Annotated in this window: 41 protein-coding genes, 5 tRNA genes, 1 pseudogene and 1 CRISPR repeat array (1 of these 48 running past the window's edge); of the genes and pseudogenes, 19 read left to right on the top strand and 28 right to left on the bottom strand. The window is 65.9% G+C overall.

What is annotated here, in order from left to right:
* Together O3669_RS05630 and O3669_RS05625 are read right to left on the bottom strand one after the other, a co-directional pair.
* On the bottom strand, positions 1 to 16 hold the 5' portion of the coding sequence (locus O3669_RS05630) for an NUDIX domain-containing protein (RefSeq protein ID WP_371523966.1). 1,277 nt of this gene lie to the left of the window's left edge; the window shows 16 of its 1,293 coding nt (coding positions 1–16); its start codon is at positions 14 to 16; the stop codon falls past the left edge of the window.
* Positions 17 to 118: 102 nt separating this feature from the next.
* Entirely contained in the window at positions 119 to 748 is a 630-nt protein-coding gene (locus tag O3669_RS05625; RefSeq protein ID WP_371523965.1) for a hypothetical protein, read from the bottom strand.
* A 31-nt stretch (positions 749 to 779) separates the two neighbouring features.
* Here O3669_RS05625 and O3669_RS05620 point away from each other — a divergent pair.
* From O3669_RS05620 to O3669_RS05595, 6 genes are all read left to right on the top strand, one after another.
* Positions 780 to 851, top strand: a tRNA-Lys gene (locus O3669_RS05620).
* Between the two features lie 70 nt (positions 852 to 921).
* Positions 922 to 4,980, top strand: coding sequence for a PfkB family carbohydrate kinase (locus tag O3669_RS05615; protein ID WP_371523963.1), 4,059 nt, complete (start codon positions 922 to 924; stop codon positions 4,978 to 4,980).
* Between the two features lie 3 nt (positions 4,981 to 4,983).
* Positions 4,984 to 6,936: a carbohydrate kinase gene (locus O3669_RS05610; protein WP_371523962.1), complete on the top strand. Its 1,953-nt coding sequence runs from the start codon at positions 4,984 to 4,986 to the stop codon at positions 6,934 to 6,936.
* 14 nt (positions 6,937 to 6,950) lie between these two features.
* Positions 6,951 to 8,894, top strand: a complete 1,944-nt coding sequence (locus O3669_RS05605; RefSeq protein WP_371523961.1) for a carbohydrate kinase — start codon at positions 6,951 to 6,953, stop codon at positions 8,892 to 8,894.
* Positions 8,895 to 8,905: 11 nt separating this feature from the next.
* The gene (locus O3669_RS05600) at positions 8,906 to 10,969 is read left to right on the top strand and encodes an ADP-ribosylglycohydrolase family protein (protein ID WP_314769531.1); all 2,064 of its coding nucleotides are present in this window, start codon (positions 8,906 to 8,908) and stop codon (positions 10,967 to 10,969) included.
* 139 nt (positions 10,970 to 11,108) lie between these two features.
* A complete protein-coding gene (locus O3669_RS05595) occupies positions 11,109 to 12,353 on the top strand; it encodes a multidrug effflux MFS transporter (RefSeq protein WP_371523960.1) in 1,245 nt (414 codons plus the stop codon).
* Between the two features lie 333 nt (positions 12,354 to 12,686).
* Here O3669_RS05595 and O3669_RS05590 read toward each other — a convergent pair whose 3' ends face one another.
* From O3669_RS05590 to O3669_RS05580, 3 genes are all read right to left on the bottom strand, one after another.
* On the bottom strand, positions 12,687 to 13,559 hold the full coding sequence (locus tag O3669_RS05590; RefSeq protein ID WP_315284532.1) for an EamA family transporter: 873 nt from the start codon (positions 13,557 to 13,559) through the stop codon (positions 12,687 to 12,689).
* Positions 13,556 to 13,960, bottom strand: coding sequence for a peptide-methionine (R)-S-oxide reductase MsrB (gene msrB / locus O3669_RS05585; RefSeq protein WP_314769534.1), 405 nt, complete (start codon positions 13,958 to 13,960; stop codon positions 13,556 to 13,558). Before msrB ends, O3669_RS05590 begins: the two co-directional genes overlap by 4 nt.
* Positions 13,961 to 14,104: 144 nt before the next feature.
* The gene (locus O3669_RS05580; protein ID WP_371523959.1) at positions 14,105 to 17,854 is read right to left on the bottom strand and encodes a mechanosensitive ion channel domain-containing protein; all 3,750 of its coding nucleotides are present in this window, start codon (positions 17,852 to 17,854) and stop codon (positions 14,105 to 14,107) included.
* Positions 17,855 to 18,016: 162 nt separating this feature from the next.
* Between O3669_RS05580 and O3669_RS05575 the strand changes: the two genes are divergently transcribed.
* The 3 genes from O3669_RS05575 to O3669_RS05565 all read left to right on the top strand — a co-directional run bounded on the left by O3669_RS05575 (position 18,017) and on the right by O3669_RS05565 (position 18,320).
* Positions 18,017 to 18,092 (top strand) — tRNA-Glu (locus O3669_RS05575).
* Positions 18,093 to 18,142: 50 nt separating this feature from the next.
* Positions 18,143 to 18,216 (top strand) — tRNA-Asp (locus O3669_RS05570).
* Between the two features lie 28 nt (positions 18,217 to 18,244).
* Positions 18,245 to 18,320, top strand: a tRNA-Phe gene (locus O3669_RS05565).
* Positions 18,321 to 18,631: 311 nt separating this feature from the next.
* A CRISPR array of direct repeats spans positions 18,632 to 23,360; the repeat unit is 28 nt; unit sequence GGCTCATCCCCGCGCGGGCGGGGAAAAC.
* 18 nt (positions 23,361 to 23,378) lie between these two features.
* Here the strand turns inward: O3669_RS05565 and cas2e are convergent.
* The 8 genes from cas2e to cas3 form a co-directional block, all read right to left on the bottom strand.
* Positions 23,379 to 23,783 (bottom strand): type I-E CRISPR-associated endoribonuclease Cas2e, encoded by a 405-nt coding sequence (gene cas2e, locus O3669_RS05560; protein ID WP_371523958.1) that lies wholly within the window; start codon positions 23,781 to 23,783, stop codon positions 23,379 to 23,381.
* Positions 23,780 to 24,742: a type I-E CRISPR-associated endonuclease Cas1e gene (gene cas1e, locus O3669_RS05555; protein WP_371523957.1), complete on the bottom strand. Its 963-nt coding sequence runs from the start codon at positions 24,740 to 24,742 to the stop codon at positions 23,780 to 23,782. The genes cas2e and cas1e overlap by 4 nt, the downstream gene beginning before the upstream one ends.
* Positions 24,739 to 25,434 (bottom strand): type I-E CRISPR-associated protein Cas6/Cse3/CasE, encoded by a 696-nt coding sequence (gene cas6e / locus O3669_RS05550; protein ID WP_371523979.1) that lies wholly within the window; start codon positions 25,432 to 25,434, stop codon positions 24,739 to 24,741. Before cas6e ends, cas1e begins: the two co-directional genes overlap by 4 nt.
* A 53-nt stretch (positions 25,435 to 25,487) precedes the next feature.
* Positions 25,488 to 26,216: a type I-E CRISPR-associated protein Cas5/CasD gene (gene cas5e / locus O3669_RS05545; RefSeq protein ID WP_021610633.1), complete on the bottom strand. Its 729-nt coding sequence runs from the start codon at positions 26,214 to 26,216 to the stop codon at positions 25,488 to 25,490.
* Positions 26,213 to 27,337, bottom strand: coding sequence for a type I-E CRISPR-associated protein Cas7/Cse4/CasC (gene cas7e, locus O3669_RS05540; RefSeq protein WP_371523956.1), 1,125 nt, complete (start codon positions 27,335 to 27,337; stop codon positions 26,213 to 26,215). Before cas7e ends, cas5e begins: the two co-directional genes overlap by 4 nt.
* Before the next feature lie 48 nt (positions 27,338 to 27,385).
* Positions 27,386 to 27,937, bottom strand: a complete 552-nt coding sequence (gene casB / locus O3669_RS05535) for a type I-E CRISPR-associated protein Cse2/CasB (protein ID WP_371523955.1) — start codon at positions 27,935 to 27,937, stop codon at positions 27,386 to 27,388.
* 95 nt (positions 27,938 to 28,032) lie between these two features.
* Positions 28,033 to 29,703 carry a type I-E CRISPR-associated protein Cse1/CasA gene (gene casA, locus O3669_RS05530; protein ID WP_371523953.1) on the bottom strand — a complete coding sequence of 557 codons (1,671 nt, stop codon included), beginning with the start codon at positions 29,701 to 29,703 and terminating at the stop codon, positions 28,033 to 28,035.
* Positions 29,700 to 32,696 (bottom strand): CRISPR-associated helicase Cas3', encoded by a 2,997-nt coding sequence (gene cas3 / locus O3669_RS05525; protein WP_371523952.1) that lies wholly within the window; start codon positions 32,694 to 32,696, stop codon positions 29,700 to 29,702. Before cas3 ends, casA begins: the two co-directional genes overlap by 4 nt.
* 405 nt (positions 32,697 to 33,101) lie before the next feature.
* On the opposite strand from cas3, the gene O3669_RS05520 reads away from it, so the two are divergent.
* The 4 genes from O3669_RS05520 to O3669_RS05505 all read left to right on the top strand — a co-directional run bounded on the left by O3669_RS05520 (position 33,102) and on the right by O3669_RS05505 (position 36,125).
* Positions 33,102 to 34,550, top strand: coding sequence for a hypothetical protein (locus O3669_RS05520; RefSeq protein WP_371523951.1), 1,449 nt, complete (start codon positions 33,102 to 33,104; stop codon positions 34,548 to 34,550).
* A gap of 100 nt (positions 34,551 to 34,650) precedes the next feature.
* Positions 34,651 to 35,121 (top strand): phage holin family protein, encoded by a 471-nt coding sequence (locus tag O3669_RS05515; RefSeq protein ID WP_371523950.1) that lies wholly within the window; start codon positions 34,651 to 34,653, stop codon positions 35,119 to 35,121.
* Positions 35,118 to 35,555, top strand: coding sequence for a DUF3618 domain-containing protein (locus O3669_RS05510; protein WP_371523949.1), 438 nt, complete (start codon positions 35,118 to 35,120; stop codon positions 35,553 to 35,555). Before O3669_RS05515 ends, O3669_RS05510 begins: the two co-directional genes overlap by 4 nt.
* A gap of 291 nt (positions 35,556 to 35,846) precedes the next feature.
* A complete protein-coding gene (locus tag O3669_RS05505) occupies positions 35,847 to 36,125 on the top strand; it encodes a DUF3073 domain-containing protein (protein WP_291452084.1) in 279 nt (92 codons plus the stop codon).
* 237 nt (positions 36,126 to 36,362) lie between these two features.
* On the opposite strand, the gene purM is transcribed toward O3669_RS05505, so the two are convergent.
* Complete coding sequence (purM, locus tag O3669_RS05500) at positions 36,363 to 37,523, bottom strand: phosphoribosylformylglycinamidine cyclo-ligase (RefSeq protein ID WP_371523948.1); 1,161 nt, start codon at positions 37,521 to 37,523, stop codon at positions 36,363 to 36,365.
* A gap of 99 nt (positions 37,524 to 37,622) precedes the next feature.
* Entirely contained in the window at positions 37,623 to 39,191 is a 1,569-nt protein-coding gene (purF, locus tag O3669_RS05495; protein WP_315283274.1) for an amidophosphoribosyltransferase, read from the bottom strand.
* A gap of 176 nt (positions 39,192 to 39,367) precedes the next feature.
* Between purF and O3669_RS05490 the strand changes: the two genes are divergently transcribed.
* On the top strand, positions 39,368 to 41,905 hold the full coding sequence (locus O3669_RS05490) for a (Fe-S)-binding protein (protein ID WP_371523947.1): 2,538 nt from the start codon (positions 39,368 to 39,370) through the stop codon (positions 41,903 to 41,905).
* A gap of 69 nt (positions 41,906 to 41,974) precedes the next feature.
* Here O3669_RS05490 and O3669_RS05485 read toward each other — a convergent pair whose 3' ends face one another.
* From O3669_RS05485 to O3669_RS05465, 5 genes are all read right to left on the bottom strand, one after another.
* Positions 41,975 to 42,187, bottom strand: coding sequence for a molybdopterin-binding protein (locus O3669_RS05485; protein WP_004565611.1), 213 nt, complete (start codon positions 42,185 to 42,187; stop codon positions 41,975 to 41,977).
* Between the two features lie 75 nt (positions 42,188 to 42,262).
* A complete protein-coding gene (locus O3669_RS05480) occupies positions 42,263 to 43,588 on the bottom strand; it encodes a hypothetical protein (protein WP_295966380.1) in 1,326 nt (441 codons plus the stop codon).
* A gap of 292 nt (positions 43,589 to 43,880) precedes the next feature.
* Positions 43,881 to 44,462, bottom strand: a complete 582-nt coding sequence (gene dcd, locus O3669_RS05475; protein ID WP_295920300.1) for a dCTP deaminase — start codon at positions 44,460 to 44,462, stop codon at positions 43,881 to 43,883.
* A 42-nt stretch (positions 44,463 to 44,504) separates the two neighbouring features.
* The gene (locus tag O3669_RS05470) at positions 44,505 to 45,056 is read right to left on the bottom strand and encodes a TM2 domain-containing protein (protein ID WP_295920299.1); all 552 of its coding nucleotides are present in this window, start codon (positions 45,054 to 45,056) and stop codon (positions 44,505 to 44,507) included.
* A gap of 636 nt (positions 45,057 to 45,692) precedes the next feature.
* Positions 45,693 to 46,034 carry a TM2 domain-containing protein gene (locus O3669_RS05465; RefSeq protein WP_371523946.1) on the bottom strand — a complete coding sequence of 114 codons (342 nt, stop codon included), beginning with the start codon at positions 46,032 to 46,034 and terminating at the stop codon, positions 45,693 to 45,695.
* 257 nt (positions 46,035 to 46,291) lie between these two features.
* Between O3669_RS05465 and O3669_RS05460 the strand changes: the two genes are divergently transcribed.
* Positions 46,292 to 47,128, top strand: coding sequence for an A/G-specific adenine glycosylase (locus tag O3669_RS05460; protein ID WP_295920307.1), 837 nt, complete (start codon positions 46,292 to 46,294; stop codon positions 47,126 to 47,128).
* 124 nt (positions 47,129 to 47,252) lie between these two features.
* On the opposite strand, the gene O3669_RS05455 is transcribed toward O3669_RS05460, so the two are convergent.
* From O3669_RS05455 to O3669_RS05445, 3 genes and pseudogenes are all read right to left on the bottom strand, one after another.
* Positions 47,253 to 48,584, bottom strand: coding sequence for an ABC transporter permease (locus tag O3669_RS05455; protein WP_371523945.1), 1,332 nt, complete (start codon positions 48,582 to 48,584; stop codon positions 47,253 to 47,255).
* Between the two features lie 323 nt (positions 48,585 to 48,907).
* Positions 48,908 to 49,627, bottom strand: a pseudogene (locus O3669_RS05450) (ABC transporter ATP-binding protein); the annotation flags it as partial.
* On the bottom strand, positions 49,624 to 50,715 hold the full coding sequence (locus tag O3669_RS05445; protein WP_295920296.1) for an efflux RND transporter periplasmic adaptor subunit: 1,092 nt from the start codon (positions 50,713 to 50,715) through the stop codon (positions 49,624 to 49,626). The pseudogene O3669_RS05450 and the gene O3669_RS05445, both read right to left, overlap by 4 nt.
* A gap of 317 nt (positions 50,716 to 51,032) precedes the next feature.
* Between O3669_RS05445 and O3669_RS05440 the strand changes: the two genes are divergently transcribed.
* The gene (locus O3669_RS05440) at positions 51,033 to 51,698 is read left to right on the top strand and encodes a GNAT family N-acetyltransferase (protein WP_371523944.1); all 666 of its coding nucleotides are present in this window, start codon (positions 51,033 to 51,035) and stop codon (positions 51,696 to 51,698) included.
* A gap of 498 nt (positions 51,699 to 52,196) precedes the next feature.
* On the opposite strand, the gene trxA is transcribed toward O3669_RS05440, so the two are convergent.
* The 3 genes from trxA to O3669_RS05425 all read right to left on the bottom strand — a co-directional run bounded on the left by trxA (position 52,197) and on the right by O3669_RS05425 (position 53,774).
* Positions 52,197 to 52,565 (bottom strand): thioredoxin, encoded by a 369-nt coding sequence (gene trxA, locus O3669_RS05435; RefSeq protein WP_371523943.1) that lies wholly within the window; start codon positions 52,563 to 52,565, stop codon positions 52,197 to 52,199.
* 94 nt (positions 52,566 to 52,659) lie between these two features.
* A complete protein-coding gene (locus O3669_RS05430; RefSeq protein WP_371523942.1) occupies positions 52,660 to 53,298 on the bottom strand; it encodes a TetR/AcrR family transcriptional regulator in 639 nt (212 codons plus the stop codon).
* A 56-nt stretch (positions 53,299 to 53,354) separates the two neighbouring features.
* Positions 53,355 to 53,774, bottom strand: a complete 420-nt coding sequence (locus tag O3669_RS05425; RefSeq protein ID WP_371523941.1) for an NUDIX domain-containing protein — start codon at positions 53,772 to 53,774, stop codon at positions 53,355 to 53,357.
* A 170-nt stretch (positions 53,775 to 53,944) separates the two neighbouring features.
* Here O3669_RS05425 and O3669_RS05420 point away from each other — a divergent pair.
* The 3 genes from O3669_RS05420 (at position 53,945) to O3669_RS05410 (ending at position 56,034) form a co-directional block, all read left to right on the top strand.
* Positions 53,945 to 54,018, top strand: a tRNA-Gly gene (locus tag O3669_RS05420).
* A 218-nt stretch (positions 54,019 to 54,236) separates the two neighbouring features.
* Positions 54,237 to 55,322, top strand: coding sequence for a hypothetical protein (locus O3669_RS05415; protein WP_371523940.1), 1,086 nt, complete (start codon positions 54,237 to 54,239; stop codon positions 55,320 to 55,322).
* 319 nt (positions 55,323 to 55,641) lie between these two features.
* The gene (locus tag O3669_RS05410) at positions 55,642 to 56,034 is read left to right on the top strand and encodes a hypothetical protein (RefSeq protein WP_371523939.1); all 393 of its coding nucleotides are present in this window, start codon (positions 55,642 to 55,644) and stop codon (positions 56,032 to 56,034) included.
* Positions 56,035 to 56,075: 41 nt separating this feature from the next.
* Here O3669_RS05410 and O3669_RS05405 read toward each other — a convergent pair whose 3' ends face one another.
* Both O3669_RS05405 and O3669_RS05400 read right to left on the bottom strand, forming a co-directional pair.
* Complete coding sequence (locus O3669_RS05405) at positions 56,076 to 56,492, bottom strand: carboxymuconolactone decarboxylase family protein (RefSeq protein ID WP_101601805.1); 417 nt, start codon at positions 56,490 to 56,492, stop codon at positions 56,076 to 56,078.
* Positions 56,492 to 56,953, bottom strand: a complete 462-nt coding sequence (locus O3669_RS05400; protein WP_049359604.1) for a MerR family transcriptional regulator — start codon at positions 56,951 to 56,953, stop codon at positions 56,492 to 56,494. Before O3669_RS05400 ends, O3669_RS05405 begins: the two co-directional genes overlap by 1 nt.
* Between the last annotated feature and the right edge of the window lie 718 nt (positions 56,954 to 57,671).

Raw genomic sequence — 57,671 nt, 5'->3', positions numbered from 1 at the left:
CTGGCATCGGACGCATAGGTTCCAGGGTAGCCGCCCCGCGCCGCCCTCGCCCTGATGGGCGCGCCACCTTCACGAGGTCGTGGCCGATTCGGGCGCTGCCCGCTGGCCTCGCGGGTCCTCAGTCGAGCGTACCGACCGCCGCCTCACGCGCGGCGACGTCGAGCTCGTCGGCGGTGACCAGCAGCGCGGAGTGACGCATGGTGACGCGGTGGGCCAGCGGATCGGTGGGGTCTTCGATCCACAGGGCCCCGGCCTCGCCGGCGGCGAGGACGCGCATAGCGCGGGAGGCCTCGCGCAGCACGTACTCGAGGTCGTCGTCGGTGAGGTCGCCGCGCAGCAGTGAGTCGAGCTCCTCCATGATGAGGCTCAGGGGGCGCAGCTCGACGGGGGCTTCGAGGCCCTGGATGATGGGCGCGCGCGAGCCCTCGGCGTAGCGCTCGGCCACGAGGATCGGGTCGCGGTGGTACCACTCGTGGAGCAGGTAGACGCGCCACAGCGCGCCGGGGAGGGTGAACTCGGGGCTGCGCGACCACACGTGCGCGATCGTATCGACCCCGCGAGCGCGTACGGTTTCGCGCAGCCGGGCCACGGCCTCGTCGCTGAAGGTCTCGTCGCCGATACCCATGAGTGCCCACGCGGCGGTGTGCGCGACGGCGGACAGGGAGGCGGGGTCTTCGTCGCCGACGATCGCCTCGGCGCGGGCGGCGTCGAGCATGGCCGGGCGGCGCGGAGTGTTCGATTGGGCCATGGGGACCGCTTCCTTCTACAATGTTGCGTATGGGCCTATAGCTCAATGGTAGAGCAGCGGACTTTTAATCCGTAGGTTGGGGGTTCGAGTCCCCCTGGGCCTACTGGTCGCCTCGGAACGTTCCGGGGCGTTCACGCTATCTGCGGGCGCGCGCCCGCTTTCGGAGGTGCAGCATGGATCCTCGTCTTTCTCACGCACATGGCGCCCTGGCTGGCCTGGCTCTCGGAGACGCGCTGGGCATGCCGACGCAGGCGATGTCCCCGGAGCAGATCCGCGCGGTGTACGGGCGCATTACCGGCCTCGTGGATGGGGACGCCTCGCAGCCCTACGCGCCGGGGATGCCGGCCGGGTCGGTCACAGATGACACGGAGCAGGCGCTGCTGGTTGCTTCCCTCCTGGTACGAGGCCGGGGTTCCTCCTCGGGTCGCGTGGCCCTGGACGCGGGCGAGTTCGCCCACGCGCTGCAGGCCTGGGAAGATTCGATGATCGAGCGCGGGTCGCTCGACCTGCTGGGCCCCTCCACGAAGGCGGCCCTCGAGCGCGTGCGCGCGGGCGAGGACCCGCTGAGCGTGGGCGGGGCGGGTACCACAAACGGCGCGGCGATGCGCGTCACCCCGATCGGTATCGCGATCTCGACGGAGGATCCTCAGGCTTTCGCGGATGCCGTCTGGTCGTCCTGTCAGGTCACGCACGCGACGCGTCAGGGTTTCCAGTCGGCTGCCCTCGTGGCGGCGGCCGTGTCGATGGGGATCGATACGCCTCGTTCGGCTGCCTCGGACATGACGGCCCTGCTGTGGAAGGCCGTGACCTACGTCGATTCCCTACCCGAGCGCGGCGCGTGGACCCCCGACCCAGACGTCGTAGCGGCGACGCGCAGGGCCATGCAGCTGGTCGCTAACCCCGCGTCCTCGTCCCTAGAATGCCTCGTCGAGCAGGTGGGCACGTCCGTGGCTTCGGCGCAGGCGATCCCCATGGCTTTCGCGCTGCTCGCGCGCGACCCCTCCCCGCAGGCGCTGCTGGACGCCGCCAACCTGGGCGGCGATACCGACACGATCGGCGCGATTGCGGGCGCAATCCTGGGCGCTGCCCTCGGCTTTGAGGTCTTTGTCGGCCGCGGCCTCGCCCAGGTAGAAAGCGTATCCGGGCTCCACCTGACCGAGGCCGCCACAGCTCTGCTCTCACTGCGTGGACCCATCGGTACTGGCGAGGACACGCAGGAATCCTCCAAGCCCACCACGTCGAACACCCCTGAAGCGCCGACCGGCACGCGCCCCGTGGACACAGCCACGGCCTCGTCCCCGACGGCCACCGCCTCAGCTGGCCGGGTCATCGTCATGTCCGAACTGATGCTTCGATACGACCGGGCCTCCGAGGAGGACCCCATTCCCGCCGGGAACGAGTGGACCACCCGAAAGGGCGTCTATCTCTCACGCCCATTCACGGTCATGCGGGCGGCCCGCGTCATGGGGGTCGAGGTCATCTCTCTGAGCCCGATCGGGCAGGGCCCGCGCGCCTCGGTCATCACTGATGCACTGGCACGCGAAGGGATCGTCGACGCTGGCCCTCGCATCGCGAGATACGATAGCGGGTTCATATCGCCCATCACCAGAAAGTTCGGACCAGGCGAAACAGAAACAATCACCGGCATGCCACGGGACGCATGGGACGAGGTCATCCGCACCTTGGGCCCCTCCGACGTGCTCTACATCGACGCGGGGATCGAAACCAATCCGCCTGTTCTAGCGGCGGCCGAGCATGCGCTAGCTCACCTCCCCCAGCACGTGCGAGTGATCCAAGACATGTCGGGAGCATTCATCGGTCCGCGTAATGTTCGCAACGATAGCGTACTGACGGTACTGGACCAGCGGTCGGTACAGCCTTTGGGTGAGCGATTCATGTCCGATCGCACCGCCTTCGACGCCTCCCGCGTCCCCCATCAGGCCGCGAGTTTCATCCTGTCCCTCTTCGAGCGCTCCGCGCTCATCAGCACGACGATGTACGAGTCTTTCCTCGCTCGACCGCGACACGCGACGGACAAGGTGAGCAAGCCACGGACCCGTTTCCCAGCCCCCACCGTCGTGTCCACCGACCACGACGGGTCTTACAGCGTCTGGACGGGGGCCCTCGCGGCAACCCTCGCTCAGAGGAACACGATAGAGCGAAGCATCGTCCTTGCGAACTGCGCGGGGGCCTTGGCCTCGACGATGCCCGGTCCGTCCTCGTGCCCCACGCGCGAACAGATCGAGGCCGCGGCTCGCACCCTGACAGAGCGAGACGATGTTGAGCTCGAGCGCCGCACCCACGCCTACGAGGCGCTGGCCTGGGTCGCCGTGGCTGACGCGGTTGCGCTGCCCGTCCGAGGCATGTCCTCCACACAGATTGAGAGACACTACAAGACGCGACGGAGGCTGATGGACGCCGATGCCTCGCACCCCACCATGCCGGGCGCGCCCGCCGGGACGCTCACGGAGATCACGCGCGAGGTCCTGTCGTCATCGTTGGCGCTGCTCTCGGACGATGGTTTCCCACCCGAGGGCGATGCCGGAACACGTACGGGTGACGAGCTCGCAGGCTCTCGCTACGTCCTGCGCGCTATTCCGGTGGGCATCGCGACCGTGACGACAGATCCCGAGGCCTTCGCGGAAGCCGTGTGGCAGGCCTGTGGAAACGAGAACGTCACCGAGCAGGAGTTCCAGGCGGCCGCTCTGGTCGCCGCAGCGGTCTCGTTGGGCATTGACAGGAAACACTACTGGCTCCCAGGCATCGCTTCCTACCTGGAAGAAGCCATCAACTACGTGGCGGCTCTTCCCCCGCGTGGCTCCTCGAATAGCGATCCTGACGTGCTGCAGGCGGCGCGCAAGGCGCTCGACGTCGTCCGTAGCTTCCGTGACAACATGCACGAGCACCTGCGCGGCTCGATCGGCACGTCCGCGCATCCGACACAGGCAGTTCCTGCTGCCTTCGCCCTCATCGCACGCTATGCCGACGGGTTTTCTCCCTTCAAGTCGGTGTCCCTTGGGGGAGACGCAGGTATCATCTCGGCGATTGCCGGATCCATCTTCGGCGCGACCTATGGGGACACACGCTTCTCTGCGCACAACCTTGCCGTGATCGAGAAGGTTTCCCACCCGGCTTTGGCTCCCCTGGCCGAACGCCTCGTCAAACGGCGGGAATGTGTCTCAAAGAAAACGAGGGACGACGACTCCACAGAACCGCATATCCCCAGCGATCATGGAACCACCAACGGCAAGGACCCTGCGGGCCGCGTCGTCCTCATGGGGCAGATCCTCGTGGACCGTGTATTCACGATGACGACGGAGTTCTACGGAACCTACACCAAGTGGGTGACCGACAAGGGACCCCATGTGGGTGGCGGTTTGAACGCGCTCGTGGCGGCACGCCGCATGGGGGCCGAGGCCATCTCCCTCAGTCCAATCGGCGAGGGCCCCAACGCCTCGCTGATCGAGCAGGCCCTCGCGCGCGAAGGAATCGTCGACGCCGGTCCCCGAGTGGAGGGGGTGGACAACGGCTTCTGCGTTGCTCTGATCGATCGCAGAGCCGAACGTACCTTCATCTCCACAAAGGGAGCCGAGACGATGGCACCCGCGAACGCGTGGGCGGACTTTGCGCGAACCATGACCCCTCATGATGCGCTCTACGTCGACGGTTACCTCATGGATCACCCAGCGAACCGGGAGGCCGCAGAAGCAGCGCTGCGCGCCCTGCCCGAGGGTGTGCGTGTCATCCTGGACGTCTCCCCCGTGATCGGCATCCCGGACGGACTGCCCACCGACGGGGTCATCGTGTCGATGAACCATAGGGAGGCCCAGGAGATCGCTCACCAGAGAGGTGAGGCGAGCGTTCGTGACCATTGCCGTGAGCCTCGCGAAGCGGCGCGTGCGATGGCCAGCCTGCTGCATCGTCCCGTTCTCGTGCGCGCAGGCGCACAGGGCGCCTATGTTTGCATGTCCGCACAGCCGGCAGTGAACACCACCGATGGCGTAACAGCGATACCGACACCGAGGGTTGAGGCAATCGACACGAACGGCGCGGGGGACGCGCACTCCGGTGTCCTGGCGGCCTCCCTCGCGCAGGGTATCCCCATGGAGAGGGCGCTTCTCCTCGCCAACTGCGCGGGCGCTCTGGCGTCGACGGTCGTTGGCCCGGCCTCGTCCCCGACACGTGACCAGATAGAAGCTGCCGCCGACGCGCTGGCCGCACAGGAGGGATGACCGATGGATCTTCGTTTCAACCGGGCCTGCGGGGCAATGGTAGGCCTGACGTTCGGCCACGCGATCGCAGCAGACACAATCGGTGATCCTATCGAGGAATCAACAAGTATCAGCGAACGCATTCTCACGCTGCTCACAGCCGACGATTCCAACGGAAATCCCGTCGAAGCGTCCTTCAGCGGGAGCCGCAGTCGAACGTACGATCTGATCATCTCCGCCATCAAAGCAGGCATTGCGACACCGACCGGCAACCACCAGACATTCTCGAACGCTGTGTGGGACTACTGTGCGCTCTCCGACATAACACGTCAGGAGTTTCAGGGGGCCGCCCTGGTAGCGGCGGCAATCTCTCTGGGCATTGACAGCGCGAACTTCCGCGTCGAGGAAACGCTCATCCGGTCCGTCAACCTTGCGGCCTCCTTGGAGTCGTATGGCTCATGGAGCCCGGAACCAGACGTGCTGGCAACAACGCGCAGAGCTTTGAACGCGGCGTGCGGAATCAACGAGCATGCCAACTCCCCTATCGACCTTTTGGTTGAGCAGATCGGGGCCTCCGCTTCAGCCACTCAGCTCATCCCTCTGGCCTTTGCTCTGGCCTCGCACTATCAGGACAGTCGCCTTCTCTCTGCTCCTCTTCGCCTTGGCTCACAAAAGCACGCCATTATGGCCCTCATGGGCGCCTTGGTCGGTTCCGTTCGGGGTGCTGATTTCTTTGAACCCTACGGGTCCGCGCGGGTCGACGCCGCCTTTTCAGGGAAATTGACGCACTTCGCAGAACAATACTTCTCAAAGCGCGTACCCTACCCGGACGATGTCCCCGACGCGGATAAGAAGATCTCGTCTTGCGTACCCCCAGCCCGGGCTTCGTTCATCGACTTGGCCTCCTCCCTCCGCTCCCGACAGAGCTCCTTCGAGCCCGTCGCCCCTCCCGCTCCTCTCGGCGCCCTGCGCGGGAGGACCAAGCCCGGCCGAGTGCTCTTCCTCGGTGAACTCCTCATCGATCACGACATGCTCACCGAGGAATACCCAAACCGCGGTAGTGATGTCTGGGCACGGGACCTGGGACAGTCACCGGGAGGCACCTTCAGCGCGCTGGTTGCGGCGCGGCGTATGGGGGTACAGGTCGTCTCGCTGTGCCCGCTCGGACGGGGTCCGAGCGCCGGCTTGATCTCACAGGCCATGGAGCTTGAGGGCATCGTTGACGCCGGTCCCCGCCTCGAAGGAGACGACAATCGATACCGGCTGCGTGCCTCCTCTGAGGACGGCCCGGACCTGAACATTTCGACGAACATCGCTCTGCCTGATCATGCAGCCCGCACGTGGGCAGAAGTTATCGCTGCAATGGGTCCCTCGGACGTACTATTCATCGACGGGGCGCTCCTCGCCGACGAGCGTTACGCACATGCGCTGAGCGAAGCTGTGCGGTGGCTCCCTGAGCACGCCCGCGTTGTCTTCGATGCTTCTTCGCACGAGGGATTCGTGCCAGGTCTCCCCCTCGACAACCTCATCATCTCGGTGCGTGCCTCACGATGGGCCTATGACAGTGAGTTCTTCCAGCATTTCAGAGCAGGGAGACCCTACTCCTCCCCCCTCTATGACCACAGGGCTCCGCTCGAGCATCAGGCCTCAGCCTTGTCGCTGTTGACCGAACGACACGTCGCCGTGCGTGCAGATAGTGGCGAGGTGTGTTTCGCGCGTCCCACGCGTGACGATCAGCGAGTTATCCGACCTGCGCTCACGCGCGTCCCGGCCTCTTCGTTGACATTGAAACAAGCCCTGCAGACCTCAGGGGTCCACTCCGGCACCCTAGCGGCGGCCTTCGCGCTCGGCATGCAGCCTGAGCGGGGGATTTTGTTCGCCAATTGCGCGGCCGCCCTGGCGACCCCCACCTCATTGTCCGCGCGAGACGCCATCGAGGCGGCCGCCGACGAATTGCTGGCACGCGACCTGGCCTGAGAAGGAGAGAACACATGGATCCACGACTTCCCTACGCGCTCGGGGCACTGGCCAGCATGGTTCGCGCGGACGCAGCGAATGAGGCAGCGTCCGGCTCGCCGGATGGCACGGTCTCGGACATGATGCGGTCGGCACTGACCGTCGCCAACCAGCTGCGACGAGGCCCGGGCAGCGTATACGCCATACGTTCGGGTCAATGGAGCGCCCCGGCCGGAAGCGCTCGCGACCGACTTCTGTGCGCGATCCCCATCGGCATCGCGATGTCGACGATCGACCCCGAGGCTTTGGCCGAGACCGTGTGGGTCGCCTGCGGATGTACGAATCGCAACGAATTCCAGTCTGCGGCGCTCCTTGCCGCAGCGGTGTCTCTGCTTATCAATAATCGGGAAAACTCCCCCATCACCCTGTGCGATGCCGTTGATGTCGTTTCTGCGATGAAGCCACGCGGAGAGCGCCAGGAGGGGCCCGATGTCCTTACTGCGACCAGGCGTGCCCTCAATGTCGCGGCGAACTCGCACTCTCCTCTCGTCCGAGTGCGAACGGGCACCCTCATGGTCAAGCTCGCCGACATCTCCCCCTCTCACCGGATTATTCCCCTCGCCTTCTTCCGGGCCCTCTATCTCTGGGCGAAGGAATTGCCCCCAGCGTTCCGAGAGGAGAGTGGTGACCCCGCGCTGTACGACGCAGTCTCTGCGGCGTTGGCCGGTGTGTGCGATACGCATAGCGCGCTGCGGAACCTCGACGTCATCCCCGTTGCGGGAGTTTCGCATATCGACGTGCTGGGGATCGCCGACCAGCTCCTGACGCTGTCCGCGCACACTCCCCTTGAGTGGATCCGTCGAGCGGCGGGGCTTGCTCCCGATCGTCCGCCGAGGAGCGGGCCGTCCTCTTTCGAGGAACCCGATTCCGATCTCCTCAACCGACATGCCCCCTTTGAGGCCGAAAGCGCGCCCACCCCTCTGGGCGCGGCCCGAGGCGACGCACCCGCTGGACGCGTCGTCTTCATGACCGAGCTTCTGCTCCGATTCGATGGCCATTCCGAGGACGACGTGCCCACCGAGAATGAGTGGGCCACCCGCGAGGATGTCCACCTCGCGCTGCCCTTCACGGCAATGTGCGCCGCCCGCGCCATGGGGGTCGAGGTCGTCTCCCTCAGCCCGATCGGGCAGGGCCCACGGGCCTCGATCATCGCCGAGGCCTTGGCGCGCGAGGGGATCGTCGACGCTGGACCCCGCGTGGAAGGATGTGACAACGGCTTCCTGTCGCCACCTGTGAAACAGTACGGTGCGAGCATGAGCTCAAGCATGACGGACATGTCCGAAGATGCGTGGGACGAGGCCATTCGCACTCTGGGCCCCTCAGACGTGCTGTACGTCGATGGCGGTATTGAATTTGAATCTAAGGCAGTTCTGGCGGCGTGCGAGCATGCACTCGCCTACTTGCCCGATCATGTGCGCGTCGTCCTCGACGCGTCGCACGGACTCGTCCGTCAGCGTTCTCTTCCCACCGACAACGTCCTGATCATGGTGGGGTATGACTCGGCGGAGCCCCTGTGTCGGAGCATCACGCACGAGAAGCCCGGCGACGATTGCACAAAAAATCCTCGATGGGGTGCGAAGAAAGTCCAGAGGGATTTTCATCAATACACGCTGGTCCGAGCACAGACACACGAGTCCTACCTTGCACGCGCGGCACAGGACAAGTATTCATCCGACGGAGAGGTGACTCGATTCCCCGCCCCCACGGTTACCTCCGTTGATGTGCGCGGGGCGCTGCACACCTCCATGGGTGTTATGGCGGCCGCCCTCGCTCAGGGGCAGACACTCGAACGGTGCATCCTTCTGGCGAATTGCGCGGATGCTCTGGCCTCGACCATGCCCGGCCCGGCCTCGTGCCCGACGCGCAGCCAGATCGAGGCCGCGGCAGACGCACTCGCCGCGGATGCGGCTGCAGAATAGGAGAAAGCAACATGGACACACGCGCTGAGCGCGCCCACGCGGTGCTGGTGGGCGCTGCGTACGGCGACGCGCTGGCCATGCCGACCTGCGGCATGACCCCCGAGCAGATCACGAGCGTCTACGGCGATTTCAGAGAACTAATTGATGCAGACGCTTCACACACCACGATGCCGGGCGCGCCCGCGGGTACTGTCACGGAGGTGACCCGCGAGATCCTAGCCGAGGCTTCGGCCCTGCTGGGTGGATCGTTCTCCTTCCCGGTCGCCGCTGACGGCGCTCACTCTCCAACGGATCACACGCACGCGAGACGTTGCGTGCTGCGCGCGATTCCCGTCGGTATCGCAACTTCGACACAGGATCCCGAGACCTTTGCGGACGCCGTATGGGAGGCATGCGCGGAGGGGCCCACAACGCGGCAGGAGTTCCAGGCGGCCGCGCTGATCGCCGCCTTCATCTCGATCGGCCTCGACTGGCCAGATTCTCGACCCATGGACATCGAGGGCGTCCTGTGGGAGACCGTTAACTACGTGGCGTCCATGGAACAGCGGGGATCCTGGAGTGCAGAGCCTGACGTGCTGGCGACGACGCGACGCGCGGCGAACCTTGTGTCGTGCCAGCGATCCATGTATTTCTCCGAGTTCACCAAGGCGTTCGGGCACCCCTCGACCCCCACACAGATCGTTCCTTTCGCGCTCGCCTTTACTCTTCATGTCCTATTAGGTTTTTCACCCTACGTCGCTCGCCTGGGAGGCGACACCACCTCGTGCAGTGCACTTGTTGCTGCCCTGATGGGATCCGTCCTCGGGGCCTCTGCGTTTCGAGATGACCCCCTGGATGCCGTGGAAGAGGTCAATAACATTGATCTGTCCGCTGTCGCCCGTGAGCTCGTCGCGCTGCATCCACCTGCCCCCGGCGATCCGCGCGAACAGGCCGAATACGTCGAGCTGGAGATCGCCCCCTCCGGCCCCTCATCTTTCGAGGAACCCGGTTCTTCCCTGCGCACGCGCCAGTCGTTGTTCGAACAGGTGTCCCCACCGACCCCACTCGGTCCCGTGCGCGGCGATGCTCCAGCTGGGCATCTCATCTTCATGGGGCAGCTCGTGCTCAACCAGTCGCTACGCACAGCTTCCTTCCCCGAGGCGGGAGGGGACGTGTGGGCCGACGATGAGGGGATGCGCTTGACCGGGAACATTGAGGTCCTGCGCGCCGCTCGGCGCATGGGAGTCGAGGCCGTGTCCCTGAGTCCAATCGGCGAAGGTCCCCATGCCTCGCTCATCGAAGAGTGTCTGCGACACGAGGGAATCGTTGACGCGGGACCGCGCGTACCCGGCATGGACAACGGCTACCAAGTGACGATCACCGACAACGCGGGGGCGCACTACACCATCACAACCAACGGTGCCGAATACGCCGCCCCACGGCGCGGCTGGGCTGAGGTCGCCCAGACTCTGGGCCCCTCGGACGTGCTCTACATTGACGGGACACTAGTGGGAACAGGCTACGGTAAAACCCACCCGAACTCCGTGCCAGCGACGGAAGCACTGCTGGCCCTCCCCGAGTATGTGCGCATTGTTGTTGACCCGTCCAGGGCTGCTCGGACGCCATTCGGGCTGCGCTCCGACAATGTTGTCCTCGTGATGACACAGGAGGAGGCCAGCAGCCTCGGCACGAGTGTCGTCGGTGACCGATCCGCCTTCGATGCTTGCCGCACCCCGGACGGGGCGGCGGAGGAAATCTGCAGACTGTTCGATAGCCATTCGATTATCCGTACGGGCACCGCCGGTGCCTACATCGGCAGACCTACGCATGGCAGAGGACGCTTCGTGTGGTCCACATCCACCCACATTCCGGCGCCTTCCACGAACAAGACCGACCTACCCGAGGCGAGGCACGTCTACTCCGGGGTCCTGGCCGCCTCCCTTGCTCTAGGAACGCCGTTCGAGCGTTCTGTCCTGCTGGCTAACTGTGCCGAAGTGCTCGCCGCGTCGGGCAACGCCGTGGCGCCTTCATGCCCGCCACTAGAGGACATCGAGGCCGCGGCGGACGCGTTGGAGGCACGCGCAGACGGGGAGTGAGCTCGGTCGAGGCGTTTGCGCGTCAGGAGCACTGCCCACCAGTGCACATGTACGCACGTCAGCCCCTGCGACGTGCGAGATGCGTCAAATAATCGACCGATTCGTCTATTTAGCGTCCCCAAGGGTACACAATCGCATCATGAGGACTAACGACACCCGGGACCACGGCGGAATAGTCGGCGGGGCGCTCACGGTTGCCCTGCTGATCACGCTGGCCGTGCAGAACGCCGTGCCGCCGATGGCGACCGACATGTACTCGGCAGCATTCCCGCAGATCACGGCGGACCTGGCGACGAACTCGACGATGCTCGGCTTCACGCTCACAACCTTCTTCGTGGGCTACGCGTCCGGCCAGGTCCTGGGCGGCGCCATCTCGGACCAGATCGGGCGCCGTCGCCCCATCGTCGCGGGCGGCATTATCGCCCTCGTCGGCTCCATGATCTGCGTGTTCACGCCCAACATCTGGGCGCTCCTCGTGGGCCGAGTCTTCCAGGGCCTCGGCGGCGGCATCGCCTCCTCGGTGGGCCGCGCGATCCTCGTCGACGTCGCGCACGGCAAGACGCTGGCGCGGGCAATGAGTCTCCTCCAGGCGATCGTCGGCTTCGCGCCGATGGTCGCCCCGGTCCTCGGCGCCTTCATCATCACGCACGCGACGTGGAGGGGCGTTTTCTGGGCGCTCGCCGCCTTCACACTGCTCATGGCGGCCCTCGCGTGGTTCGTCGTGCCCGAGTCCCTGCGCGAGGAGCGCCGCCACCCCGGCGGTATTCCGCGGTTCTTCCACGGCCTCGTCCAGGTCGTGCGCATCCGCCCCTTCGTGGGTTTCATGCTGGTCAACGCCTTCTCGAGCTTCTGCATGTTCGGCTACATCTCGAACGCCACCTACGTGCTGCAGGGACCGCTGGGCCTGTCCCCCATGGCTTTCGCGTGGGTGTTTGCGTTTAACGCGCTGCTGTCGACCGGCTTCGCGCTGGTCAACGTGCGCCTGATCTCCCACTTCACGCCGCGCACACTCATCATCGCGGGCCTCACGATCGCGGCGACCGGCGTGGTGACGCTGGCGATCTCGACGTTCCTCCTCGACCTGCCGCTGATCCTCACGTGCGTGGGCTTCGCGCTCATCATGACGGCGAACGCGTTTATTTTCGGCAACTCGGGCGCGCAGGCAATGAGCGAGGCGCGCGAGCACGCGGGGACGGCCTCGTCCGTGATGGGCGTGTTCCAGTCGATCGCGAACGGCATCGCCGCTCCCCTGGCGACCTCGGGCGGCGACAGCGCCGTGCCGATGGTGCTCGTCATGATCGTCGGCTCCGCCGGGGCGTGGTTCGCGTTCTGGGTGATCGCCCGCGGCGGCACGCACACACCGCGCCACCTCAGCCTCGACTGACGAGGCGTCAGCACCCCATCCACCGTGTTGCGGCGTCACCCGCGCCCGGCGCACCGGCATGTTCTAGATAGGTAACGCGCATCCGGATAGGTAACGCACATCCGGATAGGTAACGCGCATCTGGATAGGTTAATAACCTATCCAGATCGTCACAACCTATCCAGATCATCACAACCTATCCAGATCGTCACAACCTATCCAGATCATCACAACCTATCCAGATCGGGCGCCTCATCGCGATGAATTCAGCGGAAGGCACCATCTTTCATGGCCCGGCCACGACTATCCGTTGGGATGGGGCTGCCCGACCCGCAAAACGCCCACCACTGGCCCTCACTCGCGCGAGGCCAGCCAGACCGCGGCCGACACCAGGACCAGGCCGATCAGCTCGAAGACGCCGGGGATCTGGCGGAGCATGACGGCCCCGACCAGCGCGGACGTCGCGGGGAGAATCGCGGCGAACAGCGCAAACGTGGGCGCTGCGAGGCGGCGCATCGCGAGCGCCTCGAAGCTGTAGGGAATCGCCGTGGACAGCAGGCCGACGCCGATGACGATGGCGATCAGCTCCCACGAGGCCGTGGCCGCCATCGCTCCCGGCCCGAGGATGGGCGCGAAGAAGAGAGACCCCCACGCGCATCCAAGCGCCAGGTTCGTCACCCCGTCGCGAGTCGTCGAGGCCCGCTGCCCCACCACGATATAGGCCGCCCACGCCAGGGCAGCCAGGAGAATCCACGCCAGGCCCGCGCGCACACTCGGCTGCGACAGATCCAGGGCGAGCCCGCCAATGCTGGCCACCCCGGCAAAGGCAAGGACCGCGGCGACCCGCGGACGCCAGCCACGGCCTCGAACAACGGCGACGGCGACCGGGCCGACGAACTCGATGGACACGGCGGTGCCCAGCGGCAGGCGGGCGATGGCCTCGTAAAACGAAGAGTTCATGGCCAGCACGATGACGCCGAACAGCGCGGAAATCGCCAGATCCGAGCGGGTCAGGCCACCACGCCACGGGCGCTTCCACGCGAGGAGGACGAGCGCGCCCGTCAGGACGCGCCACCACGCGACCGACGCCGGCTCGACGGAGGCGAAAGCGACGACCGCGAGCGCCGCACCCACGTACTGGATGAGGCCCGAGCCAACGATGTACAGCTGGGGCGGGATGCGGTCGGCGACCAAGGTGCGCTCGGGCGCGGAGGGGCGCTCGCTCACGAAGCGGGCGCGAAGGTGAGCGCCGCCGAGTTCATGCAGTAACGCATGCCTGTGGGCTGTCCGGGGGCGTCGGGGAAGACGTGGCCGAGGTGGGAATCGCAGGTCGCGCAGCGCACCTCGGTGCGGATCATGCCGTGGCTCATGTCCACGCGCTCGGTCGTGGCGCCCTCGTGCGCCTGGAAGAAGGAGGGCCACCCGCACGACGAGTCGAACTTGGTGTCCGAGTCAAAAAGCTTCGAGCCGCACGCCGCGCACGAGTAGGTGCCGACGCGCGACTCGTCCAGGAGCTCGCCCGTGAAGGGGCGCTCGGTGCCCGCCTCGCGCAGCACGTGGTAGCGCATGGGGCTCAGGAGTTTCTTCCATTCCGCATCGGTGCGGGCGGCGGGATCAGTGGCGTTCATGCCTCCATTGTCGCGCGCCGCCCGCGGGCGCGCACTCTCGGGTGCGGCCGCGGGCGGCGCGGTGTTGGTTCGCCGGTTTGATCGACGAGGCCGTGGCCCCTGGCGGGGTCCGCTCATCTCTCGATGTCGGCGGGGCGAGAAGCGTTACTTTTTCTTAGACTTACGCTTCTTGCCCGAGCCCTTTTTCTTGGATCCCTTCTTCGAGCCGCCCTTCTTGGACGAGCCCTTCGACGCGGGAGCGTTCTCGGACTTTTCCTCTCCAGATTCGGCGCTCTTGACGGGTTCGACGGCCTTGCTGGATCCAGGCCCCTCCGCAGAGGTTTCCTTCTGGTCAGCATTTTCCGTGGAAGCATCCTCCCCCACAGAGGACTTTTGCGCGGCTTGCGTCGCGGTGGGCACCTGCTCGGCCGTCGCCATCACGAGGGTCTCGTCGGGCACGGGAGGCTCCTCAAGCGTCGGGAGAACCTGCGTGCTCTCACTGTCGGCGGCAACCGCCTGTGCAGGCTCAGCCTTGGTGGGCTCAGCATTGGCGGGCTCAGCCTTGGCGGAGTCGCCCGACCCGGCGGATGCAAGGGAGGAAACCACGGCCTCGTCAGTGGAGGCGGATTCCTCGTCCTCCTTGTGGTCCCCGACAACCGGCATCTGGCCCGTGACCGCACGCAGCATAGCCGCTTCAGCGCCGGTGGGGGCCACCGCCGGGAAGAAGTCCATGATGGACACGCGCGGCGGCGCCATCTTGGGCGTCGGGCGGATTTCCTCCTCGAGGCGCGCCTCTTCGGCGACCGCGTACCAGCCGGGGTGGATGGACGGCTCGTCGGGGGTTTGCTCCTCCTGCGCGGGCTCAGGCGAGCTCTCCACAGGGGCTTCCTCCTGCTGCGCAGGCGCTGGCGGCGGCTCCGGGGCTGCCTCCGGGGCGACGGCTTCCTCCTGCTGGGCGGGGGCTTCCTCCTGCTGGGCGGGCACTGCCGGAGGCTCCGGGTCTGCCAGGACTTCCGACTGATCCAGCTGTTCCTGCTCCTCGGGCGTCGACGCCGTTTCCGGCTGCGCCGCGGGTGTTTCCGGCTGCGCCGGCGCTGCGGGAGCCTCGGGCTTCTCCGGCTGCGCCACGGGCATTGCCGGTGCCGCCTGGACCTCCGGCTTATTCGCGGGAGCTCCATCGTTCGAGGCAGCCATCTCCGCGGGGGTCGGCGCGGGCGGCGGCACGAGCGCAGGCCTGCCTGCGAACACCATGTTCGCCGTGCCCGTGTTGCCCGTTTCCGCTGTTGGGAGCTCCTGGTCATCCTGTTTCACGAATGTTTCACGCTCCGGAGCACCGTCGGTCGCCTGCTCATCGGGCGTCGCGTCCTCCGGCTTGTCAGCCTCATCGGAGTCAGCAACGGCAGGCTCGATCGGCTCGGTTTCAGCGGCAGGCTCGACCTGCTCCACAGCTTCCGCCACGGCAGGATCCGAGGCCTCGACAACCTCAACCTCGGGCTCCACGCAGGCAGCGTCCTCAGCCTTGACAGGCTCATCGGAGTCAGCAACGGCAGGCTCGATCGGCTCGGTTTCCGCGGCAGGCTCGACCTGCTCCACAGCTTCCGCCGCGGCAGGATCCGAGGCCTCGACAACCTCAACCTCGGGCTCCACGCAGGCAGCATCCTCAGCCTTGACAGGCTCATCGGAATCAGCCGCGGCAGGCTCGATCGGCTCGGTTTCCGGGGCAGGCTCGACCTGCTCCACAGCTTCCGCCGCGGCAGCATCCGCCGCGGCAGCATCCGAGGCCTTGACGTCCTCGACGGAAACGGGGGCCGCAGCCTCCTCGACCTCGCCGGTCTCGACGGGCGTGCTCTCGGCGGGCGTGCTCTCGGCGGGCTTGTCCTGCTCCTCGGAGGCGGACTCAGCCTTGACATGCTCGGACTCGGCGTCCTCAGCGGGAGCCGAGGCTGCTTGCGCAGCGGCGTTCGCGGCGGTCATGGCAGCGGCAGCAACGGAACCAGCAGCGCCAGCGCCTGCGACCGCAGGGGCGGGAGGCACGGCGACGGGAGCCTCCGGAGCAGACCCCTCGGCCGGAGCCTCGGCCTGAGCATCGGTGCGCTCGTTCTGAGCCTGCTCGACAGCCTCGGTGTCGCGGTCGAACTCGACGGGCTCGACGCCGACGGCGGCCAGAGCCGCGGTCGCCTCGTCATCCAAGGCCTCGTCAGCGCGGCGCTTGCGAGCCTCGTGGCGCTCCTTGACGCGGCGGGAGTGGGCCTCGCGCTCGGCGAAGACCTCCTCGCCGGGGCCAGACAGGGCGGCCGCGCGTTCGTCGGCATCGGCGGAGCCGGAGAAGAAGCGCTCACCGCGGCCGATGGACGTGGCCGTCAGGGTCTGCGTGAGCTGCGGATTCTTGTTGCCGGCGGCCTCGATGATCTTGCGTAGCGCGGACTTGGAAATCACCTGCGTCTCGTCGGGCGCGGGCGCCTTGCCGTCGGCCAGTTCGCGCTGACGGTCGGCCATCGCGCGGCGACGGGCACGCTTGGCCTTGCGGCGGGCAGCCACCATGCGCGCGGCGTGCGCCGCATCCTTGGGCTGCTCGCGCACGGTTCCCGCGGCGCCTTCCGCGGCGGCCGCGCCACCCAGGGTGCCACCCGCAGACTCGCGTGCCTCGGCCCCACGAAGAACAGACGAACTGCCCGTCGCAGCCACGGCCTCGTTCGTGCCCGAGATCCCGGCGAGCTCAGCGGCCAGGCGCGCGATGCGCTCGCGACTCATATCCTGCTCGACGGCGACGGTCTGGAGAGGCTCGATGCGCTGGGCGGGGCGCGCCCACGGCTCCTCAGTGACGATCCACGTGATGAGGTGCTCGCGCAGGTAGGCGCGCAGGTCGGAGAGGTCGCCCGAGTTCTTCGCAGACGCGAGCACGCGCACGGTCACCGTGTACTCGTCGGAGGCGGTGATCTGCACGCCCCACGTGCGCCCGTCCCACAGGTCGGTGGCGGCCAGGAGCTTTTCAACCTTGGCGCGAATCAGCGTCATGGGCGCGGACCAGTCAAGCTTGAGTTCGACCGTGCCCAGCTGGGCGGCGGCGCGGCGCGTCCAGTTCTCGAAGGGGGTCTGCGTGAAGTAGCGGCAGGGGATGATGAGGCGGCGCTCGTCCCAGATGCGCACGACCACGTAGGACAGCGTGATCTCCTCGACCGAGCCGGTTTCCTTCTTATCGCCGGCGACCACGACGTCACCCACGCGGATCGCGTCAGTGAAGGCCAGCTGCAAGCCGGCGAAGACGTTACCGAGTGTCTGCTGCGCGGCGAGACCGAAGATCACCGAGATGACACCGGCGGACGCCAGGACGGTCGTCATGGCATGGCGCGCGGCCTCGAAGGTCCCGATGATGGCGAGCGTACCCACGACGGCGATGACCACCTGGGCGAAGCGCCGCAGGACCTGGGCGCGAGTCTCGAAGCGGCGCGAGAGGCCGTTGTCGGATGTTTGGCGGGCCTTTGCTGCGTCCTCGAAGACCCACGCGGCGGAGTAGCCCATCCACGTCATGCACGCCAGGCCCACGATGAGGAGCAGGTGCATGAGGAACGTCGTGACGGAGGCGCCACCCCAATCCGTCAACCGCGGATTCACGAGCGCAATGCCGAGGCCAACCCACGCTCCCCACGTCGCGAACGCAAAGTGGGCGGGGCGGCGCACGCGGTTCAGGATCGACGAGGCCATGGCGGACTTAGCAAGTGCCCTGCGTGCGAGGACGGACAGGACGATCGACGCGACAACACCCAGGCAGGCTCCGATGATGGGCCCGAGGAACAGGAGGGTGACGTCGATGGTGGTGTCGACGGCTGCCTCTGCGCCGGATTGCGGATCTGCGGCGGCGAGCGTGAGCGCATCGGACGCTTGGGCGAGGGCACCGAGTACTGGTGACAGAATCATGGATTAAGGGTAGGACGACTAGCTGATGAAATCCTGTGAATTCCGCACAATTGCAACATTTTCATGTAACGTGTCGCTCGTCACTCGATTTCGTTTTGACGTATCGACGAACCTCTGCCTAAGATATATCCCGTCTTCGGACGCCAGTTCGACGGCCAACAGGCCCCCATCGTCTAGCGGCCTAGGACACCGCCCTTTCACGGCGGCGACACGGGTTCGAATCCCGTTGGGGGTACCAGCCGGTCGCAGTTGTGAACGGCATAATTTAATAGGTCTTACCTATTGTAAGGCCCCGTAGCGCAGTTGGTTAGCGCGCCGCCCTGTCACGGCGGAGGTCGCGGGTTCAAGTCCCGTCGGGGTCGCCGACCAGACCTAATCGGTTCAGGTCTTGGCTCTGTAGCTCAGTTGGTAGAGCGTTCGACTGAAAATCGAAAGGTCACCGGATCGACGCCGGTCGGAGCCACCAGCAAGCCCCGAAGCTCATGCTTCGGGGATTTTTGGTTTTACAGCGCGGAGCGATGCCTGAGATACGTATCACGTTCTTTTTCTTCTCTTACTTCACCCACTGACTGCCCGCTCATCTCTCAAATGTATCTGAGGGGCAATCACGGCAGATACACCTAGTGTGACGTTGAACAACCTAAACTTCTCGGTTCACGTCTCCCCGCGTGGGCGGGAAAAACGCATAATGCAGCGAAGGTGGCCCACCTGCCCGGGGATCACTCCCAGGTGGGCTGGCTGCCACCTTCATGCGTACCGTATCACTATTTCGAGAACAACTCATCCCCGCGTGGGCGGGGAAAACGTAGCCGCCGCATCCACCTGGGGCGGCAACGCCGGCTCATCCCCGCATGGGCGGGGAAAACGGAATCAGCCGCGGCGGGCTCACCCTGCTGGGCGGCTCATCCCCGCGCGGGCGGGGAAAACGGTGCAGGTGATCGCGCATGCCTGACCTCGTCGGGCTCATCCCCGCGTGGGCGGGGAAAACCGGTGAAACGCTGGAACGCCGGACGCATCCCGAGGCTCATCCCCGCGCGGGCGGGGAAAACCCATTGACCTGGCGAGAATCACGGAACGTGGGGGGCTCATCCCCGCGCGGGCGGGGAAAACAGATTGACCTGGACTGGGAGGACGCTGGCCCCGGGCTCATCCCCGCGCGGGCGGGGAAAACGAGATTGTCATCGCTCTCGTCCGATCTGGGACGGGCTTATCCCCGCGCGGGCGGGGAAAACGCGGCATCTACCGCCGCCCTGAACGTTTCGTTGGGCTCATCCCCGCGCGGGCGGGGAAAACCAAGGTATCTGGGATATCCTCGCCAACGGGAACGGCTCATCCCCGCGCGGGCGGGGAAAACCGCGGGGAGACATGAACCGAGAGCTATAGTTTGGGCTCATCCCCGCGCGGGCGGGGAAAACCACTTGGCGGTGCGATTGGCCTCGGAGATGGGGGGCTCATCCCCGCGCGGGCGGGGAAAACGTCAACGCAGTCGGCGAGCAACTAGGCCCGGCCGGCTCATCCCCGCGCGGGCGGGGAAAACGCGCCCCTGCAGCTCCTCCACACGTGCACGGCGGGCTCATCCCCGCGCGGGCGGGGAAAACCTGACCTCGGCGCAGCCCTCAAACAATCGGGCCGGCTCATCCCCGCGCGGGCGGGGAAAACCGTCAATACGCAGGCCCCGCGCATCTCGGTCCCGGCTCATCCCCGCGCGGGCGGGGAAAACCGTTCCCCGCAGACGCTGCCCCTGCGACACGAAGGCTCATCCCCGCGCGGGCGGGGAAAACTTGGTCGTGCCGTTGGTGAGGCACTCCCTGTCCGGCTCATCCCCGCGCGGGCGGGGAAAACCCGTGAGGGTCACGGGCAAGAGCCTCCTCCAACGGGCTCATCCCCGCGCGGGCGGGGAAAACCGCCATTGGGCCTGAAACGGCACAACAACACTGGGCTCATCCCCGCGCGGGCGGGGAAAACCGCGCGATCGTGTGGCTGCCGCCGGCGTGTCCGGGCTCATCCCCGCGCGGGCGGGGAAAACTTCGTCGCTGTACGGGTCGCGCTCGGCGGCTTCGGCTCATCCCCGCGCGGGCGGGGGAAAACACCTTCGGCGCTCGGATCGCCGCAACCGCCGCCGGCTCATCCCCGCGCGGGCGGGGAAAACGTCGCCGCTTGGACCGAGCAGGACCGCGCCGACGGCTCATCCCCGCGCGGGCGGGGAAAACATACGCTGGTGGTCGTGGACGAGGACGGCCAGCGGCTCATCCCCGCGCGGGCGGGGAAAACCCTCAATCTCTGTTTTTTGGGTGCCCCTGTACGGGCTCATCCCCGCGCGGGCGGGGAAAACATACCCGCGAAATTCAGGCCATCGCAGGAGCAGGGCTCATCCCCGCGCGGGCGGGGAAAACAAACTCGCGATGAACGTGAGCCATTCTTCCCAAGGCTCATCCCCGCGCGGGCGGGGAAAACCGCGGCCTCGTGGCTGGGGCAAGTCGCCGTTTCGGCTCATCCCCGCGCGGGCGGGGAAAACTAGGGGCGCGGTGAATGACGCGCTGGCCCCGGCGGCTCATCCCCGCGCGGGCGGGGAAAACCTCACGCCCGCCGGTCGCCTGGTGATCGACGGCGGCTCATCCCCGCGCGGGCGGGGAAAACATCGCGCGGGCGCCCGCGTTCGTGAACACCCGGGGCTCATCCCCGCGCGGGCGGGGAAAACGTCTATCGGGCGCGCAACGAGCAGGGTCTTGCCTGGCTCATCCCCGCGCGGGCGGGGAAAACCATTGACCCGGTGGGCGTCTTGTAGGACGCCGAGGCTCATCCCCACGCGGGCGGGGAAAACCGCTGCGTCGAAGCAACGACGCAGAGGCCGCAGTGGCTCATCCCCGCGCGGGCGGGGAAAACCGGATCGGTTGGGGACCGCTTAGGGGCCGTGAGGGCTCATCCCCGCGCGGGCGGGGAAAACTCACCGTCACGGGATCCGCGCAGACAAAGACAAGGCTCATCCCCGCGCGGGCGGGGAAAACACAGCTCAAAGATGTTGAGCTTGATCGTCTTTGGGCTCATCCCCGCGCGGGCGGGGAAAACTCTACGGCGGCGCAGTCCTGCGCCCCAAGGCAGGGCTCATCCCCGCGCGGGCGGGGAAAACCATGCGGACTCGAATCCCGTGATGTCACGGTGCGGCTCATCCCCGCGCGGGCGGGGAAAACGCGTGCTTGATGCGCGGGGTCTCGGTCTTGTCGGGCTCATCCCCGCGCGGGCGGGGAAAACAACAGCGTCGCGAACCAAACGCCGCAGCCCCTCAGGCTCATCCCCGCGCGGGCGGGGAAAACTATGAGAGCGGGTAGGCTCTTGGCAGCCCATAGGGCTCATCCCCGCGCGGGCGGGGAAAACGCTGTCCGGCGGGCGACTGTGCCTGTCGGGGTGGGCTCATCCCCGCGCGGGCGGGGAAAACCGCACCATCAAGGATGGTGCGGGCACACAACTGGGCTCATCCCCGCGCGGGCGGGGAAAACCAGCCTTGGTGAGGTCGGATTTTGGCCAGCCGAGGCTCATCCCCGCGCGGGCGGGGAAAACGTTTCACACCATAAAAACCTTGACTTTTTTCAGGGCTCATCCCCGCGCGGGCGGGGAAAACCCTGTCGCCTCACCCTCGCACACACACACGCGGGGCTCATCCCCGCGCGGGCGGGGAAAACCGTCGTGAAGCTGCGGCCCGCGCCCTCTGCAGCGGCTCATCCCCGCGCGGGCGGGGAAAACCACCTGGCGAAAACGCCGGCGTTGGTGCTTTGGGGCTCATCCCCGCGCGGGCGGGGAAAACTCCATCACCCGAATCAAGAGCTGTACGATGCCCGGCTCATCCCCGCGCGGGCGGGGAAAACTGACCAGGGGGAAGGAGCCGCCTCTACGACCGAGGCTCATCCCCGCGCGGGCGGGGAAAACCTGAGTTCTGGACAAACAACGTCACGCCCGTGAGGCTCATCCCCGCGCGGGCGGGGAAAACGCTGCACTGGCCGCTGCTGTGGGCATTGGAGGCGGCTCATCCCCGCGCGGGCGGGGAAAACGCAGCGGCCAGTGCAGCCAGGGGCGCGATCGCGGGCTCATCCCCGCGCGGGCGGGGAAAACACGATCACGGGCGCGACGATGTACACGCGCAAGGGCTCATCCCCGCGCGGGCGGGGAAAACTTACGGTCAGACCGGGTCCCGGCGTCGAGATGAGGCTCATCCCCGCGCGGGCGGGGAAAACTCGTTTACGTTCTGGTAGGTGAGGCTGGAGCCGGGCTCATCCCCGCGCGGGCGGGGAAAACTCTGGTCGATATAACTCACTCTTGTCTCCTCACGGCTCATCCCCGCGCGGGCGGGGAAAACGTACAGGCTAGCGTATTCATCGCTGCTTTTGACGGCTCATCCCCGCGCGGGCGGGGAAAACTACGCTACGGCCATCTCAGCGACTTTCACCCCCGGCTCATCCCCGCGCGGGCGGGGAAAACCAAGGTGCTAGGTGCCTGTCAACTTGATAAGCGGCTCATCCCCGCGCGGGCGGGGAAAACTTGGTGACTTAAGTCTATCGGCTGGGAGCTGGGGGCTCATCCCCGCGCGGGCGGGGAAAACTACTCGCCGGTCGTTTGTGGCGTCCGTCCGGGGGGCTCATCCCCGCGCGGGCGGGGAAAACAATGCATTGTGTGTTGATTTTTCAGGGGGGTATGGCTCATCCCCGCGCGGGCGGGGAAAACAAACTCTGAGTCACACTCAGGATGCGTGGGCACGGCTCATCCCCGCGCGGGCGGGGAAAACGGCAACGCACGTTTGGCAAGCACCAGACGGGCAGGCTCATCCCCGCGCGGGCGGGGAAAACCGAGCGGCACTCGCCCGCCTCGACGCCGCGGGCGGCTCATCCCCGCGCGGGCGGGGAAAACTGCCCCCGTGTGTAATTCAGTTCACAAAGATCGGGCTCATCCCCGCGCGGGCGGGGAAAACCTGCCCACCCCCTGAAACTCGCTTCTACCCCCCGGCTCATCCCCGCGCGGGCGGGGAAAACAGATGTGGATAGTTTGGGAGGATAGGTTGCATGGGCTCATCCCCGCGCGGGCGGGGAAAACCCCTGTCGAATACAAACCAGGACCACCAAAGTGGGCTCATCCCCGCGCGGGCGGGGAAAACGCATTTTTATTACACGTAATACACTCGAATCTAGGCTCATCCCCGCGCGGGCGGGGAAAACTTAAGTCTATCAAGGTGCTAGGTGCCTGTCAACGGCTCATCCCCGCGCGGGCGGGGAAAACAAGGTACTCACCGGTCGTTTGTGGCGTCCGGGGGGCTCATCCCCGCGCGGGCGGGGAAAACACTTGACCACGGGCCTGTCGAAAGGTATACGCGGGCTCATCCCCGCGCGGGCGGGGAAAACCGCGCCCATGCGCGCATGACGCCTGGGTGCGTGGGCTCATCCCCGCGCGGGCGGGGAAAACCCGTAGCACGCGGCCTCGGTAATCTGTGCCCACGGCTCATCCCCGCGCGGGCGGGGAAAACACTTTCTGACCTGCGCTTTTATCGAGCGGATCGGTCAGATCTTGGAAACCCTTGAGATTGCCGTCTCCTCTGGAAGTTACTCATTGAGCGCCGCTTACGCAAGTGACGCGCCGCAGGATCAGGCTCGGAATACTGGCCTCGTCCCTCTGAGTAATAGGGACGCATCATCAGAGTCAGTCCTTCGAAGTCGACGGGCTTCCAGGGATCTCCCCACGTCAGGAAAGCGAGGCCCTGCTCGTTGCGCGCACGATAGACCATCACGGCACGTCCTGTCTTCATGTTCTCCGTGACAATCTCCCACAGGCGCTCGCGGACGCGGGCGCTGAGAGTCCCTACGAACACCCCGGGAGAAATCTCCATAAGCCACCGGGTTACGTGCCCCCGCAGGCCTTCGGGTACCGCGGACAGGACCAAGACGATCACCCGGAATCGCCCTCCTCATAGGACACGCCCGCGGCAACTGTGCCCTCACGGTCGTCCCACAGGCGCAGATCGTCCACGATCAGGTCCTCGTCGTCATCGACAGACAAGGCACCAGACACGGAGAGCAGCTGCTTGATGTCCGCGACGCACCTCTCGAGAAGCCGAAACTCTCGAACCGCATCACGGACGGCCTTCCGCGCGGCACTGCCCACAGCCTCGTCCGTCGGCGACGCGGCAACGTCAAACGCGATAGGGATCGTCAGGCCGGCCTTGTACAGGTCCGCGATATCATACACAAAAGAACGGTAGGTTCCGTTGTGCACGAATCCCAGCCCCGGGCTACACCCCAGCGCAACGATCACCGCATGAACAACGCCATAGATCGCGGAATTCGCCGCCGACAATGCTTGATTGACCACCGAACCGTCGTCGAAGTTGTCGGGGTCATACTCTCGCCGATCCCAGGGCACCCCTGTGCGCTGGGAGTGCTCGCGATACAGGCGGCGCACGCGAGCTCCCTCGCGTCCGCGCAACTGCTGAAGACTCAGCTTCGACACGTCTTCGCCCGCGAAACGCATGAGGTACATGGTGCGGGCGACGGTTAGCCGCATCGATGGGTCACTCACCGCGCGAGCCTGCGCCTCGAGCAGCCTCGAGGAGCGCGAGGGCGGGGTGCCGTGCGCGTAGTACCGCACCCCGTTCTCGCCCACCCACACGATGGTCGAGCCACTCTCGGACAGGACAGACACCGCCGAGTGCGTGATCCGAACCCCGGGTCCCAGCAGCAGCACCGACAGCGCTGCCGCTGGGACGTGGGCGATCCCATGCCCGTCCGCCACCGTAATCGCATTCGAATCACGATTAATCGTGCACCGCTCGACGTATAGGAACGTCAGGCGATCCCGGACGCGCACCAAGTCCTTCGGGTCAGGGGGCCTCGCCCCGGGGATCGGTCTCATGGCCGAGCCAGGGTCATCAGACCGCAGCCATATGCTTTACCTCGGCCTACCCCATGGACGAGGCCGTGGCGCAGTGCATCCGGATCCGTTACCTCGAGCACGCCCTCGAAAGTAGCAAGCGCAAGGGTCACGCGAGAACTCCCGCGCTTGAACTCGGCAATACCCCGTTCAACCCCATTAATCAAGAGGTTTGACCCATCGACACGTTGTCCGTTCTGGTCCTCCAGGACGGGCAGGTCCCCACCGTACTCGGCAGAAGTCAACACACGGAACCCGAGCCGCTCAGAGCGATCCAAGACCCACTGCGTCTGCTGATCCTGGGTCACGTGAGCGAGGACCTTCCTACGTCCCCGCGCATTGACCTGACTCGCCTCACGGAACGTCGGATTCACACAGAGACGGAACCCCCACCTCTGGCCGGCCTCAAGCCGATCGAGGAAATCACCCATGTCGCGGACGACTACCCCGCCCTCGGTCGCGTAGCCAGCCTCCTCCACGATATGCGAGGGATCCGGGGGAACCGGGCTCGAGATGAAGAGCGCACACGAGGGGCTCCCCTGCCGAGAAGGACCACTTCTCGCGAATGGAGGACGATCCAGGCGCCACAGCACGCGAGGCATCCCAGCACCCTCCAAGGCGCCCGGCGGGAAACAATTCATGACGGCCGCATGCAGAACCTGACGGCTCCGCATGAGCTGCCGAGCACCCCTGCGGTGCGGGTTGAGGTAGATGCGTGTCAAATACATCAGAGCACCTCCATCGGGTCATGGACGAGGCCCGGGCCGGCGTTCGGCCGCGCCTCCACATACTGCGGATTCTCCAGATCGACGCGCGCCTCCTCGACAGTTCGCAGAGTGTAGGTACGGCGTTCGGAGTCAAAGCTGATCGGCACGTCCTGGATGGTGTGCTCGAACGAGACACCCACGTCGGAAGGGATAATCCCCTGATCGGCAACGACGCGGACGGACACGTACTGCTCGTAGCGCTGCTTCTTTTGGTAGTACGCCGAGGCCATCCACGGTGTTTCCCGCACGGCCTCCCATGCCTCCCCTCGACGCACGGCGAGGCGCAAGGGCATGGTTGGCGGACACGAGCGACGACCGAGGTACAGAGGGAACACCGGTCGGAGGATCGCCTGCGACAACCCCTCGATCACGTCATCCGGTCCCTCAACGAAGGCGCCGAACGTCGCATCCGCCCAATAGAAGCGGTCGGAAAGAGGCATCGATGTATCACCCCGATGCGCCGTATGAAAGTCGCGGAGCAACTGCCCTGGCTGGTCGACCCGCACGGCGAAACGAAGCTCGGCCAGGTCCTCGATCGGATCGCTGCGCCTGCGTCCCTGCGCCGCCGCGAGCAGACCGACCAGCGCGCTTTTCGTGGGAAAAGCCTCCGTCGACCTGCGCGTGAATCGACTGGATGAGCCCCACGACTGCATGGGGCCAGCCAGTCGCAAGACGAGTACCGAACTCATCGCTCGCCTCGCACAGCGTCCACCGTCGCGCTGCCCAGATCGACCAGGCGAACCTGGGCACCCAGTGCGGAGAAACCCTCGCCCCGAGGCGTGGTCCACGTGGCGAGAGAGGCGACGGGCTCAAGACCGGTGAGGTCGCGCAGCTTGGACTCGAACTCGACGAAACGCTTGACGGCAGGCTCGGCGAAACCGCGCTGCCCCGCGACGATCGGGTCTTCGAAGGCGCCCGCCATGTTGATCGGCTGATCGTTGCGCACCTGAACCAGGACAGCGTCGGGCAGAGTACGGTTCGCGAACGTCGTGATCTTACCGGTCGGCATCGACCGAACAAAGCTATCCACGAAGAGCTCAATGGCACGATCCACAACCGCATCGTCTCCCAGGTTTTCGCGAAGCATACCAACGTTGATCGTCGCATAGCGGTACACCGTCGCCGAAGCGAACTCGATCGTACCGATCATGCCGGCACCCTCGTCGGCTTCCTCGCTGCGCTTCTTTTCGTCGTCGACAGCCGTGTAGTAGTCATACTCGCGCTCAACCGCTCCGACACCGATCGCGTGGGAAACCTGGCAGGCAGCATCCACGTTCAGAGCATTCGGTTCGGCGACCATACGGCCGAACAGAGCAATATCGATAGAGTGATCCGTATTCACGAGGCTACGCGGCTTCAGCTCCTTGAACGCTGCCGCAGGATCATCCTCGTGAGCAACCGAAATCAACGCATCTGCGACGTGCTCGATCTGCTTGGCCGACAGGAACACGAGGAATCCGGCTTCCTCCAGCTCTTTGTCGCTCTTATTCTTGTTCGGCTTAGCAAGCTTGAAACCGATGGCCTTCAGCCCCATCTCGGCGAGGTCGACAGACTGCGAGTCGAGGTCCGGACGCTTATCGACGATTGAACGCGCAACTAGCTCGACAATCTTCTTCGTGCGCACACCGTAATTTCCATCGGCGATCTTTCCCTCGAAGTCCTCACGCGTCGCACGCTTGATGGCCTGCGACGACATGCGCATACGCTGGACTCCGCCGAAGGTGGCGGTCTTCGGAGCACCCGTATCATCACGGTTCGGGTTCGAGGGAGGGAGGGTCTGCAGAACGTGGATATCAACGAAGACGGACATTGTCTTTCCTTTCACAAATGAAGCTTGTTTGATTGCGGCGCCTCGACGTCACTCGTCAGAGGCAGAGTCGGTCTGGATAGTTTCAGCGGGACGAGCAAACTGACGCCCCCAGTTGCGCATGACAGACGTGCGATGACGCGGGTCCTGCCACGTGTAAAGGTCGGCTGCCAGCTGCGCGTAATCACAGGGGATCTCGGCAGCCTCGAGCTGAGAGACGAGCGAACGCAGATGCACGAGAAGCCCCTCGAAGGTAGGGGCCTGAACAGCCGCGGAAAAACGCCGATAGATTGGGGTCTCCTCGGCCCGCTTGTCGCCGCTTTGTCCCTCGGCTACGACTCGGATCGCGGAAGCGAAGCTGCGCGGACGATCCGACGTGTCGTGCATCGGCCTCGTATTCGATCCCTGGTGAAGCGCCCAGAGAGTAAGAGCACCATGAACAGCCTTCTCGCCTCTGGTCGGCTCGTCGCCCAGATAGCCGGGGCGGCCATCGAGCGTGAGGTCCCACAGCTCGGGCACCGTTCCGGCTTCTCGTGAAAGTGCTCCCCTCAGCTGCGCGCGAAGAGCGCGTGCCGACGGAGTCTCCTTCCAGAGTCGATTCACGATCACCCCACCGACACGGCCATACACCGCGCCGCGCGTCGACAACCCTGTTGCACCGCTATCCGGAGGAGTCTCCGGAGCAGCATCATTGCTGGTCATTTCGTTCCTTCCTGATTGGTTTTCTGTAACGGGAGATGCTTGTTGAGCGCCGCCCGAAAGTAGTTTTCAGCGATACCGACGTTCATGTACCCCCTGCCGGTATCCCGGCCGATGATTGCCGACGACGACGCGCCCCTCACAAGCGCCCCCTGGATGCCAACGGCGTGCTGACGCAGGGAACATTCCCACCGACGTCCAGCGTCCCGCGCACCTTCGCGGCCATCAACCTGGGTCAGCCACGTCCTGAAATCGGTGTCGACTGCACTGAAGAAGAGTTCCTTGGCGCGGTCTCGGGCCCCGTCACCGGCACCCTCTCCGCTCTCGCCCGCCGCACGCGCGAGATTCGCCGCAAGATTCCCCACGTCTCTGGCAATCTCTTCGGTCAGGCGCACCTGTCGGTCGATTTCGGCTGACAGATCCTCGTGTTCAACTCGCATGACAGCGACCGACAGCGTCAGCTCATCCGAGTAGATATCTTCGAATGTCGCTTCCTGCGGCCCGTAGGTGACGCCAACAGCCTGAATCCGCATCACCTTGGGATAGGTGGTCTCGATCGAGGCGTTGTCGAGCTGGTAGTGGAAGGAAAGCGTCGCCGAGGGGAGGAACTCCTGTTTCGGCTGCTTGTCCACGCCCTGCACGGTCGTCACGGTGGGAAGGGTTCCGGGCAGATTGCGCCAGAGCGCGCGACCCGCCTCGTATTTACGAGGCATGTAGACGTCCTGCTTGAACTTCTTGGACTGCGGTGTCGAGTAACGCCACAAACTCTGCGGCTCATAACGATGCATCTGCTGCGGCGCTAGTTTGTCTCCCTGAGCAAGGACGACGCCCGTGACACCCTCGCGGTTCCCCACGAGCCTGACGCGGCGCGAATGCCACGTGAGCAGGCGCGGAATGCTGATGTCTCGGGGGGTGCCTGACGGATCGAGCAGCGAGTAGTCTCCGCGCACCGCACTCTCCGGTTCTGGATCCTCCCAACTGCATGTTCCCCACTCGGTTGAGCTTTCGACGCCACGCAATTGTGCGGCATCGGTGGGAACCAAATTCAGGACCAGCGTCTCGTCCAGATCCTTGCCCTTGAGCCACACGAGTCCAAGGTGACCGCACCACGATGGGCCGATCGGATAGCCTTTCCCTCCCTTGACTTGAGAATCACCGACTGCACCTGAACGGATGCCCGACGGATCATACGCCTGCGCGTGAACCATCCAGCGAGCAGCTTCCGACGGGGGAATACACGCGAGAGCACGCCCATGTCGAGCGGTGAAAAACTGCTCGCCGTTGGGAACGTCCGCAATCAGTTTTTCAAGCCCGGACACCGAGTCCTTCGCGGTCCGCAAATCCGCAACCTGCATGAAAGGAAAACGACCGCCGAACAGGAAGAAGCGGTCTCTCCACCGTTCGAGATACTCGATCATCTGTTCCGTCGGAGCGCCTTCGTCCCACTGCCTGACCCAGTCGCGTGCATCGCGCGGTGGTGCCACACGATACCCGATGGCCAAAACGAGTCGCTGGATCGCGATGCTCTGCGTCGGTAGCTCACACGCGAGATCGGCAATCTCTGTCGTGCGCCGAAGAAGCTCCAGCAGCCCGACGTCGGCGATGGTCCCGTCGAGGAGCCGGACGGGTATCCATGGCTCGTCGAGCAGGTTGTACTCAGGGTTCTTCATTGACCCTGCACCTCCATTCCTTTTTCTGTGGAGTATGTGAATGTGTGTCCGCACAGGTCGCGCGTGAGGCGCTCCCCGCCGGGGGTTTTGTACATCGCGAGGATCAGTTCTCCCGCCAGGAACGGGTGCTCGCGACACGCCCATTCCGCCGTAATGGGATCATCCCAGATGGCACCTGCAACTGCGTCCACCGCCTGGTCGACGCTCTGCCCGCGAGTGCGCAACGCCCACGGCGGCAGGGAGATACTCCACGAGCAGATGTCGGCGATGCGCCCTCGAGCGTTGTATTCGCCGACCTCAAGTTCTTCATCGTCGGTGGCCCCTCCGGTGAGGGGTGGCGGCACCGGGACGTTGCCCAGCTCGGGATCAATCGCGACGACGAGGACGGGTATCTGGTCTTCGCCGTCTCGCACCGCGGCGCGAGCTGCGGCAACTCCCGGTCCCTTGGTCTCCTCCCCCGTGGCAGCGTTTCCTTGGAGCTTCTCTTCGAGCTCGGGTGCCTGCCATCGTGGAAGATTCGCGCCGTCGAGGCACCACGTACTTGCCCGCATCCGTGATTGCGCGGTACTTCGTTCTCGTTCGTCGAGCGCGGTGTCGAAAGCATCGGCCCATTGAGCAGGTCCGACGGCTTCTACGTTGGAGTACGCCAGCTCGGTGAGCTGCGCGTAGTCGACGGGTTCACGGACCCTAATCTCGCCACGATCCGAGAGGATTCCGAGGGTTCGCAGGACCGCATGTCGCGAGTAGACATGATCTGTCCCGGTGGAGTAGGCCCACGGCACAGCAAAGAGGTCCTCCACCAGCACCAGGCATCGGGCCTCGCGCAGCCCCACAGGACGATCCGCTCGCTCATGTCGATGCAGTCGCCCGATGCGTTGCAGGATCAGGTCCATGGGCGCGGGGTCCGTGAGCATGAGGTCGAAATCGACGTCGAGGCTCTGCTCAATCACCTGTGTTGCGACGACGACGTGACGCTGGGGACGCTGTGTGGCCCCCTTGCCAAAGAGTTCGAGCATCCGACGGTCACGCGCCGCACGCTCAGCTGCCAGGAAGCGCGAGTGCAGCAGGGTCGTCTGCTCGCGTCCAAACACGGCCTTCACCGCGTCATAGGTCTCCTGCGCCTCGCGGACGGTATTGCGAATAACGACAGCGCATCCGCCATCAGCTAGCTCGCGGTCCAGCAGTTCCGCGATCTCCTGGGGGGATCCCACCGATGTCGGGATGATCCGCTTGGGGACCTCTGCCTCACCAGTAATCTCGTGGACGTGCACACCCGTAGCTGACACCGTCGAGATGACCGGATATCCGATCATGCCCTCGACCAACTGAGCCCCTTCGCCCGATGAGCCACGGCCTCGTCGATAGGCGTCCAGAAGCGCGCGGCGACGCGCGGGCGGCAGGGTCGCGGACAACAGAACGACGGGGATTTCGTACATGCCGAGCCACGTGAGGGCGGCTTCCAGGTAGGTCTCCATGTACTCGTCGGCGGCGTGAACCTCGTCAATGATGACCACCTTGCCCATGAGCCCCAGGTGGCGCACCAGAACGTGTCGGGATTTCAGGGCTGCGAGCAGCACCTGGTCGATCGTGCCGACCACGACGGGAGACAGTGTCGAGCGCCACCTCTGCCCCATCCACCGGCTGGCATGCAGGCCCATGTCCTCCTCGTCGTCGTGCACCTCGAGGGGACTCTTGCCCCTGTCGAGGAGCTTCACGAACGACTCATTGAGGTTGTTCTTTCCGTGCGCGAGCTGGATGCCCAGCTTCTGAGGCTCGTCCCCCAGGATGCTGGTGAGCCAGCTCGTCACGCGCTCGAACATTGCGTTCGTCGTGGCCTGCGTGGGCAACGCGACGAACACGCCCTGCAGCCCCCGAGCGCGCATGAGCACCTCGGCGACTGCGAAGGCCAGCTCGGTCTTCCCAGAGCCGGGCGGGGCCTCGACGATCATAAGGTCCGGGTCCTCCGTGGAGGCGATGTCCACAGCCTCGCGCTGGGCGCAGGTCGGCTGGTACGAGGCCGGCCACCCGAAGCGGCGCCGGTACAAGTCAGTGGTCGCGTCGGCGAGCGAGGAGGGTGGGCGCAGGGGCGACGGGAAAGCCGCTCGCTTCCAGCCGCGCTCGGCACGCTCGCGCTGCTGGTCGGCGCTCAGCTCTGGATAACCGCGAATCGTACGTTTTCCATCTGCTTTGTCGGGACGCGGACGCAACGGGAAGTAGTCCTCGTTCGAGGCAAGCCAGTCCGCGATGACGAGCGCCGAGGCGTAGGCAGAGGCAACCGCGATGGGTAATTCCGGCAACGCCGTCCCAGGGGCGATGAGGGGGAAGCCGCTACGTCGCGCCATCCACTCAAGAATCTCCGAGCGCGCCTGTCCCCATCGAGGGTCGTCGGCCACCGACCCTTCTTGATACTTGTACTGCAGATGCGCGACCCGCACAGCTTCCGAGTCCGGATAACGTCCGTGGTGGATACCAACAAGGATTGCCCACTGGTGGGCACGCCTGGCATCCCCTCCCCCAGCAGCTACCGCATCCTGTAGCGCAAACTGACTGACAAGGCCGTGAGGGAGAAACGCTCGCTCTGCGTAGTCCTTCTTTCGCATCACTACGAGGCCTTGGTGCCGAATCAGCTCGGCAAGGTCTTGGTGCTGACATGCGAAGCGACAATCCACTTTTCCCACATCGTGCACCCCTGCCAGGAACACGAACGCCGCCCGCGCCTTCGCTTGGTCCCCGTCCCACACAGAAGCCATGAGACGACGATGATGCGCGCTCAGGTACTCGTCGAACAAATATCCCGCGACGTCTGCGGCATCCATCAAGTGTTGGACGACAGAAAGCCACGCACGCGCACCGTCTCCAGTCTTTGCCCAGAAACACCGAGCACGAGCAGACAATCCCGATGCATCAAGGTCGCTCAGCGCAGGGGGAAAATCGGGCGCGCGCCGTGCTTCCTGCACGACGGGCGCACTAGCACGTGTCTTCTTGCGGGCCATCTTCTCTACCTCGAGCAAATACGTGTTCCAAGCAACCAAACGCGCTAACATAAGTGAGACTGGTTACTCTGAAATTGTTGAGCCCGACGACCTTATGGAGATCGCCTCGCCCCCAACGGAGCTGATGGGGTAACTATAACACCGCAGAGACTCTTATACAATGCATATTCCGATTTTTTTGCACAACTCAACGAAACCGGGCGCGACACACAGAAAAATCCCCGCTTTCGCGGGGAAAACGCCCTCGCCATGCGCCACCTGATGCACTGCATAGGATCATCCCCACCCGGGGAACACGGCAGCCACAGCCGCCACACGCACTCGCAGGACGTCACAAACGTATCACCCGTCCCACTCCCGCGCGCCATTACGGCACAATCGACACGATCCTGAAACAATAGGGGCATGTCGAACGACTCGCGTGAAAACCTGCAGGGTACGGATGGCCGGGATGCGGCCGACCTGACGGCCGCCGCTGGGCAGGCCGTCTCGGAGCCGACTGCCGCTGGGCAGGCTGTCCCGGAGCCGACCGCCGCTGGGCAGGCCGTCTCGGAGCCGACCGCCGCTGCGGCGGTTGACGCGCCCGCCCAGGGGGCCTCGGCCTCGGCGATGGGTGGTGCGCAGGACGGTGTTGTCCTGGTTGCCTCACCGACCCGTGACCAGCAGGGATCGAACAGTCAGAACCAGCGGCCGACGCCTCGCCACACGCAGGGCGAGGTCGTGATCGCGCCGCCTTCCGCCCAGATGCCTATGAGCGAGCCGCGCCCCTGGTATCGTTCGCGCCGTTCTTTCGCCGCGAAGGGTGGCGGCGGCAAGGTCCTGGTCGCAGGCCTGGGCCTGACCTACACGGACCACGCGACGGGTGCGGTCCTGCTGGCGAACGTGGATATGGGCTTCCGCGCGCACACGCTGAGCGCCATCCTGGACCCGACGGGCCGCCGAGCCCGCGCCCTGTTCCTGATCCTGGCGGGTCTCGAGGAGCCGCAGGCCGGCCGCATTGTCGCGGCGCCGTCTCGCTCGTGGGCCGCGCGTCTGGCGGGCCGCATCGGCTCGGTGGCGCTAATCCGCACGGATTCCCCGCTGGATGAGACCCTGACGATCCGCCAGAACATCCTCGCTCCCCTGTCGGCGACGGGTTCGATCGCGGACTGGGACAACCTGGTGGGTTCCCTCCAGGTGACGGGTCTGGCGCAGCGCGTGGACCTGTACCCCTCTGAGCTGACGGAATGGGAGCGTTTCAAGGCGCTCATTGCCCGCGCGATCGTGTCCGGCGCCGAAGTCTTCCTCATCGAGGATCCGGTTTCCCTGCCCGCCGAGGCGCGCGCCGAGCTGGGACCCCTCCTGCGGGCGCTGACAAACGCGGGTTGCGCGGTCGTCGTGTCGACGCCGTCCCCGGAGCTTGCCGCGTCCACGGACCGTGCGATTCTGCTCACGAACGGCCGAGTGTCCCTCGACGCCCCTGCCCCGACGCCCGCGATCATCGCGACCGCCCTGGAGGCCAACCCCGAGGACACCAGCGCTCTCCTCGCTATCGGCCCTTCCCCCTTCGACGAGGTCGTGGCTGGCTCCTCCGCGTCCGCTTCCTCCTCGGCCCCGGTCCGCCGCTCGATCGGCGTCGCCGCAGGTGGACAGGCGCTTTCCTCCGGGGACGCCGCGGCGGACGAGACGGCGCTCATGGCGCCGATCGGCGCGGACGAGGCCTCGGACGAGGACCGCTCGGACGCGTCGGTGCGCAACATCCCCGAGGTTGACGCCGACGACCCGGCACTGGCCGAGGATGAGGTCTCCGACCTGGTCGTGCGCGCCCGCAAGATCCTGTCGGATCTGCCGGGCTCCATCGCGCCGAAGGAGTAGCGTACGGGTCACTGCGAGCCGCCTCCCTTCGTGAGAGACTAGGTTTATCCTGCGAGGCGCTGCCTCGCTACCCCCGCACCCCGCACGCGCAGGAGTCCCCATGACCCAGTCCATCCCCCAACCCGGGCAGTTCCCGCCGCCCGCGGCCCCCGCACCGCACGCGCCGCAGCACGCTGCGCCCGCCCCCGAGGCACGCCCCAGCATCGGCAGCCTCGTCGCGCTGGTCACCAGCCAGCTGTCGGGCATCGTGCGCGATGAGATCGAGCTCAACAAGACGAAGGCGCGCGCTTTCGCTGCCAAGAGCGGTAAGGGCGCCGGCCTCCTCGTGACGGCCGCCGTGTTCGCTCTCTTCCTGCTGGGGTGGACCCTCCACACGATCGAGGTCCTCCTGACCCTCGTGCTCCCGGCATGGGCGGCGTCGCTGATTGTCGTCGTCCTGCTGCTGGTGATCGTGCTGGTGCTGGCCCTGGCCGGTAAGAACGCCCTCCAGAGCGCGCAGAAGCACCGCCCGGATCCGGCCGCGTCCGTGGCCGCCACGAAGGAAGCCATCCAGAAGGGACTGGGCAAGTGAGCAACACCGTCGATCCTCGCACCGTGACCGTCGGCGAGAACGCCGCCGCGCCCTCCGGTCCGCGCACCGAAGAACAGATCCAGGCTGACCTCGAGCGTCAGCGCGCCGAGCTGGCCGCCACGATCGATCAGCTGTACGCGCGTGTCCAGCCCGCCGCACTCGCCCAGGAGGCGAAGGAAGAGGCGACCGTGCGCTTCGAGTCTCTGAAGGAGTCCGCGTCGCTGACCCTGCAGGACGCGATCGGCGGCAACACGGAGGCCATCAAGAAGGTCGCCATCGTCGCCCTGTCGACCGTGGGCGCTATCGGCGTTCTGGTTCTGCTGGCCACCCGCAAGCCTCGCCGCGCCCGCCGTCACGCCCGCCGCATCGGCCGCGAGGCCACCAAGCAGACGCTCGCCGCGCTCGCGAAGCTCGACGAGGCCCTGGAAGCCTGACGCTTCGACCCATCCTGACGTTCCCCTCGCCCGGGCATGATGCTCGCGCGAGGGGTACGTGTTTGTGCGCGTTCCACCTCCAGTAACCGCGTTCACACGAATGAGCTGTCTGGGCCGCTTTTCCGCGGGCTTCCGCGCATCCGTACGCGACGGGCCGCTACGCTGTTCGCGCAAAAGCTGATCCAAGGTGAGGTCAAGGCCCGTCTTTAGCTATGATGGACCCACGAAACATTTTGAACACCCAGGGAACCGCTTGATGCGGACCCGAACGACGCGGAGGGGGTCGACGCCATGGGGCGCGGCCGTCAAAAGGCTAAGCAGATGAAAGTCGCTCGGAAGCTGAAGTATTTCAGCCCCGACACCGACCTAAACGCACTTCAGCGCGAGCTGGCGGATGAGGACTCGTACACGGCGAATACCGCTGTGGACGAGCCCGAAGAGGACGATGCAATCGACGACGACCTCTACTCGAAATACGCCGACTTCGCGGATATCCCGGCAGAGGACGACGACATCGACCCGAAGCAGCTCGATGAGTCCTTCTGGACGGGTGGTTCCTCCACCAAGTAACGGCTCAGCCATCCGGCGGATCGGGCACCGGTCCGCCGATTTGGCGTGCCCGGGTGAGCCGACGCGCGCGTTCTCGGAGGTCGCGCGACCGGGCCCGGCCCCGCAGGCGTACGCTCCTTGACGAGGCCTCGGTTGCCCAGGCTCGTCGACCGCGCTCCGCTGCAGTCCCGCTGAGAGTGAGGGCCGAGGCCACCCCGGCCTCGGCCCTCCCACTTTCGATCAGACGGACGAGCGGGGTCAGCCGACGCGGTACTCGCCGTGCATGAGCACGGCGCCTGCCTGCACGCCCTTCGTGCCGGAGATGAGGCGCACGCCGGACGAATCGGCGCTCAGGTCGTCGATCGGGCCGAAACCCTCCACGGTCGCATCCGTGCCAAGAGTCGTGACGGAGCCCAGGACCCACGCGGCCACCCCGGCCTCGTTGATAGCGGCCAGGACCTCGGAGGCCACGGAGGCCGACACGACGGCGACCATCCCGACGCCCAGGTTCAGGGAGTCCTCCATGCCGACCCAGGTGACGTCGCCGCCGCGGCGCACCCAGTCGAACACGGCGGGAACGGTCCACGTGGAGCGGTCGACGGTCGCCACCGCGCCAACAGGCAGGACGCGCGACAGGTTCGCGGCCAGGCCGCCACCGGTCACGTGCGAGTAGGCGTGAATCCCCTCGACGCCGAAGCGCTCGACCAGGTCCAGGCACAGGCGCGTGTACAGGCGGGTGGGCTCGAGGAGCTCCTCGCCGAGGGTGCGGCCGAACTCGGCCACGTGGGACTCCAGCGAGGCGCCGACGCGGGAGACGACCGAGCGCACCAGCGAGTAGCCGTTAGAGTGCAGGCCCGACGACGCCATGGCGATGACAACGTCGCCGCCCGTCACACGCTCCGGGCCCAGCAGCTTGGAGGCATCCACGACGCCGGTCGCGGCGCCCGCGATGTCGTAGTCGTCGGGCTCCATGACGCCCGGGTGCTCGGCGGTCTCGCCGCCGATGAGGGGCGTGCCCGTGGCCTCGCAGGCGCGCGCGATGCCGGTGACGATGGCGGCGATGCGCTCGGGGACCACGTGCCCGCAGGCGATGTAGTCGGTCATGAGGACGGGGCGCGCGCCGATCACAACGATGTCGTCGACGACCATGCCGACCAGGTCCTGACCGATCGTGTCGTGCACGTCCATGGCCTGCGCAATCGCAATCTTCGTGCCCACGCCGTCCGTGGAGGTCGCAAGCAGCGGCTTCTCCATGCCCAGCAGCGCGGAGGCGTCGACCATGCCGGCGAATCCGCCGGTCGCACCCAGGACGGTGGAGTCGTGGGTGGCGGCCACCGCGCTCTTCATCAGCTCGACGGCGCGGTCGCCCGCCGCCGTGTCAACTCCGGCGGTCGCGTAGTCCAGGGGGGTGTCGGTCATGGGTGGTGCCTTTCGCGGGTGGCGCTCGACGAGGCCGTGGTCGTGTTTTCGGGACAGGTGAAACGCCCGCGGCGCAGGGGTTGCGTGCGGGCGTGGGGGTTAGCAGGGGGTGGCTTCGGGGGTTCCGGGCACGGGCGTCCCTGCGGGGATCGTCTCGGGGTATGCGCCCGTGAAGCAGCCGATGCACAGGGACGTGCCCTGTCCGGTGGCACCAACCATGCCGTCGATCGACAGGTAGGCCAGGGAGTCGGCGCCGATGGAATCGCGCACCTGTTCGACGCTCATGGACGAGGCGATGAGCTCAGCGCGCGTCGGGAAATCGATACCGAAGAAGCACGGCCACAGCACCGGCGGGGAGGAGATGCGGATGTGCACCTCGGCGGCCCCGGCCTCGCGCAGCATCCTGACGAGCGCGCGCTGCGTGTTACCGCGCACGATCGAGTCGTCGATGACGACCAGGCGCTTGCCTTCGATGACCTCGCGCAGGGGGTTGAGCTTGAGGCGGATGCCCAGCTGGCGCAGCGACTGCGTGGGCTGGATGAAGGTGCGGCCCACGTACGCGTTCTTCACGAGGCCCTGGGCGAAGGGAATCCCGGATTCCTGCGCGTAGCCGATCGCGGCGGGCGTGCCCGAGTCGGGCGTGGGGATCACCAGGTCCGCCTCGATGGGGTTCTCGCGCGCCAGGGCAGCGCCCATCTCGTGGCGCGCGGCCACGATGCGGCGCCCGCCGATCGTCGTGTCGGGGCGGGCCAGGTACACGTACTCGAAGACGCAGGTGTTGGAGCGGCGCACGGCGAAGCGGCGCGAGTGCACGCCCGACGCGTCGATCGAAATGAGCTCGCCGGGTTCGACCTCGCGCACGAAGGTCGCGCCGCACAGGTCCAGGGCGGCGGTCTCGGAGGCGACGACCCAGCCGGAGGCCAGGCGGCCGAGCACGAGCGGGCGGTAGCCGTGCGGGTCGCGCGCGGCGTACAGCGTATTCTCGTCCATGAAGACCAGGGAGAACGCGCCCTTGATGCGCGGCAGCACCTTCAGGGCGGCGCCGACGAGGGGCGCGGGCTCGGGATCGGTGATCGACGAGGCCGGGGCGGCCTCGTCCCCATCGGTCTCGGAAGGCGTCACGGACGGAGACGCGATGAAGGGGGTCGGCCCCGGGATCCGGTCGGCCATGCCCAAAAGCGCGGTCACGAGGGAGGTGTCAGTGGAGGCGCCGCGTTCGAAGTCCTCACCGTCGTCGGCGATCTCGACGGCCAGCGCTCGCAGCTCGACCGTGTTGGTGAGGTTGCCGTTGTGGGCCAGGGCGAGCGTGCCCGTGGGGGTGGGGCCCAGCGTCGGCTGGGCGTTGCGCCACACGTCCGCGCCGGTCGTCGCGTAGCGGACGTGGCCCAGAGCGATGTGGCCGCGCAGGCCCTGCAAAGACTGCTCGGAGAACACCTGCGAGACGAGGCCCTGATCCTTATACACGAGGATCTGCTTGCCATTCGACGTCGCAATACCGGCGCTCTGTTGGCCGCGGTGTTGCAGGGCATAGAGGGAGAAGTAGGTCAGGCGGGAAACGTCCTCGCCCGGGGCCCATACTCCGAAGACCCCGCAGTGATCATGCGGGTGATCGTCTCCGAAGAGTTCCTGGTCGGACAGTGTCATGTCTGGCTGCGAGACGGGAAGCACGCTCTCACTCTCCCACACTTTTTCCCTCCTCGTGGCACATTTCCACGTTGCGGTGAGCACATGCAAGCTCGGCCAGACCCACCGCGGAGCGCGTAATTGCGCACGCTTTGCCTGGGAATTCGGTCGCTGCGTGGTCGAGGTGACACAATGGAGTGCAGCAATCTTGAGGAGGAAACGTGGCCAATCCGACGCTGAGCGCCATCATGTGGGGACTCGCCCTGCTGGTGAGCGCCCTGGCCGTCCTGTCGTTCGCGCGAGGCCTGACCCACATGTGGCGCACGGTCTCGGCGGGCACGCCCGACCCGGGGCGCCTCGGCCCCGTCAGCAAGCGAGCGTGGGGTGTCGTCTCCGCGGCCCTCACCCACCGCGAGTTCAAGGGGCGCCCGTGGATCAAGGCGGCCCACTGGCTGGTCATGGTCTCCTTCCCGATCCTTTTCCTCACGCTGGTCACGGGCTACGCCCAGCTGCGCGTCCAGACCTTCACGCTGCCCCTCCTCGGCCATTTCGCTCCGTGGGAGTGGCTGACCGAGGTCTTCGCGTGGGGCGGCCTGGCGGGCATCATCCTCCTCATGATCGTTCGCCAGCGCGCCGGGCGCGGCACCGCTGCGGAGGCGGCCCTGTCCAACGACGATCCCGACGGCGCTGCCGCTGCGGCCGACCCGGAAGGCACCCCGCCCTCGTCCCTGACCCGCCCCCACCCGCGCGATTCCTCCCCGCGCGGCCTGGCCTCCCGTTTCCTGGGTTCGACCCGCTGGCAGGCGCTCTTCGTCGAGTGGGTGATCCTCATCGTGTGCGCGTGCGTCGTGGCCCTGCGCGGCCTCGAATACGCGCTGTTCAGCCTCACGCCGGGCCTCGAGGCCCACGCGACCGCCCTGCACTTCCCGCTCACCGCCTGGCTCGGCGCGCTCTTCGCGGCCGCCGCTTCCTCCTCGGCCGCCTCGCTGGCGAACGCGATCGTGCTGGTCAGCGCCCTCAAGGTCCTCACCTCCATGGCCTGGCTGACGGTCGTCGGCATCCAGACCGGCATGGGCGTCGCCTGGCACCGCTTCGTCGCGATCCTCAACCTGTACACGCGCCGCAACGCCGACGGCACAAAGTCCCTGGGACCGGCCGACCACATGCTGATCGACGGCAAGCCCGTCACCAGCGAGGACGACTTTGACGACGTCCCCGAAGACACGGTCCTCGGTGTGGGCACGATCGAGGACTTCTCGTGGAAGGCCCGCCTGGACCTGTACTCGTGCACCGAGTGCGGCCGCTGCCAGGAGCTGTGCCCCGCGTGGAACACCCAGAAGCCCCTCTCCCCCAAGCTGCTCATCATGGGCCTGCGCGACCACATGGAGTCCGCCTCCAACGTGCAGATCGTCGAGCAGGAGGAGGGCCACCAGAAGCTGGGCGACGGCGAGGTCCTCCTCGACAAGGGCGTGCCGGCCTCGCCGCACTCCTTCGACCTGGTCTCTGCCCTGTCCCTGTCGGGCGCAACCGGCCCCGAGGGCGTCTCCGCGGTCACCGCTCCCCTGGTCCCCGAGGTCGTCTCCGAAGAGGTCCTGTGGGACTGCACGAACTGCGGCGCCTGCGTCGAGCAGTGCCCCGTCGACATCGAGCACATCGACCACATTCTCGACCTGCGCCGCCACCAGGTCCTCATGGAGGGCGCGTTCCCCCGCGAGCTGGGCCGCGCCTTCCGCGGCATGGAATCCAAGGCGAACCCCTACAACCAGCCCGCCCGCAAGCGCATGGAGTGGGCGAAGAAGCTGGACTTCGACATCCCCGTCGTCGGCGAGGACATCGAGGACGCCTCCGAGGTTGACTACCTGTTCTGGGTGGGCTGCGCGGGCGCCTACGACGACACGGCGAAGAAGACCAGCGCCGCCGTCGCCGAGCTGCTGCACACGGCGGGCGTGTCCTTCGCGGTCCTCGGCTCGGGCGAGTCCTGCACGGGCGACCCGGCCCGCCGCGCCGGCAACGAGGCGCTCTTCCAGATGCTGGCCGCCCAGGCGATCGACACGCTCACAGAAGCCAAGCCCCAGAAGATCGTCGTCTCCTGCGCGCACTGCTTCAACACGATCGCGGGCGAGTACCCCGAGCTGGGCGGCTCCTTCGACGTCGTCCACCACACGCAGCTCCTCAACCGCCTGGTGCGCGACGGCCTGCTCACGCCGGTGGCCCCCACCGCCTCATCTGCTTCCGCTGCCTCTGCGGACTCCGCGGGCGCGGACACCACGGACGAGGCCGGGGCTGACTCCGCGGGCAACGCTCCCTCGGTCGGGGCGCCCCTGAAGGTCACCTACCACGACGCGTGCTTCCTGGGCCGCCACAACCGCGTCTACGAGCCGCCGCGCGAGCTCGTGGGCTCCCTGCCGAACGTGGAGCTCGTCGAGATGCCGCGCAACCGCGACCGCGCAATGTGCTGCGGCGCGGGCGGCGCGCACGCCTGGTTCGAGGAGACGCGCGGGACCCGCATCGCGGATGCCCGCATCGTCGAGGCCGCGGCCACGGGCGCGGACGTCGTCGCGACGGCCTGCCCGTTCTGTTCCCAGATGCTCGGCTCGGCCTCGGGCACGTCCGCCGGTTTCGTCTCCTCCGACGCCGCCGACCAGGGCGGGGCGACCAACGAGGCCACCCCGGCCTCGTCGACGACCGCGAGCGGAAAGCTGCCCGAGGTGCGCGACGTGGCCGTCATGCTGCTGGAGTCCGTCAAGCGCGGGCAGTAGTCACAGGCCCCAGACACAGTGCGGCCCCGCAGGAAAACCTGCGGGGCCGCACTGCGACGTTTGAAAGGATCAGTCCTCGACACCAACGATGACGTTGGAGGCCTTGATGACGGCGACGGCCTTGGAGCCGACGGTCAGGCCGAGCTCCTCGATGGCGGCGTTCGTGATCGACGAGGAGATGACCAGGCCGGGGGCGACCTCGATCTTGACGATGCCGTTCACGGCGCCCTGAGAGACCTCAACGACGGTGCCGGGGAGCTGGTTGCGTGCAGAGAGCTTCATGGTGTGCCCTTTCGTATGAGCTGGAGTGCGAACACAGACACCCTAGCGGGTAGGATACGCGCCGTCTACAGGTGGCTACTCGTCGTCCTCCTCGTCGGTGACCTCCGCCAAGCCGACGAGGAAACCATCCTCGTCGATGACGTTGCCACCCACGAGCGTCGCGATCAAGCCAGCGGCCTTCTCCACGTCCTGCGTCGAGCGCAGGCGCTCCAGGCGAGCCGTGCGGCTCATCGAGGACGCGCCGGGCGTCGGGGTCAGGCCGGGCAGCCAACGAACCTGATATTCGATGATCGCGCCCGTCGTCCACGGCTCCCAGCGCAGCACGCGCGGGGGCGTGGGGACCGCGTGGACCTCAATCATCATGTCGGAGCGGTTACCGATCGGGCTCATCAGCGCGTAGCCGTCGACGACCTGCGGCTCGTTGCGTTGGGCCTCCAGCTCCTCGCGAGCCTTGGCGATCTTAGAGGCGATGTCCTCGCGAACAGGCCCCAGCTCCGCCTTCAGTTTCTCGATATGCGCGGCCTGCGCGGGGCTGAGCGCGGGAGCCTCGGGAACGTCGGGGACGATGTCGCGCGCGTCCTTCATCTGCTCAAATCCGGCGCGCTCGCGCATCGCAGTCAGCAGGTCCTCGGGATTAATCCACCGCGGCGAGTACACCGTCAAGTTCACCGCCGAGTCGGCGTCGGGAACCATGACGTAGCCGCTACCCGCGATGCGCATACCCCCGGCCAGGCGGCGCGCCATACGGTTCAACGCCTCGAGGACAAGGTACTCCAGACCGATGGGCATCCCCTCGGGAAACGCCTTCGCCCACTCACCCATCACCGCGCTCGGCTTGTCCTGCGCACGCGAGACCGGGCAGCGCAGGATCCACGCGTTCGTCAGCATGGACGGGGTGCCCAGCTCGGCGCGCGTCGGCTGATCGAGCGACCACGGGCCCTCAAGCTCAGCCTCGGACGACAGGCGCAGGCGACCCGGGGCGATCCAGCTGGCCTCGTCCCACATGGAGATCGCGAGGGCCTCCAGCTCGGCCGGATCCACCGCCTCGGACACCAAGAGGAGGTGATTACTCAGCGCCTCGTCCAGGTCGATGACACCCGCGGGTTCACTCACCTCGATGGCGGCGGCGATCGGCGCGGCGGCCTCGGCCCCCGTGACCTCACCATCGGCCGCGATCTGGAAGGCGTGCTCCGTCGTGGTCATCCCCACCAGCGAGGCGTGCGTCTGCGTGAGCGGGTTGCCCGTCACGGCCGTGAGCAGCGGGTCCGCGAAACTGGGACGCGCGCTCGCCATGCGTTCCTTGAGGGAACGCCTCACGGGCGCGGGCGGGGGCTCGTCGCCCCGGTTGGTGACCTGGTCGGGGCGCGGCGTCATACCCGGCAGGGCGACGCCGGTGATCACGCCCGTACGCGTCGTCGTGGACTGATTCTCTCTCCCTTGTGCGCCCGGGGCGGGCACACCGGACGGAGGCGTCGGCGGAGGAGGCGCGGTCGGCGGAATATCCCCCGCTTCGGGAGGAGGCGGAGCAGCCAGGGAACGATCGCTAGGTGCTGGTGGCGGAGGCGCCGCCGGAGGCAGGCCTGCCGCTTCCGGCGGGGGCGGCGCAGCTAACTCGGTCGCTGCACCGCGTGCCGCGCGCTCGGCACGCATGCGCTCACGCCTGGACGGAAGAGGAGGATGAGACGTCATCATGTCACCGATCGATACGGGTGCGCGTAAAACGCTCGTGAGTCCGGGAGGGCGTCGGGCCTCGCTGGCCCTGGTAGTGCGAACCCGCACCCTGCGAGCCGTAGGGATGCTCAGCCGGGGAGGACAGGTCGAAGAAGCACAGCTGCCCAATCTTCATGCCCGGGTAGAGCAGGATCGGCATCGTCGCCGCATTGGACAGCTCCAGGGTCACATGACCGGAGAAACCGGGGTCAATAAAGCCCGCGGTGGAATGAGTGAGGAGGCCGAGGCGCCCCAGCGACGACTTGCCTTCCAGGCGCGCGGCAATGTCGTCGCCGAGGGTCACCAGCTCGTACGTGGCACCCAGGACGAACTCACCGGGGTGCAAGACGAAGGGCTGATCCGGCCCCACGTCCACCTGGCGCGCCAGGTCCGACTGGTCCGCCGCAGGGTCGATCACCGGGTAGCGGTGATTATCAAAAAGGCAGAACAGCCGATCCAACCTCACGTCGATACTGGCCGGCTGGACCAGGTCACGATCCAGAGGATCCAGCCGAATGCGGCCGGAATCCAGGGAGGCGTTGATGTCGCGGTCACTGAGCAGCATAACTTGATTGTCGCATACTCAGCGCCGCGACAACACCCCAGGTCACACCAGCGGCTGGCCCGTGGCGTCGCAGCCGTAGGAGCCGGAACGCATGATGATCATGATGAACTCAATGAACGCCCAGATGGCGGTGATGGGCAGGCCGATGACGATAACGGACAGAAGCAGCTGGATCAGGCCGCGGCTGTTGTAGCCCAGGTAGAAGTTGTGGATACCCAGCGGGCCCACGAAGAACGCCAGAAGCAGGGCAATGATCCACTGCTTGGGCGGGTTCGCATAGACACCCTGAGCGAAGGCGGGCTGGCCGAACGCGGGCTGGCCGAACGCGGGCTGGGCGTAGCCCTGCTGGGGGTCCTGGGGCTGGCCGAACGCGGGCTGAGTGTAGGGCTGCTGCGCGTCCTGGGCCTGCGCCTCCGGCGCCGCGCCGGCGGGGTCGTAGGCAGTGCCGTAGGTGGTGGCACCGGGGGTGGCGGTCGCCTCGTCAAAGGAGGGGGCCGAGGCCTGGGGGAAGCTGGGCGCCTCAGGCGCGGGGATCGAGGCCTGGGTATCGTCCTCGGGCTTGATGGGGTTGGCCAGGGGATCGGGCGTCGTCATGGCTAAGCCTTTCGATTGTCGTGGGGTGGCCTTTGTGTGGCCGCACTGCCACATCCTAGCGTGCACCGCCCCCATCACGGTACCCGCAACCACCCCGACGTCACCCTGAATCCACCCGCAGACTGTTTGTCACCTGGGTCAGGGGCAGGGGTGCCATGCCTTCACGCGCGCAGCGCCCCACGCTGCTGCGCCTGCGGCGACGCGCGCGGGTACGTCTGGCGGCAAGGCTCGCCCGACTGGTAGCCGTGCGCCTCTGATCGGTGGAGCGATCGCCCGAGAAGTGGCTGTGCGCGCCCTTCGATGCGCAGGTTAACCCCATGGGTGGCAGTGTGGGCGGGGTCGCCCACGCTCCACCTATAGGGCCCAGCTGTGCATGAAGGGGCTAACAACGCCAGCCCTCGGGCCCAGCTGCCAGCGCAACCCGGGACGCTTCACACGGCAAGCCGCCGCCCTCGCAGCAGCGAAACGCTCGGCCAATACGCCCACAGCATTCACACGCTGGCGCGACAACAGCCCACCCATCAGCGACTGGCTCGACCGACACACCCCGGGCTAGATACAAAAGTGTGGGGCCCAGCATCAGCTGGGCCCCACACTCTTACTGAGTGCGCGTCAGTTCAGACGCATTCGCACAACTCAGACGGTGGGAACGCCGTTGGCGTCCTTCTCGTAGATCCACTTGCCCATGAAGGTCATGATGGCGCACGCGAAGCCAAAGAAGCCAACCGCAAGGGCGAACAGGTAGCCGAGGCCGGCGACGACGGCGCTTTCCATGGCGCCACCGATAAACATGATGACCCAGCTGAGGATCAAGGCGCCGACGCGCATTGCGCCGATCTTCATGTGGCCGAGGTAGAAGTCACCAGCGGCGAGCCAGCCGAGGAGCAGGTTGAGGAGGCCGGCGACCATGCGGGACTTGCCCTGGACGGGGGCGTTGAAGCCGGGCTGGCCGTAACCGGGCTGCTGAGGAGCGGACATTATGTCTCCTGTTGTTGATGGAACCCCGCAAGGCGCGGGGCGTTTCTGAGAGCACGGTCAGACTAGCGGACCTTTACCGTTTATACAACTGTCAACGAATTTTATGCTCCACCTCACAGACTGGGTCGCTGGGAGCGCAGGCATCAGACAACTCTCTCTACACTGACAGGGTGTTCATAAATCCAACGGCCGAGGCCTCGCAGACACTGCTCCATGACCTTCCCCGCTGGTTCGCATCCAACAAGCGCAACCTGCCCATGCGACACGACGACGTATCCGACTGGGGCACCCTCGTTTTCGAGATCATGAGCCAACAGACCCCGGTGTCGCGCGTGCAGCCGATCTGGATTGAATGGATGCACCGATGGCCCACACCCGCAGACCTGGCCGACGCATCCTCCGCGGATATCATTGTAGCCTGGGCAAATCTGGGCTATCCGTCACGCGCGCTGCGCCTCAAAAACTGTGCGGGCACCATCGTCGAGAAACACGGCGGTCAGGTGCCCCTCACCATGAAAGAGCTGACTCTTCTGCCGGGCGTGGGCACGTACACAGCCAGCGCGCTGCTCGCCTTCCGCCACGGAATCCGCGTCCCAGTTCTGGACACGAACGTCCGTAGAGTGCTGGTCAGATTTCTCGACGGCCGGGAGTTCCCTCCCCGCTCAACGCCCTCCAAATCAGAAACCGCGCGCGCCGCAACCCTGCTCCCAACAGATGGGCACCTCGCCGCGGAGGTCAGTTTGTCTCTCATGGAGTTCGGCGCCCTCGTCTGCACCCAGCTCTCCCCCAGCTGTGATGAATGCATCATGCACAAACACTGCGCGTGGGCCACCGCCGGATTCCCCAAGGATGAGAAGCGCCCCACGCCCCAGCCCTACACGGGCACCGACCGCCAGGCCCGCGGCCGCATCATGAAGGCACTGCGCGCCGCGCACTTCGAAGGTAGGGAGGGCCTGACGAAGCGCCGAGTCCTCGACGCCGCCCGCCTCGACGGCGGCGACCGCTACCAGCCCACCCGCGTCTACCGCGCCCTCCTCAAGGAAGGCATGATCGTCTTCAACGAGGACACCAAGCGAGTGACGCTTCCCCGCTGACCCGGACGCCACACCGCGTGGCCACACGGGACGCCAACCTCCCACTCGCCCACCACGGACGAGGCCCACTCCCCGACCGCGAACCCACGCGACATCGGGACACCAGCCACGGCCTCGGCGACTACTAATACCTAATCGCGTCGATTGGCTTGATGCGCACGGCCGCGAGCGCCGGGATGATGCCGCACAGAGCACCGATACTCGTGGAGATGGCGACGCCCGCGATGGCCGCGCCGGCGGGGAAGGCCGGTGTCTCACTGAGGGCGATTCCCATCGATTCGAGCGGCAAGAAACGCACAACGACGACCGCGATCCCCACGCCGATGACGCCGGCGACGAAGGTCGCGACCACCGACTCCATGAAAACAGCGAAGAAGACGCGCGCGGCGGAGGCGCCGACGGCGCGGCGGATACCGATTTCGCGCACGCGCTGGCGCACGGTCACGATCGCGACGTTGAGGAGGCCGAGCGCACCGAGAAAGACGATAATGCCTCCGATAATCATGATGACGCGGGAGATCGTCCCCAGCTGCTCCTCGCCCGTGTCCTGGTGCTCGCCGCCGGTGACGCTCACGCGCCATCCGTCACCAAGGATCGAGGCCAGGGCACGCGGCAGCACCGTGCGCGCCTGCTCGGCATCCTCGGGGCCGACCCACGCGATCATCGTGGGCTGTCCCATCTGCGGCAGGGCGGCGCGCGCCGCGTCATAGTGCACGTAGAGGGTCGGCATGTCGAAGCGGCTCTTCGCTTTCGTGACGCCGACGACGCGCAGCGCGGTGCCGTCGGTGGTGTGTAGGACGATGGGGACCTGGTCGATGGGGGCGCGCCCCAGCTGATTCCACAGGACCTCGGAGATGACGACGGGGGTCAAGCGCTGGTCCGCGTCGCTGTCGACCACCCAGCGCCCGGCGAGCATGCGGGTGCGGAAAATCACCTCATATGAGGGGTCCACCGACTGGATCGTGACGTCGTTGAACATATCCTGCGTGCGCACCACCGGGTAGCCGCGGAATTGCCCGGACGTGCGGGCCTGGCGGACCTCGACGATCTCGCCGCCCGAGCTGGACAGGCGCGACCAGTAGCGGATGTCGTGTCGGTCCGCGAGCGTCGTCATCGCGTCGCTCACCGGGTCCTTCTCGTCGGGTCGCGCGACACTCGACGAGGCCTGGGCGCCCTCCCCGGTTCCGGACTCCTGGGAGGGGCCGCCATTCGAGGGGCCTCCCTGGCTGGCCGATGATTGTTCCGGAGCGAGGCGCAGCGTCACCGAGCGCCCCTCGTAGAGCTCGGCCAATTCCCGCGAGGATTGCAAGATCAGGTCGCCCAGCGCGATGACGACCGTCATGGCGGCCACCGCGGCAACCACTCCCACGAGGGAGAGGACCACGCGGGCCTTCTGGACCTTGACCTCGCCCCACGCCTCGATAAGGGCTCCCACGACCTGGCTCACAGCGTTCACGATGCGCCCTCCTCACCCGCGCCGACCACCTCGGCCAAGGGGGCCTCGGCCTGCGGCGGGACCGGGATCCGAGAGGCCTGCGCACGCGCCGACGCCCCACTTTCCGCCCCGCTTGCCGCGTCACTGACCGTCCCGCTGACCGTCCCACTCGCCGCGCGAGGAGCACCCGGCTCCGGTGCACGGACCTGCGCGGGAGGCGACGGAGGAGGAGAGACGGGAGCGGAGGCGGCCACGGCCTCGTCCCCAAAGCGGGCGGGCTCGAGGTCGGCGGGCGCGGCGACACTAGACACGTTGCCGCTGATCTCGGTCCCGGCGGGCTCGATGTGCCCAGCCTCCGCGCGCTGGATCAGGGCGGAGGGATCGGCGACCTCGTGGAGGACACCGTCATACAGTTCGTAGGCGCGCGAGGCGCGGGCGGCGACCGCCATATCGTGCGTGATGACGATGAGCGCCGAGTCGGATTCGCGGGCGACCTCCTCCAGGAGGGCCATGACCGCGCGGCCCGTGTCTGGATCGAGGGCGCCGGTCGGCTCGTCGGCGAGGATCACGCGCGGGCGGCGCACGAGGGCGCGGGCGATCGCGATGCGCTGCTGCTCGCCGCCGCTCATCTCACCCGGGTGAGAGTCCGCGCGGTCCCCAAGGCCCACGCGCTCCAGCATGTCCAAGGCGATCGCGCGCCTGCGCAGCAGCTGCGCACCCGACGCGTACATGAGGGGTACCTCGACGTTTTCGGCGGCCGTGCGCGCCGCGAAAATGTTGAATTGCTGGAAGACGAAGCCGAAATCCGCCCCCCGCATGCGGGCGCGACGCCCCTCGCTCAGGCGCGTCGTGTCCACGCCGTCCAGCTCGTAGGTGCCCGACGTGGGGGTATCCAGCAGGCCGATGATGTTGAGCATCGTCGACTTACCCGTGCCCGACCGGCCGACGATCGAGACGTGCTCTCCCGCCGCGACGTCCAGGTTGACGCCGCGCAGAATATGCAGGTCCTCGCCGTCGGGCAGGGTGACCGTTCGGGTCACGCCCCGCAGGCACACCAGGCTCATCGCGCGCCCGTCCCGTCGGACGCGTCCGCGGCTCCGTCCATGGCCCCGCCATCCGTCCCCGCTCCGGGGCCCGGACCGTAGGGATCGTCCTGGTTGTCCTTCGTCGCGGTCGGGGTGAATTCGAGGATCTCCTCGCCCTCCTCCAGGCCGTCCTTGACCTCGACCATCTTGCCGTCCGTCAGACCCAGAGTCACCGAGCGCTTCTCCGGGTTGGCCGGGTCGGAGGTCGGCACGTAGACGGTGCCGGTCTGGTAGCGGCCCTCAACCGCGGAGACCGGGACGGCGAGCACGCCCGTGGCCGAGCCCGTCGTCATCTCGATACTGACCTGCAGGCCCGCGAACACCGTCTGGTCGGAGGGAATCGCGCAGCGAGCCTTCAAGTCCGTCGAGGCTGTGGCCGAGTTATCCGAGGCCCCCGGGTTCTTGGGATCCTGCGTCTTGCCGGTCGGGCTGACGAGCTTGACGTCGGAGCACTCGAAGGGCGCCGGGCCGTTCTTGATGGTGACGGTCGCGGTGGAAGGGGCCTCCTGGAGGCGGTACATCTGGTCGGCGCTCAGGGCGGCGACAGCCGAGAACGTGGAGGGTGCGACCGACGCAACCGTGTCACCGATCGCGAACTGCTGCCCCACCAGAACACTCGTCGACACCCTGCCGTCGCCGGGGGCAGCAACCGTCTCGTATTTATAGGTCGGCTGTCCGATTTCCGTCGTGACGTTACCGTCCTCGTCGGTGACCTGCCTTGGTTCGCCGGGGATTTCCTTGCGAATCTGGATGAGGGCGTCACCCTTGGCGACCGTGTCACCGTCGTTGACGTAGACGCGCACGACCGCGCCATCCAGCGTCGCGCGAGCATTGACGGGCTCGTCCGCCTGGATCGTACCCGTCAGACTCACGGTGTTCGTGATGTCCGCCCGGCCCACCGGGATCGTCATCTGCCCAAACGTGCCGCCCGGGTCCATGCCGTCGCTCGTCTGTTCTTCGGCCGCCGCGGGAAAGAAGGCGAACTTCACCAGGGACACCGCGATAACGACCCACGCGAGCGCCTTGACAATATCGAGCACCTGCGCGGTGCGGGTCTTACGTGCCACGTCCGTCTCCTTCGATGTGCGCCTGTCAGCCAATTGTATGGTAGGGATCACTTGTGGAGCAAGGGTTGACACATCGCGTCAGGGAACAATCAGGGGAGCCTCGGGGCGGCTTGACGGGCGTGTCTGGGGCGCGGCCGACAGCGGCTGCCACCTTGCCCGCGCCGGGGCGAGGAGCTCCTGCCAGCCCGGCAAGCTCGCAAGCCCTTCCAGCCCGGCGGTCACGGCCGACAGGGCGGACACTCAGCCGGCGCCTCGGCAATGGGAGCGCGCCCGCAACCTCCTGCCTACGATGGGGGTACCCCGACCGAGAGGACACCATGATCCGCCGCGCCACGCCCGACGACGCACCCGTCCTGTCCGCGCTCGCCCGCGAGTGCTTCACCCAAACCTTCGGTCACCTCTACACGGCGGAAGACTTGACAGCCTTCCTCGACCAGGCCTACTCCCCCGCCGTCCTTCGCGCCGAACTGGAGGACCCTGAGTACGCAACCTGGCTCCTCTTCGAAGATGCACCCGGTTCCCCCTCCCAGGAGGACGAGGCCGGGTCCCTCGCTCACGTGTCCTCCGGTTCCCCCTCCACCATCAACGCGAACGAGCGCCACGACGCCGCCGGTCCCGATACCGCGCGGGCCGGGGAAGGCACCCAGGCCTCGTCCCCCGAGCGCTCCCCCATCGGATACGTGACCGCGTGCCCGGCGCACCTGCCCCACCCCGACGTCGCGCCCGGCGACGGGGAAATCCAGCGGCTGTACATCCTGCGCGGGTACCAGGGCGGGGGCCGCGGAACCCTCCTGCTGCGCACCGCGCTGGAGTGGCTCGAGCGTGAGGGGCCGCGCACCCTGTGGATCGGCGTGTGGAGCGAAAACTACGGCGCGCAGCGTTTCTACGCGCGCCACGGCTTCGAGATCGTCGGCGAATACTCGTTCATGGTCGGCGACCATGCGGACCGTGAGTTCATCACCCGCCGCCCAGCAAGACACTAGCGCCACCTGCCGCCTCGCCCACACAGCCCGACCCAGCCGCCAGCGGCACACACCACGCACGCTAGCGCCACCTGCCGCCTCGCCCACACAGCCCGACCCAGCCGCCAGCGGCACACACCACGCACGCTAGCGCCACCTGCCGCCTCGCCAACTCAGCCCGACCCAGCCGCCAGCGGCACACACCACGCACGCTAGCGCCACCTGCCGCCTCGCCCACACAGCCCGACCCACGCCTGCGCGATTGGGGGGAATTGCAACCATAGAAGATCTCTGTCGGCGTGTCGCCGGCGTGTCGGAGGCCTATGGTTGCAATTCCCCCCATTTACACGCGCGAGCGATGGACACCGCGCCCAAAGTGCAAACCACCTAGGCGAATAAAGCTAAAAAAGGGGTGATGTGGGCGACGTGGACTGCACTGTGAGCACACACAAGGGTGATAGGACATAACAACGGGCCCCGAGGCGCACGCCTCGGGGCCCGTCATCAGCTATGACGCGATCACTCGGCCTGCTCGGCCTCGGCGATCTTCTTTCGCACGTCGTCCATGTCCAGGTTCTGGATCTGCGAAACCAGGTCCTCCAGAGCGGACAGCGGCAGAGCGCCGGACTGACGGAAAACCGCAATGCCATCACGGAAGGCCATCAGCGTCGGGATCGACGTGATCTGCGCGGCCATCGCCAGCTGCTGCTGGTCATCCGTGTCAATCTTGCCGAAAACAACGTCCGGGTACTTCTCGGAAGCCGCCTCGAAGACGGGGCCGAACTGGCGGCACGGGCCACACCAGGTCGCCCAGAAATCAACCAGAACAATGTCGTTAGACGACACGGTCTGCTCGAAGTTCTCCTGCGTCAGAGTAACGGTAGCCATATCTCTCCTTGTAGCGCCGACGCTCTGGTCGGCAAGTTGGTCGAGGCCGGGCGGCCCCTGTGTTCTGTCTGAATCAACGGTCTCGGCGAGCCCGCTATTCCCACAACGGGAGAGGCGAAGCGGTGACGTGACGCACGTTCTCCTCCGAGGCGCCCAGGCCTCGCAAAATGAAGGTCTCCACGAGGACCAGCGCCGACTCACGATGCGCCGCGTCCTTGGGGAGGCGCTGGCTTGCAAGCGTCGCGTGGATCAGGTGAACCGCCCCCAGCGTATTCTGAGCCACGATCAGGTGACGATCCATGGCCTCGTCAAGGATCCCAATGAGGACTTCGCCCACCAGCCCCGCATGATCATGCAGGTGGGAGGCGCCTCGGCCCGACATCTGGCGACGCAACCCCATACCAGCCTTGACGTGGTAGCGGCTCGTCATCTGCAGGTGCGAACGAATATAGAGGCGCAGGCGCATGAGCGGATCGGGCTCGGCCGCGAGGCGCTGCGTCAGCACCGCCGTGAATTCCTCGGTCACCTGGCGCATATACGCGAGCAGGAGCACTTCCTTGTCCGCGAAGTGGTTGTAGACCGCGGTGCGACCCACGCCCGCGCGCTCGGCGATCTGGCTCATCGTGATCGACTCGAAGGACTGCTCGGCCATGAGAGACCCGAGCGCCTCAAACAGGCGCGTGCGAGTCAGCTCGCGGTGAGAGGCGAGGGACTCGCCAATAATCTTCGGCATAGACCTATTCTGACACTATGCCCCTATGTGTCGTCAAATGGGAGAGCGTGCAGACGTCAGCGAGCGCAGCGGGCGACCACAGCCTCGACAATCGGCAGGTCAGCGACAATCCACGGAAGCGCGGAGAGGTCCGCGAGGGGCACCCACCTGGCCTCAAGGTGCGACGCGCCCGCGCGCGGCTCTTGCGAGTTCGGTGCAACCTTAGCGAGCCACACGCCCATAACGCGTCCGCCAAGGATCGGCCACCACTGGCCGCCCTCGGGGCACACGCGCTCGCCGATGATGAGGCGAGCGCCGAGCTCCTCGGCAATCTCACGCATGAGGGCTTCGACTGGATCCTCATTGTCCTCAACCTTGCCGCCGGGCAGCTCGAACTGGCCGCGCAGCTCCTGCGGGTAGGCGCGAGAGCAGGCGAGCAGCATCGTGGGGTCGCTCAGGGAATCGACGATCGCGGCCGCCACCACGGGACGAGGCATGGGAACTCCAATCAGTCAGGCGAGCCAAGTGTATCGGGCCTGTCCGCGTGCGGATGGGACGGAGGCTGAGTGCCGGGCGGCGCCACATCGCTGTGCCGGGCGGCGTCGGTTGCGCGGCCATCCAGCGTGACGATATGATCGACGGGTCGATTCCTTCGGGACGATGAGTTGCGGGCGTAGTTCATCGGTAGAATGGAAGCTTCCCAAGCTTCAGAGGCGGGTTCGATTCCCGTCGCCCGCTCCATTTTGACTCCGGATTTGATAAGTCCGGAGTTTTTTCGTTTGCGGGTGTCTGGCCAATGTTGGTCGGCAGCGTCATGGGGTGTAAGCGATTCGTGTGGTAGCGGCGCAGGTGGCCAGGCCAGAGCGTACGCACCCCTGATCGAGCGCACCACCGGCTAGCAAGGACGTTCAGGAACGTATAGTGTCGGACAAATTGTTCTCCCAATTGGAGGTGTCACGATGGGTTCCCGGTTAGGTGTTTTGCTTAAGACTTACTCTGGTTGGGAGATCTACTACAACCACTCGGCGGCCCAAACGGTCGGACTGGACATTGCGATCGACGGTATGGAAGCCACCTACGAGCGTGTGCGTTGTATGTCTCCGATGGGTGTTGATGATCCGCATGCTTGGAAGGGGGCGACGTGGATTGAGGGCACACTTCTGATCGACGAGACCAGGAAACTGGTGGTGTGGGCAGAGGAGAGTGAGGCACTCTACATGCCTCGACTTATCAACTATCTCGTTGAGCACACCTGGCCTGGGTGGACGGCCGCCTGGTCAGCCGAAGGAACCCGTGGAACTCTTCGAGCTGCGGGCGTCGATCCGGCCACCATCTTCACACACCGTTCTGATCGTTTGCCGTGTGATCGCGCGCCCAGTCTAGAGCCATGGGATGAGTGGCACGGAGTTGATCCCATCACCGTGCGCATAGCAGACGGCACCTTGGTCACCTGGCGCGCCTACGGCTTCCTGGATGATCTTACTGGATGCGGTCCTGAGAATTTCCTGGCTTTGGCTCGCGAGGTCGCCTCCCGACTACCGGATGAATCGGATGCGTGGGAGCAGACCACGGATGACTATGTTCCGACCACCGGGATATTCGTGGACTACCAAGCACGCTCGTTGCGTTGGTGGTCGCTCCAGGACAGGGACATGCACCTGGAGGATTTCGATGCGCTGTGGCCGGGATGGACACTAACCAGCAGTTCGGACGACTACTCCTGGCACCAAGAACTCACCGGGCAGGTATTCCGTACCTGGGCTGACGATGTCAACGAATGTCGCTCCTGGATCGTGAGAGCTATTGAAGAAGGTACACGAGCCAACCCGCTAGCAAGCTTGGCTAACGCCCTGTCAGGTCAGGGTCATGAGATCAGTCCGTACGCGTCCGCTCTGGAGTTCGTTCCCTCCAAACGTCACGCCGCGATGGAAACCTTCGACCGGCTCCTCAATGCCGTTCGAGACGCGCCGTTGAAGCCCGCGCGAATTATCGACCGACACGGAACTATCACACCCCCGTTCGAGGAGGGAGAGGCCGGATTCTAGGGGTGGTTGCAAGACGGGTTATGTCCTGAGCAGCAGTTCGAGGCATTGCTTGGGTGTGTCCCAGTTGAGCGTTTTGCCGGGGCACTCACCCCGCTGGTCAGCGATCACATCCATATCTGCTTCACTTAGGGGCCAACGACCAGAGCCTTTGGGCATGTAATTGATGCAGGAGCCCGTTCGTGTTCTCGTTCGTTGCGCACTGCCAGGGCCAATGCGGGTCACACAAGCACACGTCAAGCCCCACACTCCGAAGCGATCTCGCCACGCCAAGCCAGATCGCTGCCCCAGTCCCACCTGCAAACTAATCGATGATGGCATCGTGAACCTCGACGGCTGTATGCCCATCGGGCACGTAGAGCAACATCGTGAACCGGGTAGAGCACTCCACGAGTGCGCAGAGCACCTTTGCCCTAGATGCCAATGGACTGACAGATCGTCTCCACACACGAGTTCGAGCTTTCTCGAAGGATCACACGGCGCACCCATAACAAGCAACAGGCCGACCACCCACGGTTACACCACTATGCGGGACGCTACTGAAAACGTCTGGGTGGACAAGAACCTCATCACCGCCAACTCAGCCGCCGGGCTGGACTGGGCAAAAGCCATACTGGAGTACCTTGACGTCTACCCGGTAGAGACAATCAACACCTGGCACCAGTACTACTCGACAGGAAACCCAGAATTCTTTTTCAAGTTGATGGCCAACTAGACCGAAACGGAAATTGATGCATTCAGCACCTCCGCATCAACTTACCTGTCGTAGTTCCGCCGTGACTCAATTGCTTCCTGTGCTGCGAAAGTAGCGTTCAGTGCTCGCGGAAAGCCGCAGTACACTGATGCGTGCAGGATAGCTTCCTGAATTTCCTCTTCGGAAATCCCGACATTGAGTGCCGCTCCAACATGAACTTTAAGTTGAGGTTCACATCCGCCTAATGCAGTCAATACGCCAATGGTTACTAGCTGGCGACTGCGTGCATCCAGACCGGGCCTATCGTAAATATCCCCGAAAGCAAATGCGGCGATGTGGTGTCCTAAAGCAGGGTTTGACGCGGAAAGTGATTCGATAACACTCTGACCAGCATCTCCGTCGATACGGGAGAGAACCTGCAATCCAAGATCACGACGTCGCTGGTTATCGACGGAATCAATATCGTACTGATCACTCATTATGGACGGGAACCTTTCTGATACATTGCTATCTTGAATTCGGTAGCTGCCAGCGATAACTGAAGATCCTCTATTCGTTGCCGAAGGATGTCGCGATGCTCCAGCATCAAATCAAGACGCTCCTGCACTGTTTCTGCACCTTGTTCAACCAAGGAGATGTAATGCTGGAGTTGGGCAATCGACATTCCAGAGACCCGCATTCGGGTAATAAAAACCAAACGCCGTACAGCCGCAGCATCGTAAAGCCGATAGCCGGATGCGTCGCGTCCTACTTTCACCAGCCCTGCGCGTTCGTAATAGCGCAGCGTATGTGCGCTGATTCCCAAATACTCGGCAGTGGTAGCGATATCCCACTGAGTGTTCTCGTCATCTCTGATCAGGTCGCGCAACGCCGCAGTATTTAGCCCTCCGGGTGGATCGATCGCGAGCCTAAGGGCTTGCTCTAACCGTTCTTCCAACATGTCTATTACGCTAAACCTTTGAGTGCGCTCGAAGGCAAACTGGCTCTTCCGAGTTGAGTATGGGTGACCGGGTGTTGGTCGGGGGTTGCGGGTAGAGGTCGAGGTCCTTGATGATGAGCGGACTTCTACCCCCGCTGTCTTCAAGGACCTCGACAATGTCTCACCCTACCTGCTGTTGCTCTGTGTCGCTTGATCGTTGTGGTCGGTGTGATCTGCTCGTTGACTTGGAGGGCTTCCATCTGATGAGCGTGGCTCGCACCCCACAGGCTCTGGTGCTCGATGTTGAGTCGTGTAACCAGCTGGTTGGCTGCCCGGGTTGTGGGGTGATCGCTCACGGTCATGGCGTGTGGTGGTGGAGGTGATCGACGCGCCTTGGGCCGGTGTTCCGGCGCGTATCCGGTGGCACAAACGACGCTGGATATGCCGCGAACACACCTGCGAAACGGTGACATTCCTGGAGCGCAGCGACAAGGTGTGCGCACCCATCAACACACAAGGCAAACCCCGTGCACGCACAAACCCGGATGCGGCACTGAGCAGCGGGGGGGAATTGCACTACATGGGGGTCCGACACGCCGGCGACACGCCGTGCGGCGGCTTCATGTAGTGCAAAACCCCCGCCACTTCCGGCTTGGAGGGCGCCGCATCGCCTACAAGACCGGGCACAATGTCAGTTGGCGCGAAAAAGTTCGCCCAACGCGGCCCCTCCAGCGGCATT

It is taken from the genome of Pauljensenia sp. 20925_1_34 (assembly GCF_041432775.1).
GTDB lineage: Bacteria > Actinomycetota > Actinomycetes > Actinomycetales > Actinomycetaceae > Pauljensenia.
Note: the sequence above shows the minus strand (reverse complement) of the source record. Positions and strands in the feature narration are given on the sequence as shown.

Coding starts and splice junctions, on each gene's coding strand:
- O3669_RS05625 (WP_371523965.1), bottom strand. CDS start 748: ATGGCCCAATCGAACACTCCGCGCCGCCCGGCCATGCTCGACGCCGCC.
- O3669_RS05615 (WP_371523963.1), top strand. CDS start 922: ATGGATCCTCGTCTTTCTCACGCACATGGCGCCCTGGCTGGCCTGGCT.
- O3669_RS05610 (WP_371523962.1), top strand. CDS start 4,984: ATGGATCTTCGTTTCAACCGGGCCTGCGGGGCAATGGTAGGCCTGACG.
- O3669_RS05605 (WP_371523961.1), top strand. CDS start 6,951: ATGGATCCACGACTTCCCTACGCGCTCGGGGCACTGGCCAGCATGGTT.
- O3669_RS05600 (WP_314769531.1), top strand. CDS start 8,906: ATGGACACACGCGCTGAGCGCGCCCACGCGGTGCTGGTGGGCGCTGCG.
- O3669_RS05595 (WP_371523960.1), top strand. CDS start 11,109: ATGAGGACTAACGACACCCGGGACCACGGCGGAATAGTCGGCGGGGCG.
- msrB (WP_314769534.1), bottom strand. CDS start 13,960: ATGAACGCCACTGATCCCGCCGCCCGCACCGATGCGGAATGGAAGAAA.
- O3669_RS05580 (WP_371523959.1), bottom strand. CDS start 17,854: ATGATTCTGTCACCAGTACTCGGTGCCCTCGCCCAAGCGTCCGATGCG.
- cas1e (WP_371523957.1), bottom strand. CDS start 24,742: ATGAGACCGATCCCCGGGGCGAGGCCCCCTGACCCGAAGGACTTGGTG.
- cas6e (WP_371523979.1), bottom strand. CDS start 25,434: ATGCGGAGCCGTCAGGTTCTGCATGCGGCCGTCATGAATTGTTTCCCG.
- cas5e (WP_021610633.1), bottom strand. CDS start 26,216: ATGAGTTCGGTACTCGTCTTGCGACTGGCTGGCCCCATGCAGTCGTGG.
- cas7e (WP_371523956.1), bottom strand. CDS start 27,337: ATGTCCGTCTTCGTTGATATCCACGTTCTGCAGACCCTCCCTCCCTCG.
- casA (WP_371523953.1), bottom strand. CDS start 29,703: ATGAAGAACCCTGAGTACAACCTGCTCGACGAGCCATGGATACCCGTC.
- cas3 (WP_371523952.1), bottom strand. CDS start 32,696: ATGGCCCGCAAGAAGACACGTGCTAGTGCGCCCGTCGTGCAGGAAGCA.
- O3669_RS05520 (WP_371523951.1), top strand. CDS start 33,102: ATGTCGAACGACTCGCGTGAAAACCTGCAGGGTACGGATGGCCGGGAT.
- O3669_RS05515 (WP_371523950.1), top strand. CDS start 34,651: ATGACCCAGTCCATCCCCCAACCCGGGCAGTTCCCGCCGCCCGCGGCC.
- O3669_RS05505 (WP_291452084.1), top strand. CDS start 35,847: ATGGGGCGCGGCCGTCAAAAGGCTAAGCAGATGAAAGTCGCTCGGAAG.
- purM (WP_371523948.1), bottom strand. CDS start 37,523: ATGACCGACACCCCCCTGGACTACGCGACCGCCGGAGTTGACACGGCG.
- O3669_RS05485 (WP_004565611.1), bottom strand. CDS start 42,187: ATGAAGCTCTCTGCACGCAACCAGCTCCCCGGCACCGTCGTTGAGGTC.
- dcd (WP_295920300.1), bottom strand. CDS start 44,462: ATGCTGCTCAGTGACCGCGACATCAACGCCTCCCTGGATTCCGGCCGC.
- O3669_RS05470 (WP_295920299.1), bottom strand. CDS start 45,056: ATGACGACGCCCGATCCCCTGGCCAACCCCATCAAGCCCGAGGACGAT.
- O3669_RS05465 (WP_371523946.1), bottom strand. CDS start 46,034: ATGTCCGCTCCTCAGCAGCCCGGTTACGGCCAGCCCGGCTTCAACGCC.
- O3669_RS05460 (WP_295920307.1), top strand. CDS start 46,292: ATGCGACACGACGACGTATCCGACTGGGGCACCCTCGTTTTCGAGATC.
- O3669_RS05440 (WP_371523944.1), top strand. CDS start 51,033: ATGATCCGCCGCGCCACGCCCGACGACGCACCCGTCCTGTCCGCGCTC.
- trxA (WP_371523943.1), bottom strand. CDS start 52,565: ATGGCTACCGTTACTCTGACGCAGGAGAACTTCGAGCAGACCGTGTCG.
- O3669_RS05430 (WP_371523942.1), bottom strand. CDS start 53,298: ATGCCGAAGATTATTGGCGAGTCCCTCGCCTCTCACCGCGAGCTGACT.
- O3669_RS05425 (WP_371523941.1), bottom strand. CDS start 53,774: ATGCCTCGTCCCGTGGTGGCGGCCGCGATCGTCGATTCCCTGAGCGAC.
- O3669_RS05415 (WP_371523940.1), top strand. CDS start 54,237: ATGGGTTCCCGGTTAGGTGTTTTGCTTAAGACTTACTCTGGTTGGGAG.
- O3669_RS05405 (WP_101601805.1), bottom strand. CDS start 56,492: ATGAGTGATCAGTACGATATTGATTCCGTCGATAACCAGCGACGTCGT.
- O3669_RS05400 (WP_049359604.1), bottom strand. CDS start 56,953: ATGTTGGAAGAACGGTTAGAGCAAGCCCTTAGGCTCGCGATCGATCCA.